The 56247-nt window shown below is 63.3% G+C and carries 48 protein-coding genes, 4 tRNA genes, 2 pseudogenes and 1 riboswitch (2 of these 55 running past the window's edge); of the genes and pseudogenes, 37 read left to right on the top strand and 17 right to left on the bottom strand.

What is annotated here, in order from left to right; translation table 11 throughout:
- The 6 genes from ACIQUF_RS17110 to ACIQUF_RS17085 form a co-directional block, all read left to right on the top strand.
- Positions 1-1384: the 3' portion of a histidine kinase sensor domain-containing protein gene (locus tag ACIQUF_RS17110; protein WP_403133456.1), read on the top strand. Its footprint begins 8 nt before the window's first position; 1384 of the gene's 1392 nt are visible here — the last part of the coding sequence; its start codon lies beyond the left edge, outside the window; it ends in the stop codon at positions 1382-1384.
- Between the two features lie 108 nt (positions 1385-1492).
- On the top strand, positions 1493-2392 hold the full coding sequence (gene cysM, locus ACIQUF_RS17105) for a cysteine synthase CysM (RefSeq protein WP_400804478.1): 900 nt from the start codon (positions 1493-1495) through the stop codon (positions 2390-2392).
- Positions 2393-3751 carry a 23S rRNA (uracil(1939)-C(5))-methyltransferase RlmD gene (gene rlmD / locus ACIQUF_RS17100; RefSeq protein WP_403133454.1) on the top strand — a complete coding sequence of 453 codons (1359 nt, stop codon included), beginning with the start codon at positions 2393-2395 and terminating at the stop codon, positions 3749-3751.
- A 96-nt stretch (positions 3752-3847) separates the two neighbouring features.
- Entirely contained in the window at positions 3848-6088 is a 2241-nt protein-coding gene (gene relA / locus ACIQUF_RS17095) for a GTP diphosphokinase (RefSeq protein WP_403133451.1), read from the top strand.
- Between the two features lie 106 nt (positions 6089-6194).
- Positions 6195-7028, top strand: a complete 834-nt coding sequence (gene mazG, locus ACIQUF_RS17090) for a nucleoside triphosphate pyrophosphohydrolase (protein WP_403133449.1) — start codon at positions 6195-6197, stop codon at positions 7026-7028.
- A 26-nt stretch (positions 7029-7054) separates the two neighbouring features.
- On the top strand, positions 7055-7594 hold the full coding sequence (locus tag ACIQUF_RS17085) for a DUF2058 domain-containing protein (protein WP_403133447.1): 540 nt from the start codon (positions 7055-7057) through the stop codon (positions 7592-7594).
- Between the two features lie 46 nt (positions 7595-7640).
- Here ACIQUF_RS17085 and ACIQUF_RS17080 read toward each other — a convergent pair whose 3' ends face one another.
- The 4 genes from ACIQUF_RS17080 to purM all read right to left on the bottom strand — a co-directional run bounded on the left by ACIQUF_RS17080 (position 7641) and on the right by purM (position 10422).
- Complete coding sequence (locus ACIQUF_RS17080; RefSeq protein WP_403133444.1) at positions 7641-7823, bottom strand: hypothetical protein; 183 nt, start codon at positions 7821-7823, stop codon at positions 7641-7643.
- A gap of 168 nt (positions 7824-7991) precedes the next feature.
- The gene (locus ACIQUF_RS17075) at positions 7992-8702 is read right to left on the bottom strand and encodes a DUF3108 domain-containing protein (RefSeq protein ID WP_403133441.1); all 711 of its coding nucleotides are present in this window, start codon (positions 8700-8702) and stop codon (positions 7992-7994) included.
- Positions 8703-8710: 8 nt separating this feature from the next.
- Positions 8711-9364: a phosphoribosylglycinamide formyltransferase gene (purN, locus tag ACIQUF_RS17070; protein ID WP_403133438.1), complete on the bottom strand. Its 654-nt coding sequence runs from the start codon at positions 9362-9364 to the stop codon at positions 8711-8713.
- The gene (gene purM, locus ACIQUF_RS17065; protein WP_403133435.1) at positions 9364-10422 is read right to left on the bottom strand and encodes a phosphoribosylformylglycinamidine cyclo-ligase; all 1059 of its coding nucleotides are present in this window, start codon (positions 10420-10422) and stop codon (positions 9364-9366) included. The genes purN and purM overlap by 1 nt, the downstream gene beginning before the upstream one ends.
- Positions 10423-10670: 248 nt before the next feature.
- On the opposite strand from purM, the gene ACIQUF_RS17060 reads away from it, so the two are divergent.
- From ACIQUF_RS17060 to ACIQUF_RS16965, 20 genes are all read left to right on the top strand, one after another.
- Entirely contained in the window at positions 10671-11735 is a 1065-nt protein-coding gene (locus ACIQUF_RS17060; RefSeq protein ID WP_403133433.1) for a DUF2066 domain-containing protein, read from the top strand.
- Between the two features lie 12 nt (positions 11736-11747).
- Positions 11748-12821, top strand: coding sequence for an AI-2E family transporter (locus ACIQUF_RS17055; RefSeq protein ID WP_403133430.1), 1074 nt, complete (start codon positions 11748-11750; stop codon positions 12819-12821).
- An 899-nt stretch (positions 12822-13720) separates the two neighbouring features.
- A complete protein-coding gene (gene hda, locus ACIQUF_RS17050) occupies positions 13721-14428 on the top strand; it encodes a DnaA regulatory inactivator Hda (RefSeq protein WP_060509165.1) in 708 nt (235 codons plus the stop codon).
- 126 nt (positions 14429-14554) lie between these two features.
- On the top strand, positions 14555-15199 hold the full coding sequence (locus ACIQUF_RS17045; protein WP_403133428.1) for a C40 family peptidase: 645 nt from the start codon (positions 14555-14557) through the stop codon (positions 15197-15199).
- A 138-nt stretch (positions 15200-15337) separates the two neighbouring features.
- On the top strand, positions 15338-15871 hold the full coding sequence (locus tag ACIQUF_RS17040) for a C40 family peptidase (RefSeq protein ID WP_403133425.1): 534 nt from the start codon (positions 15338-15340) through the stop codon (positions 15869-15871).
- A 165-nt stretch (positions 15872-16036) separates the two neighbouring features.
- Complete coding sequence (locus tag ACIQUF_RS17035; RefSeq protein WP_403133424.1) at positions 16037-18580, top strand: dermonecrotic toxin domain-containing protein; 2544 nt, start codon at positions 16037-16039, stop codon at positions 18578-18580.
- Positions 18581-18645: 65 nt separating this feature from the next.
- A riboswitch (cobalamin riboswitch) is annotated at positions 18646-18866 on the top strand.
- Between the two features lie 120 nt (positions 18867-18986).
- The gene (gene cobO / locus ACIQUF_RS17030; protein WP_403133421.1) at positions 18987-19598 is read left to right on the top strand and encodes a cob(I)yrinic acid a,c-diamide adenosyltransferase; all 612 of its coding nucleotides are present in this window, start codon (positions 18987-18989) and stop codon (positions 19596-19598) included.
- Positions 19595-20890: a cobyrinate a,c-diamide synthase gene (locus ACIQUF_RS17025; RefSeq protein ID WP_403133418.1), complete on the top strand. Its 1296-nt coding sequence runs from the start codon at positions 19595-19597 to the stop codon at positions 20888-20890. The genes cobO and ACIQUF_RS17025 overlap by 4 nt, the downstream gene beginning before the upstream one ends.
- Positions 20887-21537, top strand: coding sequence for a 5,6-dimethylbenzimidazole synthase (bluB, locus tag ACIQUF_RS17020; RefSeq protein WP_403133416.1), 651 nt, complete (start codon positions 20887-20889; stop codon positions 21535-21537). The genes ACIQUF_RS17025 and bluB overlap by 4 nt, the downstream gene beginning before the upstream one ends.
- On the top strand, positions 21534-22442 hold the full coding sequence (gene cbiB, locus ACIQUF_RS17015) for an adenosylcobinamide-phosphate synthase CbiB (protein WP_403133414.1): 909 nt from the start codon (positions 21534-21536) through the stop codon (positions 22440-22442). The genes bluB and cbiB overlap by 4 nt, the downstream gene beginning before the upstream one ends.
- Complete coding sequence (gene cobD, locus ACIQUF_RS17010; protein WP_403133411.1) at positions 22435-23427, top strand: threonine-phosphate decarboxylase CobD; 993 nt, start codon at positions 22435-22437, stop codon at positions 23425-23427. The genes cbiB and cobD overlap by 8 nt, the downstream gene beginning before the upstream one ends.
- A complete protein-coding gene (locus tag ACIQUF_RS17005; protein WP_403133410.1) occupies positions 23424-24878 on the top strand; it encodes a cobyric acid synthase in 1455 nt (484 codons plus the stop codon). Before cobD ends, ACIQUF_RS17005 begins: the two co-directional genes overlap by 4 nt.
- Position 24879: 1 nt before the next feature.
- The gene (cobU, locus tag ACIQUF_RS17000; protein ID WP_403133408.1) at positions 24880-25401 is read left to right on the top strand and encodes a bifunctional adenosylcobinamide kinase/adenosylcobinamide-phosphate guanylyltransferase; all 522 of its coding nucleotides are present in this window, start codon (positions 24880-24882) and stop codon (positions 25399-25401) included.
- Positions 25398-26453 carry a nicotinate-nucleotide--dimethylbenzimidazole phosphoribosyltransferase gene (cobT, locus tag ACIQUF_RS16995; protein ID WP_403133406.1) on the top strand — a complete coding sequence of 352 codons (1056 nt, stop codon included), beginning with the start codon at positions 25398-25400 and terminating at the stop codon, positions 26451-26453. Before cobU ends, cobT begins: the two co-directional genes overlap by 4 nt.
- Positions 26450-27019, top strand: coding sequence for an alpha-ribazole phosphatase family protein (cobC, locus tag ACIQUF_RS16990; protein WP_403133404.1), 570 nt, complete (start codon positions 26450-26452; stop codon positions 27017-27019). Before cobT ends, cobC begins: the two co-directional genes overlap by 4 nt.
- 1 nt (position 27020) lies before the next feature.
- On the top strand, positions 27021-27761 hold the full coding sequence (locus tag ACIQUF_RS16985) for an adenosylcobinamide-GDP ribazoletransferase (RefSeq protein ID WP_403133402.1): 741 nt from the start codon (positions 27021-27023) through the stop codon (positions 27759-27761).
- Between the two features lie 179 nt (positions 27762-27940).
- Positions 27941-29008 (top strand): glycoside hydrolase family 5 protein, encoded by a 1068-nt coding sequence (locus tag ACIQUF_RS16980; protein ID WP_403133568.1) that lies wholly within the window; start codon positions 27941-27943, stop codon positions 29006-29008.
- Positions 29009-29084: 76 nt separating this feature from the next.
- Complete coding sequence (locus ACIQUF_RS16975) at positions 29085-30287, top strand: MFS transporter (RefSeq protein ID WP_403133399.1); 1203 nt, start codon at positions 29085-29087, stop codon at positions 30285-30287.
- The gene (locus tag ACIQUF_RS16970; RefSeq protein WP_403133396.1) at positions 30284-30406 is read left to right on the top strand and encodes a hypothetical protein; all 123 of its coding nucleotides are present in this window, start codon (positions 30284-30286) and stop codon (positions 30404-30406) included. The genes ACIQUF_RS16975 and ACIQUF_RS16970 overlap by 4 nt, the downstream gene beginning before the upstream one ends.
- Before the next feature lie 46 nt (positions 30407-30452).
- Positions 30453-31004, top strand: coding sequence for a glutathione peroxidase (locus tag ACIQUF_RS16965; RefSeq protein WP_403133393.1), 552 nt, complete (start codon positions 30453-30455; stop codon positions 31002-31004).
- Positions 31005-31106: 102 nt separating this feature from the next.
- Here ACIQUF_RS16965 and ACIQUF_RS16960 read toward each other — a convergent pair whose 3' ends face one another.
- On the bottom strand, positions 31107-31367 hold the full coding sequence (locus tag ACIQUF_RS16960) for a DUF2798 domain-containing protein (protein ID WP_403133391.1): 261 nt from the start codon (positions 31365-31367) through the stop codon (positions 31107-31109).
- Between the two features lie 114 nt (positions 31368-31481).
- Between ACIQUF_RS16960 and ACIQUF_RS16955 the strand changes: the two genes are divergently transcribed.
- Positions 31482-32411 carry a LysR family transcriptional regulator gene (locus ACIQUF_RS16955; protein ID WP_403133390.1) on the top strand — a complete coding sequence of 310 codons (930 nt, stop codon included), beginning with the start codon at positions 31482-31484 and terminating at the stop codon, positions 32409-32411.
- 40 nt (positions 32412-32451) lie between these two features.
- On the opposite strand, the gene ACIQUF_RS16950 is transcribed toward ACIQUF_RS16955, so the two are convergent.
- The 3 genes from ACIQUF_RS16950 to ACIQUF_RS16940 form a co-directional block, all read right to left on the bottom strand.
- The gene (locus ACIQUF_RS16950; RefSeq protein WP_403133388.1) at positions 32452-33717 is read right to left on the bottom strand and encodes an OmpP1/FadL family transporter; all 1266 of its coding nucleotides are present in this window, start codon (positions 33715-33717) and stop codon (positions 32452-32454) included.
- A gap of 146 nt (positions 33718-33863) precedes the next feature.
- Entirely contained in the window at positions 33864-34346 is a 483-nt protein-coding gene (locus tag ACIQUF_RS16945; RefSeq protein WP_403133385.1) for a hypothetical protein, read from the bottom strand.
- Positions 34347-34595: 249 nt separating this feature from the next.
- Entirely contained in the window at positions 34596-34820 is a 225-nt protein-coding gene (locus ACIQUF_RS16940; RefSeq protein WP_012313162.1) for a hypothetical protein, read from the bottom strand.
- A 953-nt stretch (positions 34821-35773) separates the two neighbouring features.
- Between ACIQUF_RS16940 and ACIQUF_RS16935 the strand changes: the two are divergent.
- Together ACIQUF_RS16935 and rmuC are read left to right on the top strand one after the other, a co-directional pair.
- Positions 35774-36109 (top strand): annotated as a pseudogene (locus ACIQUF_RS16935) (sel1 repeat family protein); the annotation flags it as partial.
- A gap of 175 nt (positions 36110-36284) precedes the next feature.
- Positions 36285-37658, top strand: a complete 1374-nt coding sequence (gene rmuC, locus ACIQUF_RS16930) for a DNA recombination protein RmuC (RefSeq protein ID WP_403133566.1) — start codon at positions 36285-36287, stop codon at positions 37656-37658.
- Here the strand turns inward: rmuC and ACIQUF_RS16925 are convergent.
- From ACIQUF_RS16925 to ACIQUF_RS16915, 3 genes are all read right to left on the bottom strand, one after another.
- On the bottom strand, positions 37630-41106 hold the full coding sequence (locus ACIQUF_RS16925; RefSeq protein ID WP_403133383.1) for a NahK/ErcS family hybrid sensor histidine kinase/response regulator: 3477 nt from the start codon (positions 41104-41106) through the stop codon (positions 37630-37632). The two genes, rmuC and ACIQUF_RS16925, sit on opposite strands and share 29 nt — an antisense overlap.
- A gap of 127 nt (positions 41107-41233) precedes the next feature.
- Positions 41234-42412 carry an MFS transporter gene (locus tag ACIQUF_RS16920; RefSeq protein WP_403133381.1) on the bottom strand — a complete coding sequence of 393 codons (1179 nt, stop codon included), beginning with the start codon at positions 42410-42412 and terminating at the stop codon, positions 41234-41236.
- 23 nt (positions 42413-42435) lie between these two features.
- Complete coding sequence (locus ACIQUF_RS16915; protein ID WP_403133379.1) at positions 42436-43173, bottom strand: GntR family transcriptional regulator; 738 nt, start codon at positions 43171-43173, stop codon at positions 42436-42438.
- 171 nt (positions 43174-43344) lie between these two features.
- On the opposite strand from ACIQUF_RS16915, the gene ACIQUF_RS16910 reads away from it, so the two are divergent.
- Together ACIQUF_RS16910 and ACIQUF_RS16905 are read left to right on the top strand one after the other, a co-directional pair.
- A complete protein-coding gene (locus ACIQUF_RS16910; protein ID WP_403133377.1) occupies positions 43345-44178 on the top strand; it encodes an amidohydrolase family protein in 834 nt (277 codons plus the stop codon).
- A 32-nt stretch (positions 44179-44210) separates the two neighbouring features.
- Entirely contained in the window at positions 44211-45512 is a 1302-nt protein-coding gene (locus ACIQUF_RS16905; RefSeq protein WP_403133374.1) for an SLC13 family permease, read from the top strand.
- Positions 45513-45570: 58 nt separating this feature from the next.
- Here the strand turns inward: ACIQUF_RS16905 and ACIQUF_RS16900 are convergent, their stop codons facing one another.
- Entirely contained in the window at positions 45571-46434 is an 864-nt protein-coding gene (locus ACIQUF_RS16900; RefSeq protein WP_403133564.1) for a methyl-accepting chemotaxis protein, read from the bottom strand.
- Positions 46426-47490: pseudogene (locus tag ACIQUF_RS16895) on the bottom strand (methyl-accepting chemotaxis protein); the annotation flags it as partial. The pseudogene ACIQUF_RS16895 and the gene ACIQUF_RS16900, both read right to left, overlap by 9 nt.
- 194 nt (positions 47491-47684) lie before the next feature.
- Between ACIQUF_RS16895 and ACIQUF_RS16890 the strand changes: the two are divergent.
- A complete protein-coding gene (locus ACIQUF_RS16890) occupies positions 47685-49562 on the top strand; it encodes a 1-acyl-sn-glycerol-3-phosphate acyltransferase (protein ID WP_403133371.1) in 1878 nt (625 codons plus the stop codon).
- Positions 49563-49572: 10 nt separating this feature from the next.
- On the opposite strand, the gene sugE is transcribed toward ACIQUF_RS16890, so the two are convergent.
- From sugE to rdgC, 3 genes are all read right to left on the bottom strand, one after another.
- Complete coding sequence (gene sugE / locus ACIQUF_RS16885; protein ID WP_010952753.1) at positions 49573-49890, bottom strand: quaternary ammonium compound efflux SMR transporter SugE; 318 nt, start codon at positions 49888-49890, stop codon at positions 49573-49575.
- A 180-nt stretch (positions 49891-50070) separates the two neighbouring features.
- A complete protein-coding gene (locus ACIQUF_RS16880; RefSeq protein WP_403133367.1) occupies positions 50071-51036 on the bottom strand; it encodes a bile acid:sodium symporter family protein in 966 nt (321 codons plus the stop codon).
- Positions 51037-51236: 200 nt separating this feature from the next.
- A complete protein-coding gene (gene rdgC / locus ACIQUF_RS16875) occupies positions 51237-52157 on the bottom strand; it encodes a recombination-associated protein RdgC (RefSeq protein ID WP_008098477.1) in 921 nt (306 codons plus the stop codon).
- A gap of 205 nt (positions 52158-52362) precedes the next feature.
- Between rdgC and ACIQUF_RS16870 the strand changes: the two genes are divergently transcribed.
- The 4 genes from ACIQUF_RS16870 (at position 52363) to ACIQUF_RS16855 (ending at position 52864) form a co-directional block, all read left to right on the top strand.
- Positions 52363-52438, top strand: a tRNA-Val gene (locus tag ACIQUF_RS16870).
- Positions 52439-52451: 13 nt separating this feature from the next.
- Positions 52452-52528, top strand: a tRNA-Asp gene (locus tag ACIQUF_RS16865).
- A 169-nt stretch (positions 52529-52697) separates the two neighbouring features.
- Positions 52698-52773, top strand: a tRNA-Val gene (locus ACIQUF_RS16860).
- Positions 52774-52787: 14 nt separating this feature from the next.
- A tRNA-Asp gene (locus ACIQUF_RS16855) sits at positions 52788-52864 on the top strand.
- Positions 52865-52944: 80 nt separating this feature from the next.
- On the opposite strand, the gene map is transcribed toward ACIQUF_RS16855, so the two are convergent.
- On the bottom strand, positions 52945-53721 hold the full coding sequence (gene map / locus ACIQUF_RS16850; RefSeq protein WP_403133562.1) for a type I methionyl aminopeptidase: 777 nt from the start codon (positions 53719-53721) through the stop codon (positions 52945-52947).
- A 300-nt stretch (positions 53722-54021) separates the two neighbouring features.
- Between map and ACIQUF_RS16845 the strand changes: the two genes are divergently transcribed.
- A protein-coding gene (locus ACIQUF_RS16845; protein WP_403133364.1) for a molybdopterin-dependent oxidoreductase crosses the window boundary here: on the top strand, positions 54022-56247 show its 5' portion. Its footprint extends 1515 nt past the window's final position; 2226 of the gene's 3741 nt are visible here — the first part of the coding sequence; its start codon is at positions 54022-54024; its stop codon lies off the right edge, out of view.

The raw sequence follows: 56247 nt of genomic DNA, 5'->3' as shown, positions 1-56247 counted from the left end.
TCGTCATTCGCTGTTCTGGAAACTGTCGATTTTGCTGGTGGGCTTCTGCCTGCTGATGATCGGCCTCAGCTACACCTGGGGCCGCCACGTGGAAACCCAGAACGCCTTTCTCGACGAGCCAGCCCGTCAGGTGCTGCGCGGTTACGCCAGCGAGGCCGAACAGGCCTGGCGCAGCGGTGGGCGAGAAGGGCTGGACCGCTGGGTCGCGGCCATACACCAGCGTGAGCATGGCTGGGTGGGTGTGCTCGACAGCAGCCTGCGCCCGCTCGACAGTGCGACCCTCGGCCCGGAAATCATGCAGCGGCTCACCCGCCTGCGCGGTGTCGACTGGCCCATGAGCCGGCGCAGCATTGACCAGCCTTGGTTGCGCATACCGTTCCCCGGGGCGCCGGAGCAGGGCATGCTGGTGATCGAGTTGCCGCAGCGCTTCAACCCCGGCCATTACCGTTTGCTGTGGCGGGTGGTCACCAACGGCATCATCCCTGGCCTGTTCACCCTGCTGCTGTGCGTTGGCTTGTACCGCATGCTGATCGTGCCGCTCAACCAACTGCGCGAACAGGCCAATGCCTGGCGCGCCGACCAGCTTTCGGCGCGCCTGGATTCACGCACTATCGCCCGACATGACGAACTCGGCGAGCTGGCCCGGGCCTTCGACCAGATGGCCGAGAGGCTGCAGGGCACGGTGGCCCTGCAGCAACAGTTGCTGCGCGATCTGTCCCACGAAATGCGCACCCCGCTCAGTCGCCTGCGCGTGGCCTGTGACGGTGAAACTGACCTGCAACGCCTGCGCGAACGGTTGGGCCGCGAAGTGGACTGCATGCAACAGTTGGTCGAAGACACCTTGCAGCTTGCCTGGCAGGATGCCGAACGCGCACCGATGAACCTCGAACCGATTCAGGTGCAGGCGCTGTGGGACCTGCTGATCGAAAATGCCAGTTACGAAAGTGGCTGGGGAGTCGAGCGTTTGATGTGCGAGGTACCTGGCGATTGTTGGGTGCAGGGCAATCTCAATCACTTGGCCCAGGCACTGGAGAACATGCTGCGCAATGCCATTCGCCATTCTCCGGCTAATGGACTGGTACGGTTGGGAGGGCTGCGCGAGGGTGGTTACTGGCGTTTGTGGCTGGAGGATGAAGGCGGCGGTGTGGCCGAAGAAGAGCTGGAGCGGATCTTCGCACCGTTTTCCCGTCTCGATGGTTCTCGGCCCGGTGATGGTGGCTTTGGTTTGGGCTTGAGCATCGCTCGCAGTGCGATCCAGCGTCAGGGCGGAACGCTTTGGGCCGAGAACGGCAAACGCGGGTTGCGGTTGTGCATGCGTTTGCCGGTTCATGTCCCGGCCTCTTCGCGGGGCAAGCCCGCTCCCACAGAATTGCAGCTCACATAGCAACCAACTTATAGCCAGCAGTTATATCCACTGCAGATTGCGTGATATGGCCGCGAAGGGTTTGCCGGTATGATAGGCACCCCTGCCGTCCGGATTGTGAAATACGCCATGACCTTGCAGTACCCAACCATCGCCGATTGCGTCGGCAATACGCCCCTGGTTCGCCTGCAGCGCATCGCTGGCGAAACCAGCAATACCCTCCTGCTCAAGCTTGAAGGCAACAATCCTGCCGGCTCCGTCAAGGACCGCCCGGCGCTGTCGATGATCACCCGCGCCGAATTGCGCGGCCAGATCAAGCCTGGCGATACGCTGATCGAAGCCACCTCCGGCAATACCGGCATTGCCCTGGCCATGGCGGCGGCGATCAAGGGATACAAGATGATCCTGATCATGCCCGACAACTCCACCGCCGAACGCAAGGCGGCGATGACCGCCTACGGCGCCGAGTTGATCCTGGTGACCAAGGAAGAGGGCATGGAGGGTGCCCGCGACTTGGCCGAGAAGCTGCAGGCCGAAGGCCGTGGTCTGGTCCTCGATCAGTTCGCCAACGGCGACAATCCGATTGCCCATTACAACAGCACCGGTCCGGAGATCTGGCAGCAGACCCAGGGCACCATTACCCATTTCGTCAGCTCCATGGGCACCACCGGCACCATCATGGGGTGCTCGCAGTACCTCAAGGAGCAGAACCCCGAGGTGCAGATCATCGGCCTGCAGCCGATGGAAGGCTCGGCCATTCCAGGCATTCGCCGCTGGCCTGAGGAATATCTGCCGAAGATCTTCGACGCCACCCGCGTTGACCGCGTGGTGGACATGTCTCAGCAAGAGGCTGAGGACACCACCCGCCGTCTTGCCCGTGAAGAGGGCATTTTCTGCGGCGTGTCTTCCGGTGGTGCGGTGGCGGCCATGCTGCGCCTGTCCCAGGAAGTGGAAAACGCGGTAATGGTCGCGATCATTTGCGACCGTGGCGACCGTTACCTGTCCACCGGCCTGTTCGACCCGAGCTAAATGTCCAGAAAAAAAACCAACAGCGGCCTGCGCTTTCAGCCGGCCGGTGGCAACCGTACGTCCCAAGTCCCCGTGGGCAAAAAGCAGCGCCTGGATATCGAGCGCTTGGCCGGTGACGGCCGTGGCATCGCCTTCCTTGAAGGGCGCACCTGGTTCGTCAGCGGTGCCCTGGCTGGTGAAGCGGTCGAGGCGCGGGTACTCAATGCCCGCGGCAAAGTGGTCGAGGCGCGCCTGGAGCGTGTGCTGCAGGCCAGTCCCGAGCGCCGCGAGGCGCCGTGTCGACATTACCAGCGCTGTGGCGGCTGCAACTTGCAGCACCTGCCGCATGAAGGCCAGCTGGCGCTCAAGCAGCGCACCCTGGCCGAACAGCTGCAACGGGTTGCCGGCGTGCAACCTGAAGAGTGGGCCGCGCCACTGAGCGGGCCGGAGTTCGGCTACCGGCGCCGGGCGCGGGTGGCGGTGCGCTGGGATGTGAAAGCGCGTCAGTTGGACGTTGGTTTCCGTGCCGAGGCCAGTCAGGACATCGTCGCCATCGACGATTGCGCAGTACTGGTACAGCCTTTGCAAACTATTCTGCGGCACCTGCCAACAGTCCTGCGTTCGTTGAGCAAACCGCAGGTCATCGGCCATGTCGAGCTGTTCAGTGGTACCAACGAGGCTGTATTGGTGCGCCATGTGTCACCGTTGCCAGCTGAAGACCTGGCCCGTTTGCAGGCATTCTGCACGGAGGCCAACGCCCAGCTGTGGTTGCAGGGCGAGGGTGAGCCGGCGCCGGTGGATGTCGACGCCAAGCTGGGCTTCACGCTGGAGCCCTGGCAGCTGGAACTGGCCTGGCGCCCGGGCGACTTCGTCCAGGTCAACGCCCAGGTCAATACCGCGATGATCGAGCAGGCCTTGGCCTGGCTCGCACCGCAAGCCGACGAGCGCGTGCTGGACCTGTTCTGCGGCCTGGGCAACTTCGCCCTGCCGCTGGCCCGCCAGGCGCGTGAAGTGGTGGCGGTGGAAGGCGTACAGGCGATGGTCGACCGGGCTGAGGCCAACGCCCGCAACAACGAAGTGCATAACGCGCAGTTTTTTCAGGCCGATTTATCGCAGCCTTTGGCAGGCGCCGGATGGGCCGCCGAGGGCTTTTCTGCGGTACTCTTGGATCCACCGCGCGACGGTGCGTTCGAGGTGGTGCAAGGCATCGCCCGCCTCAAGGCCAAGCGGCTGGTTTATGTATCGTGCAACCCGGCCACACTGGCGCGAGACGCTCAGGTGCTGGTCGGCCAAGGGTACCGGTTAAAAAGGGCCGGGATTCTCGACATGTTTCCTCAGACGGCGCATGTCGAAGCCATGGCGTTATTCGAAGCGGGCTAGCGAGCTGGCCCCTTGGTGCGGTTTCCATGGACTGGGAACCACACGGTGATAGCCAGCGCATCCGCGTGGTGCGCTGTATGGAAAGGTAAAGCAAAGATGGTACAGGTGAGAGTGCACCAGCCGGTCAACACCGACGGCAGTATCAATCTCGAAGCATGGCTGGATCACGTGGTAAGCGTGGATTCGGCATTGGACCGCGTGGCCCTCAAAGAGGCCTGCGAGTTCGCCCAGGATATCGAGAAAAAGGGCAATCCGGCCAAGCATTCATGGGCCGACGGCACCTCCAGTTTTCAGGCAGGCCTGGAAATCGCCGAGATCCTCGCCGACCTCAAGCTCGACCAGGATTCCTTGGTGGCGGCGGTCATCTATCGCTCGGTGCGTGAGGGCAAGGTGACCCTGGCCGAGGTTGGCCAGCGTTTCGGCCCGGTGGTGTCCAAGCTGATCGACGGCGTGCTGCGCATGGCCGCCATCAGTGCCAGCCTCAGCCCGCGCCAGTCGCTGGTGCTGGGCTCGCAGGCGCAGGTCGAGAACCTGCGCAAGATGCTGGTGGCGATGGTCGACGATGTGCGCGTGGCGCTGATCAAGCTGGCCGAGCGTACGTGCGCGATCCGTGCGGTAAAGTCCGCCGATGACGAAAAGCGCCTGCGCGTGGCACGCGAGGTGTTCGACATCTATGCGCCGCTGGCCCATCGCCTGGGCATCGGCCACATCAAGTGGGAGCTGGAAGACCTGTCCTTCCGCTACCTCGAACCCGATCAGTACAAGCAGATCGCCAAGCTGTTGCACGAGCGCCGGCTGGACCGCGAGCGCTTCATCAATGACGTGATGAACCAGCTGCAGAACGAGCTGCTGGCCACCGGCGTGAATGCCGATATCAGCGGCCGGGCAAAACACATCTATTCGATCTGGCGCAAGATGCAGCGCAAAGGCCTGGAGTTCAGCCAGATCTACGACGTACGTGCGGTGCGCGTGCTGGTGCCGGAAGTGCGCGACTGCTACACCGCGCTGGGGATCGTGCACACCCTGTGGCGGCACATTCCCAAGGAGTTCGACGACTACATCGCCAACCCCAAGGAGAACGGCTACCGTTCGCTGCACACGGCGGTGATCGGCCCCGAGGGTAAGGTGCTCGAAGTACAGATCCGTACCCAGGGGATGCACGAAGAAGCCGAACTCGGCGTTTGTGCTCACTGGCGTTACAAGGGCACCGACGTCAAATCCAGTTCCAATCACTACGAAGAGAAGATTTCCTGGTTGCGCCAGGTACTCGAGTGGCATGAGGAACTGGGTGATATCGGTGGCCTGGCCGAGCAGCTGCGGGTCGACATCGAACCGGATCGGGTCTATGTATTCACCCCCGACGGTCATGCCATCGACTTGCCCAAGGGCTCGACGCCGCTGGACTTCGCCTACCGCGTGCACACCGAGATCGGCCACAACTGTCGTGGCGCCAAGATCAACGGGCGCATCGTGCCGCTCAACTACAGCCTGCAGACCGGCGAGCAGGTGGAGATCATCACCAGTAAGCACGGCAACCCTAGCCGGGACTGGCTGAACTCCAACCTGGGCTACGTCACTACCTCGCGGGCGCGGGCCAAGATCGTCCACTGGTTCAAGCTGCAGGCGCGCGACCAGAACGTCGCTGCCGGCAAGACCCTGCTCGAACGTGAGCTCAGCCGCCTGGGCCTGCCGCAGGTCGACTTCGAGCGCTTGGCCGAGAAAACCAACGTCAAGACTGCCGAGGACATGTTCGCCTCGCTCGGTGCCGGCGACCTGCGTCTGGCGCACCTGGTCAACGCCGCCCAGCAACTGCTCGAACCCGATCGTATCGAGCAGATCGAACTGGTGCCGCGCAAGCCTACCGGCACCCGTACCGGCAAACGCGGCGACATCCAGATCCAGGGCGTCGGCAACCTGCTCACGCAAATGGCCGGCTGCTGTCAGCCGCTGCCGGGCGATGCCATTGTTGGCTACATCACCCAGGGCCGTGGCGTCAGCATCCACCGCCAGGATTGCGCCTCGGCGCTGCAACTGGCCGGGCGAGAGCCGGAGCGGATGATCCAGGTCAGCTGGGGGCCGATACCGGTGCAGACCTACCCGGTCGACATCGTCATCCGTGCCTACGACCGCCCAGGCTTGCTGCGTGACGTGTCGCAGGTGCTGCTGAACGAAAAGATCAACGTGCTGGCGGTCAACACCCGCTCGAACAAGGAAGACAACACCGCGCTGATGTCGCTGACCATCGAGATTCCAGGCCTGGATGCCCTTGGGCGCTTGCTGGGGAGGATTTCGCAGTTGCCGAACATCATCGAAACGCGGCGTAATCGTACACCTTGAGACCGAGGTGCCCCCATCGCGGATGAATCCGCTCCTACAGGAACGATGCAATCCCCGTAGGAGCGGATTCATCCGCGATGGGCGCACCACCGAAGGACCTGCTTAAATGACCTACACCCTCGAAGACCTGCTGCACCTCATGGCCCGCCTGCGCGACCCGCAGTACGGCTGCCCATGGGACCTCAAGCAGAACTACGTAAGCATCGTCCCGCACACCATCGAAGAAGCCTACGAAGTCGCCGACACCATCGAGCGCGGTGATTTCGAGCACCTGCAAGGTGAACTCGGCGACCTGTTGTTCCAGGTGGTCTACTACAGCCAGCTGGCCCGCGAGGAGGGGCGTTTCGAGTTCGACGGCGTGGTCGACAGCATCACCCGCAAGCTGATCCGCCGTCACCCGCATGTATTCCCCACCGGCGAGCTGTATGCGCCGCTGGACACCCCCAGCCTGAGCGAGGCCCAGGTCAAGTCGCGCTGGGAAGAGATCAAGGCCGAAGAGCGCGCCGAGAAAAGTGAGCCCGAACAGCTGTCGCTGCTCGATGACGTGCCAGCGGCATTGCCCGCGCTGTCGCGAGCGGCCAAACTGCAGAAACGCGCGGCCACCGTCGGTTTCGACTGGCCCGATGCGCTTCCGGTGTTGGACAAGGTTCGGGAAGAGTTGGACGAAGTGCTGCAGGCCATGGCCGACGGCGATGCCGACGCCCTCGAAGATGAGATTGGCGACCTGCTGTTCGCCACCGTCAACCTGGCCCGCCACCTCAAGCACGACCCGGAAAACGCCCTGCGCCGCGCCAATCGCAAGTTCGAGCGGCGTTTCCGCTTTATCGAACAGGCATTGCGCGACAGTGGTCGGCCGATTGAAGATTGTAACCTTGACGAATTGGACGCCCTTTGGGGGGAAGCCAAACGTCAGGAAAAGAACCTGCCCAGCTGCGGCTGAGTGGCTGCATAAGTGAGTGAACATCCATGAGTCTTTCCCTTCGCGATCAATTGCTCAAAGCCGGTCTGGTCAACCAGAAACAGGTATCCCAGACCAACAAGGCCGAGAAGAAACAGAAACGCCTGGAGCACAAGGGCCAGGTCGAAGTCGACGACACCCAGCAGCGCCTGGCCAAGGAAGCCATGGCCGAGAAGGCCAAGCGTGACCAGGAACTGAACCGCCAGCAGCAGGAAAAGGCCGAGCAGAAAGCCCGTGCCGCGCAGATCAAGCAGTTGATCGAAGCGACCCGCCTGCCCAAGCTCAGCACCGAGGACTACTTCAACTTCGTCGACGACAAGAAGGTCAAGCGCATCGCCGTCAACACCCTGATGCGCAGCAAGCTGAGCAATGGCGCGCTGGCGATCGTGTCGCATGGCGGCGGTTACGAGGTAATCCCGCGCGAGGCGGCGGTGAAGATCCAGGAGCGCGACCCCAATCGCATCCTGCTGCTCAACACCCATGTCGAGGAAGCGGACGAGGATGACCCGTACGCAGCCTACAAGATCCCTGACGATTTGATGTGGTAAGCAGCAGAAACCCCGCCTAGGCGGGGTTTTCTTTTGAAAGACTGTGTCATTGCGTACTGCGCTGGCCTTCCAGGTCTTCCAGCTCCGCGCGGTACTGGTGGGCTTCGTGTTCATTGTGGAACATGCCGACCAATTGGCCTTGCTGGTGCACATCCCAGATCCGCACGCCAGCGGCCAGGCCTTCGTGGGACATTCTCGATTCGTCGCGTTCGGTTACTTGGACTGTCATCGGTAAACTCCACTGCTTGGGTGATTGCGACATTGTGTCGCACACCCTCTTTATAGAGTTTGATAGCAGGCTAAGTAAATAAAACGCTGATGAAACAATGTTCATGTTCAGCAGGCAAAAAGAAGCCCCGCACTGGGCGGGGCTGCGGATACTGCGGGCTGTGGTGAATCAGTTACCCTTCACCGGCTTGCCGTCGACCGTGCCATCCTGCAGCACGATCACATACTCCTTGCCATCAGTCTCGACCTGGCGCAGTTGCACCAGCAGGTAGTCCCACTGCTTGGCGAACCACAGCTCGGTGATGCGCTTGCTCTGGCTCGGGTCGCGCACGCGCTCGACCTTCACCGCATCGACCTGGCCGGTCTTGGTGGTGACTTTCTCGGAGCCGAGCACACGGAAGTCGTAGGTGTCGATCTCGTCACCGTCGACCACCTGGTAGGTCATGCTCTTCTTGCCGGCGGCAACATCATGCTGCAGTGCCAGCTGGTAGGACGATTTGTCCAGCACGCCGCGGTTGAGCGGCAGGCTGACGGCATCGCCACGGTCGCTGCCAGTGACTTTCTTGCCGGTCCAGTCGAAGGTCAGGTCGACTTTCTTGGCCTTGCCCAGGCCGCCGCGCTCGAAGTGGTACTTCTGCGGCAGCAGGGTGTCGTTTTCCATGCGCAGGGTGCTTTGCTCGGTCAGGCTGGCGATCATCATGGAAGCCTTGAAGTTAAGGTCCCAGGTACCGTTTGCGTTCTTGACCAGGCTGCGCTCGGCAGTGCCGCTCATGGGGAGTTGCTTCCAGTCGGCGGTGTAGCTGGCCGAGAAGGGCTTCAGATCGGCAGCCTGCAGGGGCAGGGCAAGCACGGCGAGAGCCAAGAGCAGGGCGCGACGCATAAATTCTCCTAGGGTCGGATCAAATGACCACTGGCCGGCAGTGGCTGGCCATCCAGTAATGCACCCTGTTCACCCAGGCGCAAGCGCCCCTCGGCAAACCAGTGCACTGCCAGCGGGTAGATCTGGTGTTCCTGATGGTGCACCCGTTGCGCCAGGCTTTCAGCGGTGTCATCTGACGCTACTGGTACCACAGCCTGTACGACCAGGGGGCCGCCATCGAGTTCCTCGGTGACGAAGTGTACGCTGCAGCCATGCTCGGCGTCGCCTGCCTCCAGTGCCCGTCGGTGGGTATGCAAACCCTTGTACTTGGGCAGCAGCGACGGGTGGATGTTGAGCAGGCGGCCTTGATAGTGGCGTACGAAATCGCCACTGAGGATGCGCATGAAGCCGGCCAGCACCACCAGGTCGGGCGCAAAGCCATCGATGCGCGCCATCAGCGCCGCATCGAAAGCTTCACGGCCGTCGAAGCCGGTGTGGTCGAGCACGGCGGTGGCGATACCCGCCGCCGCCGCGCGTTGCAGGCCGTAAGCGTCGGCGCGGTTGGACACCACCGCGGCGATACGGACCGGGCTGTCTTCACTGCGGCTGCTGTCGATCAAGGCTTGCAGGTTGCTGCCGGAACCCGACAGCAGTACCACCACATTGCAGGGCTTGCTCGGCATCAGTGTGCCTTGAGGTTCTGCAGTTCGACCTGGGCAGCGCCTTCAGCGGCTTGTTCGATGCGGCCGATGACCCACGGCTGCTCGCCTTCTGCACGCAGTACGTTCAGGGCCGCGTCGACCTGGTCCTGAGCCACACAGATGACCATGCCGACGCCGCAGTTCAGCACGCGGTGCATTTCGTGCTCGTCGACGTTGCCTTTTTCCTGCAGGAAGTCGAACACTGCCGGGCGCTGCCAGCTGGCCACGTCGACCACGGCCTGGGCGTTTTTCGGCAGTACGCGTGGGATGTTGTCCAGCAGGCCGCCACCGGTGATGTGGGCCATCGCCTTGACTGCGCCAGTCTGTTTGATCAGTTGCAGCAGCGGCTTGACGTAGATGCGGGTCGGCGCCATCAGCAGGTCGGTCAGCGGCTTGCCGTCGAGCTGGGTGTTCTCGATGTCGGTGCCGGACACTTCGAGGATCTTGCGGATCAGCGAGTAGCCATTGGAGTGTGGGCCGGAGGACGGCAGGGCGATCAGCGCGTCGCCGGTAGCGACCTTGGAACCGTCGATGATCTCGGCCTTTTCCACCACGCCGACACAGAAACCGGCCAGGTCGTAGTCTTCGCCTTCGTACATGCCTGGCATTTCGGCGGTTTCGCCGCCAACCAGCGAGCAGCCTGCCAGTTCACAGCCGGCGCCAATGCCGGTGACCACGGTGGCGGCCACGTCGACGTTGAGCTTGCCGGTGGCGTAGTAGTCGAGGAAGAACAGCGGCTCGGCGCCGCACACCACCAGGTCGTTGACGCACATGGCGACCAGGTCCTGGCCGATGCTGTCGTGCTTGTTCAGGTTCAGCGCCAGGCGCAGCTTGGTGCCGACGCCGTCGGTGCCGGAGACCAGCACCGGCTGCTTGTAGCCGGCCGGGATCTCGCAGAGGGCGCCGAAGCCGCCCAGGCCACCCATGACTTCAGGGCGTGCGGTGCGTTTTGCCACGCCCTTGATGCGTTCGACCAGTGCTTCGCCGGCGTCGATGTCTACACCGGCGTCCTTGTAGCTCAGGGAGGGTTGCTTGCTCATTGATCCAGGCCTTTAAGAGGGAGGGATTCGTAAAAACGACCGTGACGGCCAAGGCCGGCTGGGGAGCGGCGGTTGCCTGAAACGTCAGAGGTCTGTGAAGGCGCGCGATTTTATCAGGGTTGCCGTGCAGCGGCCATCCTCAGGCCGACGGGCAGGGCAGGAAATGGTGAAAAACTGCTGTGGGCCTGTCATGACGGTCCCCCCGTGTATAAGGTATAGGCATTGCGGTAAGTGGACAGGAATCCCCCATGCGTTTATTCAACATTCTGGCAGCCAGCTGTCTGACCCTGATCTCGGCCATCGCCCAGGCCGAAAACGTCTCCGGCCTCTATCAGGTCCGCGAGCCCATCGAAGGGCAGGGCGCCGAAGCGCGCACCGCTGCCACCGCCAAGGCGCTCGACACCTTGGTCCTGCGCCTGACCGGCGACCCCAAGGCGGCGCAAAACCCGGCGCTGGCCGAATTGCGCAAAGATCCGCAACAGATCATCAACCAGGTTGGCACCGAAGCCGGTCCGCCCGAATCAGTGCTCGTCGAGTTCGACCCCGGCAGCACCGAGCGGGCCTTGCGCAAGGCCGGGCTGGCCTTGTGGGGCAGCAACCGGCCATCGATCCTCGGCTGGTGGCTCAACGACAGTGTCGAGGGTAGTAACCTGATCGGCGACGGCCAGGCCAGTGCCCAGCCCCTGCGTCGCGCCGCGCAGCACCGGGGCCTGCCGTTGCGACTGCCGCTGGCCGACCTGCAGGAACAACTGGTAGCCAACCCCAAGCAGTTGGAAGGTAGCGACCCCGCGCCCCTGCGCGAAGCCTCCGAGCGCTATGGCGCCGATGCCCTGTTGGCGGTGCACGCCCGCGAAGCCGACGGCAAGTGGGAAGGTAAATGGCAGCTGTGGCTGGGTGACAAGCGCGAACAAGGCACCGCCGAGGGGGCTGACCAGGCCGCGCTGGCCGATGCCGTGATGTTGGCAGTCAGTAACCGCCTGGCCCCACGCTACGTGACCAAACCGGGTGCCAGCAGCCAGTTGCAGTTGCAGGTGCAAGGCATGAGCCTGCAGCGCTATGCCGAACTGAGCCGCGTGCTCGAACCTTACGGCCCGCGCCTGCAGATGGCCGACGGCAAGACCCTGACCTACGGCGTCACCGCCAACCGCGACCAGCTGCGCGCCCAGCTCGGCCTGGCCAAGTTGCAGGAGCTGCCTGCGGAGCAGGTGCCTGTCGCCCCGGCTGCGCCTGCAGCAGTTCCTGGCGCCACGCCGGAACAGCCAGTCGCCACTCCAGCCCCCAAGCCGTTCGACGGCCTGCGTTTTCGCTGGTAAGGAAGCGCGACCATGACTGATATGCGTCGTTGGATCTGGCTGGGCGCTGCCCTGCTGATTGCCGTGCTTCTTTATAGCTTGCACAACATCCTCTCGCCGTTCCTGGTGGGTATCCTGCTGGCCTATCTGGCCGACCCGCTGGTCGATCGCCTGGAGCGCGTGGGCCTGTCGCGCACCTGGGGTGTGGTGGTGGTGTTCAGTTTGTTCACCCTGATACTGCTCGCCATGCTGCTGGTGCTGATCCCGATGCTGGCCAAGCAGCTGGTGCGTTTGTACGAGCTGGCGCCGCAGATGCTCGACTGGCTGCAGCATGTAGCGCTGCCTTGGGTGCAGAGCCGCCTTGGCCTGGCCGATGGCTTCTGGAAATTCGACAAGATCAAGGCTGCCGTCAGTGAGCACATGGGGCAGACCACCGACATCGTCGGCATGCTGCTGTCCCAGGCCACCGCGTCGAGCCTGGCGCTGATGGCCTGGCTGGCCAACCTGGTGCTGATCCCGGTGGTGGGCTTCTATCTGCTGCGTGACTGGGACTTGATGATGGCCAAGCTGCGCAGCCTGCTGCCGCGCCACCGGGAGTCGCAGGTGGTTGGCTTGGCAGGGGAGTGCCACGAAGTACTGGGGGCGTTCGTGCGCGGCCAGCTGATGGTCATGCTCGCACTTGGCGTTATCTATTCCGCTGGGTTGATGCTGGTGGGGCTGGAGCTGGGGCTGTTGATCGGCATGCTGGCGGGGCTGGCGGCCATCGTGCCGTACATGGGCTTCATCATCGGCATTGGTGCGGCCCTGGTGGCCGGGTTGTTCCAGTTTGGTGGTGATCTGTATCCGATGCTGGGCATTGTCGCGGTGTTCATGATTGGCCAGGCCCTTGAAGGCATGGTGCTGACGCCGCTGCTGGTGGGGGATCGCATCGGCCTGCATCCCGTGGCGGTGATCTTCGCCATCCTCGCCGGTGGTGAGCTGTTCGGGTTTACTGGCGTGCTGCTGGCCCTGCCGGTGGCGGCGGTGATCATGGTGCTGCTGCGGCATGTGCACGACATGTACAAGGAATCGGACATGTATGCCGGGGAGATCGACCCGGACCTATAAGCCAGACATTGCTCTTGCTCTTGCTCTTGCTCTTGCTCTTGCTCTTGCTCTTGCTCGGCTTTTGCTCTTGCTCTGGTTTTGCTTCTAGTGCGCGATAGTTCAGACGACGCAGATTGCGACTTCAGGAGGCCGAACGGAGGTCTTGCGGAGGGAGGTGACGGGCAGGAGCCCGTCAAGCGCTTCGGCCCATGGATGTGCCGTGAGCGCGGTCCTCCCGGGAGCAAGGCCGGAGTGAGGGAACCCCGGAGCGCAGCGTAGGGGCCGGATGATGGGAGCGGGCGGTTTTGGTTACTTTGGCCAAGACCAAAGTAACCCGCCGTAAGGGCGGAAAGGTGAATCAGCGCCTCCATTGCCAATGGATATGCTCGCAAAGCCAAAAGCCAAAAGCCAAAAGCCAAAAGCTAAAAGCTAAAAGCTCATGCGGGGGTTCTGATGGAAAGGAGCATATCCGGTTGCCAAGGTGACGCTGAATCACCTTTCCGCCCTTACGGCGGGTCACTTTTTGGCAGACGCCCCAAAAAGTAACCAAAAAAGGCTGGCTCCTATCATCCGGCCCCTACGCTGCGCTCCGGGGTTCCCTCGCTCCGGCCTTGCTCCCGGGAGGACCGCGCCCACGGCCCATCCATGGGCCGAGGCGCTTGACGGGCATCCATGCCCGTCACCTCCCTCCGCAAGACCTGCGCTCGGCCTCCTGAAGTCGCATTCGCGGTGTCTGGTCTTTTAGCGCGCTTAGAAGCAAGATCAAAAGCCAAAGCCAAAGCCAGATGTGTTTTTGCTCTGCAACTTGTTGATTTTGCTTGGGCTATCCGCCTACGTGATTGTGCACCCTGCAATGCAGGTATAGACTTTGCACATTGTTCATCAAAGGCCCCCTGCGGTCCTTCCGACCGCCCGCGAGCATGAAACCACCGATCCAGTTGCCCCTGGGTGTGCGCCTGCGCGATGACGCCACCTTCATCAACTACTATCCGGGCGCCAATGCTGCGGCATTGGGTTACGTCGAGCGGCTGTGCGAAGCCGACGCCGGCTGGACCGAGAGCCTCATCTACCTGTGGGGCAAGCAGGGTGTCGGCCGCAGCCACCTGTTGCAGGCCGCGACCCATCGCTTCCAGCAGCGCGGCGAAGCCGCCGTGTACCTGCCTCTGGCGCAATTGCTCGACCGTGGCGTCGAATTGCTCGATTACCTGGCTCAGTACGAGCTGGTTTGCATCGACGACTTGCACGTGATTGCCGGTAAAGCGGATTGGGAAGAGGCGATGTTCCACCTGTTCAACCGCTTGCGTGACAGCGGCCGGCGCCTGCTGCTGGCTGCTTCCGCCTCGCCACGCGAACTGCCGATCAAGCTGCCCGATCTCAAGTCGCGCCTGACCCTGGCCCTGGTGTTCCAGATGCGCGGCCTGTCCGACGAAGACAAGCTGCGCGCCTTGCAACTGCGTGCCTCGCGACGTGGTCTGCACCTGACCGACGAAGTTGGCCATTTCATTCTCACCCGCGGCACCCGCAGCATGAGCGCACTGTTCGACCTGCTCGAACGCCTCGACCAGGCTTCGTTACAGGCGCAACGCAAGCTGACCATCCCATTTCTGAAGGAAACGCTCGGCTGGTAAGCCCGTAAACACGGGGCTTGGAGCGCGAAGTCAGAAAAGTCACATCTTTTTCGATAAAATTTGCAAATGGCCATGATAGAGGGCATAGTTTCCCCCTTCTAAAGGATTACAGACACGGTCGTGCCCATGCTAAAGCGCTTCGCACCCCTCGTGCCCCTCGCACTCGTGACCCTGTTGATTGGCTGCGCGGCACAAAGCCCGGTTTCCCAGCCTCAGGATCACACCCCGGTTGCCTCCCAGTCGGCGACCAACGCCAAAGCCTCGGTTTCCTCCGTCTTTGGCGAACAGGAAGAGCTGGCCACTGAAGATGACCTTCAGGCCTTTTCCAGCAATAGCAAGCCTTACCAACTGCCAGTGCTGGCGGACAGCATCCTCGAACGCGGCATGTCGTTGATCGGCACCCGCTACCGCTTTGGCGGTACCTCGGAAGCGTCCGGTTTCGACTGCAGCGGCTTTATCGGGTATCTGTTCCGCGAAGAAGCCGGCATGACCCTGCCGCGCTCGACCCGCGAAATGATCAACGTCGATGCGCCGAAAGTGGCTCGCAACAAGCTCAAACCAGGCGATCTGCTGTTCTTCAGCACCAACGGCCGTGGCCGTGTCAGCCACGCCGGTATCTACCTGGGTGACAATCAGTTCATCCACTCCAGCAGCCGCCGCAGCGGTGGCGTGCGCATCGACAACCTCGGTGACCGCTACTGGAGCAAGACCTTCATCGAAGCCAAGCGCGCCTTGGCCATGGCGCCGACCACCAATATCGCGCGCAACTGATATCAAAATGATGTACCCTGCCGCGGCGGCGATGCTTGAAAAAAGCTCGCCGCCGTGCGCATTTACAGAATGCGTCTAATCTAAATTCTCAACACTTTTCGGCTGCGGCCCTGCGGTCTCAGACAGGATGTTCTGGCCATGGCAATGATGGCGCGCTTCGCATTCCTTTCCCTGGTGGCATTGCTTGCCGCCTGCTCCAGCCGTGCCCCTGCGCCGGCACCGGTCGTTCAGCCGCAAATTACCTACAGCCAGCCCGATGGCTCGCCGGTTGCCGACGACGTGCTGATCCGAGCGATCGGTCTGGTCGGTACCCCATACCGCTGGGGCGGCAACACCCCGGATTCCGGTTTCGATTGCAGTGGTCTGATCGGCTACGTCTACCGCGACGCCGCGGGTATCAGTTTGCCGCGCTCGACCCGCGAGATGATCGTGATGCGCGCACCTACCGTGAACATCAACGCGCTGCAGTCAGGTGACCTGGTCTTCTTCGCCACCAGCGGTGGTTCACAAGTCAGCCATGCAGGCATTTACGTAGGTGAGGGGCGTTTCGTGCATGCGCCATCCACCGGCGGTACCGTACGGCTGGACTACCTCTCCAACAGCTACTGGGCCAAAGCCTACCTGCAGGCCAAGCGGGTGATCCCTCAAGGGCATCTGGCACAGAATCCTTGATCACGTCACTGCACAGGTTGTAACCCCTCTCGCGCGGGCTTCCCCCGCCAATTACCCAGAGCACTGCACAGCACGGCGCGCCGAGCCCGTGGTGCCGTTCGCCTACCACCCAGACAAAATACGGTCAGCCAGGATGTTGCCCCTATTCAAGCTCTGGAGAGAAGCATGGGTGACATCGAAAAGGCGACCCGCAACCTGGAGGCCCTGGACGCAGCGCGGCCATTGGTTCGGCTGGTAAATGATATCGTCCGGGACTATCCCGACCCCTATGTGCTGGCGAGCCAACATGCTGCTCGTATCTTGCGCAAGCATACGGGCAGGGAGATGGACCCTCGGTTCGTTTGGTGGCATCAGTTCAACAACGAACAGAGCAGCCCTCGCGCGTTCACCGGGTGGGAGCACAGCGGTCCGCCGCAAAAATCCTTGCTGATGCACGAATTGATGGTCGATCGATTCGACCTCTACTACCAGGAGAGCAGCGACGAACTCGATCAGCGTGGAGGCTTTTATCGTCAAGGGCCGCACGCGAAGGTCTTTGACGAGCGCAACGAAGTGCCGATGCTCGGCAGCAAGGTACAGGCGGATTTGTGGGCGCTGGACTTTGCGGTGCTGTACCGCGCCGAGGTGCAGCGATTTTGGTCTACCTATGGCGCCGACTTTCGGGTACTGGCCAAGATCAACCTGCTGGGGCGAGGGGCAAAAGCCCTGCAGAGCGGCGCCATCACTTCACTCGATTGGGCGCGCTTGCGTGCCCTGGCGGCGGACAACCTGCCCGTCCACCAGCTGCCAACGCTGGAGGCCCTACGGCGGAATGCCACGCACAACAGCTTGAGCGTCAACCGTTACGTATTCGGAGAGGGAGACAGGTGCTGCCTGTTCAGCCTGGTTGCGCCAGATGGTCGGATCCTGGCTTACATGCCGTGGGCTGAAGAAGCCGTCAAGGCCTTCGATTCCGAAGCGGCGTTGGCGAGCTGGCTGTGCTGGCGATTGCAGTCCAACGCAGGGCTTGAAGCGTTTGTCAGTGGCGCACACAGCAGCCCTCGTGACTCAGCTGCCAAGCGTCTGATCAAGGTGCATCTGCGAGGTATAGCCGCAAGCCGCTCGGATGAAGCTGCGCTGATTGCCCTGTCGCTTTTCAAGCGGCCGCTGAGTTTGGACCTGTTTACCTACCTGGTGCATCAGGCCGAGCTCGAGATGAAGGGTAACGCGCAGCTCATGCAGGACAACGCCGGCCTGCGCAAAGCGATGCTCAGTGGCTATCTGTCAGCGTTCTTGAGTGTCTTCGGCGGTCTCGCGCCCCTGGGGTGGCCAATATCTCTCATGCTGCTGGGGGCCAGCGTTGGCAAGGTGGCGCTGGATGTCGACGTTGCGACGCACGCCAGCGATGAGCAGAGCCGTAAGCAGGCGCTGCGAGCGGCGATGTTCGAGAGCGTGTTTGCCAGCATGAATCTGCTGGATATCAGCTTTCAATCGAGTTTCGCAGCGCTGTCCTATGAGGCTCCACCCCATGAAGCAGGGGTTTCACTCACGCATTGGCAGTTGTCGGACTCGAGGACTTTGTCCATGGAGGTGCACGAAGGTAATACCGTGCTTACCGGGGAGGCAGGCCAGGCGGGCCGCTTGCGTGGCGTCCATGTCAATGACGATGGCAGTTGCTGGATCAGACTGGACGGGCTGCCTTACCGCGTCCGGTATGATCACGAATTGGCGATTTGGTTGGTGGTGGCGGCGGACAATCCCTTTGCCTTTAGCCCACTCCACCCGGTGCGTCTGAACGAGGCGGGGGAGTGGGAGCTGTTGGCTCCGCCGCGCTTGCTCGCAGGTGCTCCGACGGCGGTGGCCGGCATGCCGAACGCGTCTTCGTCGTTCTGGGATATTTATACGGTGGTGAATGAGCCCCAGAGCAAGCAATTGTCCGCCTACGCGCTGGCGCGCCAGAAAGCGCTGTTGAAGAAGTGGCCGATCGCCGAGCTGGAGCGCGGGCGCTCGCCCGATCTCGACGCGCGTGGCATGGATTGTGTGATAGTCGGTGGTAGGACGTATTATTCCTATCGCTATGGGAACGAATACTTCAATACGCTAATCGAGTACTACACCAGCGATGAGTCGAAGGTGAATGATGTGTTCCGCTATGGCACTTATCACTTTGGCGACGAGGACAACTACCTCACCGACCTTGCCGATAGCATGGATCGGTTGCCAAAGAACAATCAGGTCAGTCTGTATCGGGGTGGTCATCAATCGCGTGGCACCAGCGGAGAGCGCTACAGGAAGGGCGAGCTACGCGTAGGTGATGTGTTGGTTAATACCGACCTGGCGTCGTTCAGCGAAAATCCTTACAAGGCGGTTGAGTTTGCTTGCCTGCCCAACTCGGATGTCCAGGGTGGTCTGCGAGGGACGTTCGATGACAGCTCGGTCGTGTTTGAACTCCCTCCAGGTGAATATCAGCAGGCGACGCCGATCAGCGCCTTCTCGCTTTACTGGGATGAAGCCGAGACGTTGCTGTTGCCGGGTAACTACTTTCGCATCGACGCCTTGGAGCAGGTGTATGGCGAGCATTACCGTTTCGTCAAAGTCACGCTGAAGAAGACCGCCAAGCCCACGTCTGGCCCCGTTTACGACTTGCGCACGGGGCTACCTTTCGACATGGAGGCGTATCGAGCGCGTATCAATAAACCCTCGCTGGTGAATCGGTTTTTCCCTGATTGACGCATGCCGACGATGGGGGCGTTTAATCGGGTCCGTTCGATTGACGCTCCCCCTTCAACCCTCTAACCTTCGCGCGTGTTTCAGGTGCTCTGCCAGCCTCGACTGGGCAGGGTGAAACTGGGAAGCCGGTGGGCGCCAGCATGGCGCGAGTCCGGCGCTGCCCCCGCAACGGTAGGTGAGTCAAACGCCGCGCACAGCCACTGGATGTCTACATCCGGGAAGGCGCGCAGCTTGGGCCAAGGCCCGCTCACGAGCCCGGAGACCGGCCTGATACTGCCAACGGCATCACGGAGGGTGATGCGCGGTGCACGGTGGTTTCTGGCCACGGCTCCTGCGCGCTCTCCGCCTGCCTGTCTATCGACCTGTCGCCGCTGCTTCGTGTGGCGTCAGCCTGCGGAGAACCCCCATGAGCGAACCCACCGAACGCGACGAACGCCACCTGGCGCGCATGCAGCGCAAGAAGGCGATCATCGACGAGCGCATCGCCAATTCCCCCAACGAATGCGGGCTGCTGCTGGTGCTCACCGGCAACGGCAAGGGCAAGAGCAGTTCAGCCTTCGGCATGCTCGCCCGCGCCCTGGGTCACGGCATGCAGTGCGGCGTGGTGCAGTTCATCAAGGGCCGCAACAGCACCGGTGAGGAATTGTTCTTCCGCCGCTTCCCCGAGCAGGTGCGCTACCACGTGATGGGCGAGGGCTTTACCTGGGAAACCCAGGACCGCCAGCGCGACATCGCCGCCGCCGAAGCAGCCTGGGCGGTTTCTCGCCAGCTGCTGCAGGACCCAAGCGTGCAGTTCGTGGTGCTCGACGAGCTGAACATCGCCCTCAAGCATGGCTATCTCGACCTCGATCAGGTGCTCTCAGACATCCAGGCGCGGCCACCGATGCAGCATGTGATCGTCACCGGCCGTGCGGCCAAGCCCGAGATGGTCGAGTTGGCCGATACTGTCACCGAAATGGGCATGCTCAAGCATGCCTTCCAGGCGGGCATTCGCGCGCAGAAGGGCGTGGAGCTGTGAGCCAATCGCGACATTGCCCGGCTGTATTGATCGCCGCGCCGGCCTCCGGGCAGGGCAAGACCACCGTGACCGCTGCCCTGGCCCGCCTGCATCGCAACCTGGGCCGTAAGGTCCGAGTATTCAAGTGCGGGCCTGATTTTCTCGACCCGATGATCCTTGAGCGGGCCAGTGGTGCGCCGGTGTACCAACTCGACCTGTGGATGATCGGTGCCGAAGAAAGCCGTCGCCTGCTATGGGAGGCGGCGGGCGAGGCCGACCTGATCCTGATCGAAGGGGTCATGGGGCTGTTCGACGGCACCCCGTCGAGCGCGGATCTGGCGCGCCATTTCGGTGTGCCGGTGCTGGCGGTGATCGACGGTACGGCCATGGCCCAGACGTTCGGCGCCCTGGCCTTGGGCCTGGCGCGCTACCAGGCCGACTTGCCGTTCGCCGGCGTGCTGGCCAACCGCGTCGGCAGCCTGCGCCACGCACAACTGCTCGAAGGCAGCCTGACCGAGGGCCTGCGCTGGTATGGCGGGCTGTCGCGCGAGCGCGGTATCGAGCTGCCCAGCCGCCATCTGGGGCTGGTCCAGGCCAGCGAGCTGAATGACCTGGATGCGCGCCTGGACGCGGCCGCCGAGGCGCTGGGTAGCAGTTGCGACGCCGCGTTGCCGCCGCCAGTGGCCTTCGCCGAACCCGAACCGCAGTCCTGCGACGCATCGCTGGCCGGTGTGCGCATCGGCGTGGCCAAGGACGAGGCGTTCGCCTTCACCTACGGCGCCAACCTCGACCTGCTGCGCAACCTGGGCGCAACGATCGCGTTCTTTTCGCCGCTGCACGATCAGGCATTGCCAGAGGTAGACAGCCTCTACCTGCCGGGCGGCTACCCTGAACTGCATCACCATGCGCTGGCCGCCAACACCCCCATGTGCGCAGCGATCCGTACCCATCATGCCGCCGGTAAACCCTTGCTGGCCGAGTGCGGCGGCATGCTCTATCTGCTCGATGCGTTGACCGACGTTGCCGGTGAACGCGCGGCGCTGCTCGGCCTGCTGTCGGGCGAGGCGACCATGCAGAAACGCCTGGCGGCCCTGGCCCTGCAGGCCGTGGAACTGCCGGAAGGCACCCTGCGCGGGCATACCTACCACCACTCGCTGACCAGCACCGAGCTTGAGCCGATTGCCCGGGGGCTGAGCCCCAATGGCGGGCGTGGTAACGAAGCGGTCTATCGAATTGGCCGGCTGACCGCGTCCTACGTGCACTACTATTTCCCATCCAACCCCGAAGCGACGGCGGCGCTGTTGCGACCATGAGCGAACACGCCTTTAGCGACGCCGAGCGCGCCGCCATCTACCGCGCCATCGGCGAACGCCGCGACATGCGCCACTTCGCCGGTGGCACGGTCGCCCCGGAACTGCTCGGCCGCCTGCTCGGCGCCGCGCACCAGGCACCCAGCGTGGGCCTGATGCAGCCGTGGCGTTTCATTCGTATCACCCAAGCGGCACTGCGTGGGCAGATCCAGGCGCTGGTGGAAGCAGAGCGGGTGCGCACCGCCAAGGCACTGGGCGAGCGCAGTGACGCGTTCATGAAGCTCAAGGTCGAAGGCATCAACGACTGCGCCGAACTCCTGGTGGCGGCGCTGATGGATAACCGCGAGCCGCACATTTTCGGCCGCCGGACCCTACCGGAAATGGACCTCGCCTCGTTGGCTTGCGCGATTCAGAACCTCTGGCTGGCCGCCCGTGCCGAAGGGCTGGGGATGGGCTGGGTATCGCTGTTCGACCCGCAGGCATTGGCCGAGCTGCTGGGCATGCCCGCCGGTGCCAAGCCGGTCGCAGTGCTGTGCCTGGGGCCCGTCATCGAATTCTATCCGGCACCGATGCTGGTCCAGGAAAACTGGGCCGAGGAGCGGCCCCTGAGCGACATGCTGTTCGAAAACCAATGGGGAGAGCGCCCATGAGCGTGGCCTTGCTGACCATGGCCGGGGTGGCCCTGGATGCGTTGCTGGGTGAGCCGCAGCGGCGTCACCCGTTGGTAGCCTTCGGCAACCTGGCGTCTAGCCTGGAGCGGCGCCTGAATGCCGGTGGCCGAGGCTGGCGTAGCCACGGCGTGAGCGCGTGGTTCCTGGCCGTGGTGCCTTTGACCCTGGTGGCACTGATCCTGTCCTGGCTGCCTTACATCGGCTGGCTGGTGGACGTGCTGGCGTTGTACTGCGCGCTGGGCCTGCGCAGCCTTGGCGAGCATGTGCTGCCGGTCGCCAGTGCCTTGCGCCAGGGCGACCTGGAAGAGGCGCGGCGGCGTGTCGGCTATCTGGTCAGCCGCGAAACCCGCGAGCTGGATGAACCCGCCGTGGCCCGAGCGGCGACCGAGTCGGTCCTGGAAAACGGCAGCGACGCGGTGTTCGCGGCGTTGTTCTGGTTCATCGTGGCCGGCGCGCCGGGCGTGGTGCTGTACCGCCTGAGCAATACCCTCGATGCCATGTGGGGTTATCGCAACGAACGCTTCGAACGCTTCGGCTGGTGCGCGGCGCGCATTGACGATGTGCTCAACTATATTCCCGCAAGGCTGGTGGCGCTGACCTACGCGCTGCTCGGCAAAACCCGCCTGGCGTTGACCTGCTGGCGCAAGCAGGCGCCGCTGTGGGACAGCCCGAATGCCGGCCCCGTGATGGCGTCCGGTGCGGGAGCGCTGGGCGTCGAGCTCGGCGGCCCGGCGGTGTACCACGGCGAACTGCACGAGCGCCCGCGCCTGGGCGAAGGCCCGATGGCCGATGCCGACGCCATCGAGCGCGGCTGGGGCCTGGTGCAGCGCGGCGTGTGGCTGTGGTTACTGGTGATTTGCGTAGGAGCGTATTGGAATGCTTGAGCATGGCGGTCGCCTGCTGCGCGCGGTGCGGCAGTACGGGATTGCCCGGGAAGACTGGCTCGACCTTTCCAGCGGCATCGCGCCGTGGCCATTCACTGTCCCGCCGATTCCAGTGGATGCCTGGGCGCGTCTGCCGGAGACAGAAGATGGACTTGAAGAGGCGGCTCGCAGCTACTACGGCGCTCGCCAGTTACTGGCGGTAGCCGGCTCCCAGGCGGCGATCCAGGCCTTGCCGCATCTGCGCCCGCGTGGCCGTGTCGGTGTGCTGTCGCCGTGCTATGCGGAGCATCCACAGGCCTGGCAACGGGCTGGGCATGAATTGGTTGAACTGGACGAAGTCCAAGTCGAGACGGTTATCGACAGCCTCGACGTGCTGGTGCTGGTTAACCCGAACAACCCGACCGGCCGCCTCGTGCCCCGCGAGCAGCTGCTGGCCTGGCATGCCCGCCTGGCCGCGCGGGGCGGCTGGCTGGTGATCGATGAAGCCTTCATGGACAACACCCCCGAACACAGCGTGGTCGACTGCGCCGAGGGCCCCGGGCTGATCGTGCTGCGCTCATTTGGCAAATTCTTCGGTCTGGCCGGTGTGCGGCTTGGCTGCGTAGTGGCTGAATTGTCGCTGCTGCAACGCTTGGGCGACCTGCTTGGCCCGTGGACGGTCAGTGGTCCGACCCGTGTCCTGGCCCAGACCTGTTTCGCCGACCTGGCCGCGCATCAGCTGCAGATCGAACGCTGCGCCCAGGCCAGCCAACGCCTGGCCGCGCTGCTGCGAAACACCGGCCTTGCACCTGCAGGCGGCTGCGACCTGTTCCAGTACGTGCGCAGCGAGCGTGCAGCCCACCTGCACGACTTCCTCGCCCGCCGCGGCATCCTTGTGCGCCTGTTCGCGCAGCCCTGCGCCGTGCGCTTCGGCCTGCCCGCCAGCGTGGCCGATGAACAGCGGCTGGCCAAGGCCCTGGTCGATTATCAGAAGGAAACGGCATGACCACCCTCATGGTGCAAGGCACCACCTCCGATGCCGGCAAGAGCACATTGGTCACCGCGCTGTGCCGCTGGCTGTTACGCCAAGGCGTCGCCGTGGTGCCGTTCAAGCCGCAGAACATGGCGCTCAACAGCGCAGTCACCGCCGACGGTGGCGAGATCGGCCGTGCCCAGGCGGTGCAGGCCCAGGCCTGCCGGCTGGCGCCGCACACCGACATGAACCCGGTGCTGCTCAAGCCCAACAGCGACACCGGTGCGCAAGTGATCATCCACGGCCGCGCGGTCACCAGCATGAACGCGGTGGCCTATCACGACTACAAGGCCATCGCCATGCAGGCGGTGCTGGCCTCCCACCAGCGGCTGAGCGCCGCGTATCCGGTGGTGATGGTCGAAGGGGCCGGTTCGCCGGCCGAGATCAACCTGCGCGCCGGTGACATCGCCAACATGGGCTTCGCCGAAGCGGTCGACTGCCCGGTGATACTGGTGGCCGATATCAACCGGGGCGGCGTCTTCGCCCACCTGGTCGGCACGCTTGAACTGCTGTCGCCGAGCGAGCAGGCCAGGGTCAAGGGCTTTGTCATCAACCGCTTCCGTGGCGATATCGCCTTGCTGCAGCCGGGCCTGGACTGGCTCGAACAGCGCACAGGCAAGCCGGTGCTGGGCGTGCTGCCGTACGTCACCGACCTGCACCTGGAGGCCGAGGATGGCATCGATGTGCGCCAGGCGGCCAAGGATGAGCGGGTGCTCAAAGTGATCGTCCCGGTGCTCCCGCGCATCAGCAACCATACCGACTTCGACCCGCTGCGCCTGCACCCGCAGGTGGATTTGCAGTTCATCGGTCCCGGCCAGCCGATCCCGCCGGCCGACCTGATCATCCTGCCCGGCTCCAAGAGCGTGCGCGGCGACCTGGCGCAATTGCGCGAGCGCGGATGGGACACGGCGATCGCCCGGCACCTGCGTTATGGCGGCAAGCTCATCGGCATCTGCGGGGGCCTGCAGATGCTCGGCCAGCACGTGCACGACCCGCTGGGCCTGGAGGGGCCTGCCGGCTCCAGCGTCGGGCTTGGCCTGTTCGATTACGCCACGGTCCTGGAAGCCGAGAAGCAGCTGCGCAACGTGGCCGGTGTATTGAACCTTGAGCAAGCGCCTGTCGCCGGCTACGAAATCCATGCCGGTGTCACCCATGGCCCTGCGCTGGAGCGCCCCGCCATGCAGCTGGCCGACGGCCGCAGTGACGGCGCCATCAGCGACGACGGGCAGATCCTCTCCACTTACCTGCATGGCCTGTTCGAAGGCAGCCAGTCGTGTGCAGCCCTGCTGCGCTGGGCGGGCCTGGAACAGGTGCAGCAGGTCGATTACGAAGCCCTGCGCGAGCGCGATATCGAGCGCCTGGCCGACCTTGTCGAAAACCACCTGGATACCGCGCTGCTGCGCACGCTGTGTGGAGTCGCCTGACATGCGCAACCTGATCCTCGGCGGCGCCCGTTCGGGCAAGAGCCGCCTGGCTGAACAGCTGGCTGCCGACAGCGGCCTGCCAGTAACCTACATCGCCACCAGTGAACCGCTCGATGGCGAAATGAACGAACGGGTGCGCCTGCACCGCCAACGCCGGCCAAGTGACTGGGGGCTGATCGAAGAGCCCTTGGCCCTGGCTGCCGTGCTACAGGCTGAAGCCGCCGAGGGCCGCTGCCTGTTGGTGGACTGCCTGACCCTGTGGCTGACCAACCTGCTGATGCTCGATGACGACCAGCGCCTGGCCGAGGAGCGCGATGCGCTGCTCGACTGCCTGGCGCAGCTGCCGGGCACGATCATCCTGGTCAGCAATGAAACCGGCCTGGGCGTGGTGCCCATGGGCGAGCTGACCCGGCGCTATGTCGACCTGGCCGGCTGGCTGCACCAGGCCGTCGCCGAACGCTGCCAGCGCGTGGTACTGACCGTGGCTGGCCTGCCCCTGATGCTCAAAGGACCTGTACTATGAACCCGACCTGGTGGCGAGACGCCTGCCAACCCCTCGACAACGCCGCCATGGACCAGGCCCGCGCCCGCCAGCAACAGCTGACCAAACCTGCCGGATCGCTTGGCCAGCTGGAAAGCCTGGCGGTGCAGTTGGCCGGCCTGCAGGGACGTGAGCGGCCGACCCTGGAGCAGGTCGCCATCACCCTTTTCGCCGGTGACCATGGCGTGGTGGAGGAGGGCATTTCGGCCTACCCACAAGCGGTGACCGGGCAGATGCTGCGCAACTTCGTCGGCGGCGGCGCCGCGATCAGCGTGCTGGCGCGCCAACTGCAGGCCAGCCTTGAAGTGATCGACCTCGGCACCATCGACCCGGCGCTGGAACTGCCGGGGGTGCGCCACCTGCGCCTGGGCGCGGGTACCGCCAATTTCGCCCGCCAGCCCGCCATGACCGACACACAGCTGAAGGCTGCCCTGCAGGCTGGCCGGGACAGCGTGCTGCGTGCTGCGGAGAACGGCGCCCAGTTGTTCATCGGCGGCGAGATGGGCATCGGCAATACCACCGCCGCCGCAGGCTTGGCCAGCACGCTGCTGGCGTGTCCGGCGCGTGACCTCAGCGGCCCGGGCACGGGCCTGGACAGCGCCGGTGTACGCCACAAGGCTGAAGTGATAGAGCGCGCCCTGGTGCTGCACGGCCTGCGCGCAGACGACCCGCTGCAGGCGCTGGCCTGTGTCGGTGGTTTCGAGATCGCGGCCCTGGCCGGCGCCTACCTGGCCTGCGCACAGCAAGGCATTGCAGTGCTGGTGGATGGCTTCATCTGCAGCGTCGCCGCGCTGGTGGCGGTGCGCCTCAACCCGCAGTGCCGTGCCTGGCTGCTGTTCGCCCACCAGGGCGCCGAGCCTGGCCACAAGGCGTTGCTCGAGGCTTTGCAGGCCGAGCCGCTGCTGGCCCTGGGCCTGCGCCTCGGCGAGGGTAGCGGTGCCGCCCTGGCCGTACCGCTGATGCGTCTGGCGTGCGTGCTGCACGGGCAGATGGCGACCTTCGCCGAAGCGGCTGTAGCGGATCGCCCGGCATGATCCTCGACCTGCTGCGTCACGGTGAAACCGAACAGGGCGGCGGCCTGCGCGGCAGCCTCGACGATGCCCTGACCGAGCAGGGCTGGACGCAGATGCGCAGTGCTGTGCATGAGCGGGGGCCGTGGCAGGTGCTGGTCAGCTCGCCCTTGCAGCGCTGCGCGCGATTCGCTGATGAACTGGCTGCGCGCCTGGGCTTGTCGGTACAACGCGAGGCCGACCTGCAAGAGCTGCATTTCGGCGAGTGGGAAGGGCGCAGTGCCTTGCAGATCATGCAGACCCAAGCCGACGAGCTTGGCCAGTTCTGGGCCGACCCTTATGGCTACACGCCCCCGGGCGGCGAGCCGGTGAGCGCGTTTTCCGAACGTGTGCTGGCCGCTGTTGCCCGCCTGCACCAGCAGCATGCCGGCAAGCGGGTGCTGCTGGTCACCCACGGCGGCGTCATGCGCCTGCTATTGGCGCGGGCGCGGGGATTACCCAGGGAGCAGTTGCTGCAGGTCGAAGTGGGCCACGGTGCGCTGCTGCGCGTGAGGCTACTTGAGAGCGGGCAACTGGAAGAGGTGCGCTGAGATGCTGCCGTTCTGGATTGCCCTGCAATTTCTCAGCAGCCTGCCGGTGCGCTTGCCGGGGATGCCCGAGCCGCGTGACATGGGGCGCTCGCTGCTGTGCTATCCGCTGGTTGGTTTGCTGTTCGGCCTGCTGCTTTGGCTGGCCAGCCACTTGTTGCAAGGCACGCCTGCGCCGTTGCAGGCAGCCTTGCTGCTGACGCTGTGGGTATTGCTCAGCGGTGCACTGCATCTGGATGGCCTGGCAGACAGCGCCGACGCCTGGTTGGGTGGGTTTGGCGACCGTGAGCGAACCCTGGAGATCATGAAGGACCCACGCAGTGGGCCGATTGCCGTGGTGACACTGGTATTGGTGCTGCTGCTCAAATTTTGTGCGTTGTGGGTGCTGGTTGAACGCGGTGCAGGCGCGCTACTGGTGCTGGCGCCGGTAGTAGGGCGGGCGGCGATGCTTGGGCTGTTCCTTGGCACGCCCTACGTGCGCAAGGGCGGCTTGGGCCAGGCGCTTGCCGAGCACCTGCCGCGCCGCGCGGCTGCCTGGGTCTTGCTGGGCAGCCTGCTGTTTTGCCTGATGCTGGGCGGTTGGCACGCGATCTGGCCGTTGGCGCTGGCGCTTGGGGTTTTCTCCTGGTTGCGTCGGCTGATGTGCCAGCGGCTGGGCGGAACTACCGGGGATACGGCCGGGGCAGTCCTGGAATTGCTTGAGCTCACCGTGGTGTTGGCGTTGGCAACTTCCAGCAATGCATGAACGACTGATTCCCACGTTGCGGGAGCGTATCCTCGGCTGCTCCAAATTTGCCCGGGGTAGCCCCCATGTATCGCTGGATCATTGCCTGCCTGCTCGGGCTGCATACGCTATCGGCCAGCGCCGCCGACCTCATCGACTTCTGAAGCACGCCGCGCCACGGCGGCAATAGCTTTAACCGGCTGCCACCCGATCAAGCCTACTTCGAGGCATTGCGCGGTTATGGCGCCACCTGGGTGCGACTTTCCTATGACAAATGGAAGCCATCGCAGCGCGACTTCTTGCTCGGCAACGCCAACCATTATCAGGGCTTACCCCAAGATGACCTTGAGCAATTGCGTGCTGCATTGGACCGTGCCCACCAGGCAGGCCTGAAGGTAGTCATTGCGCCTTTGTCCCTGCCAGGCATGCGCTGGTCGCAGAACAACGGCGGCCAGTTCGATGACCGCTTGTGGCAAGACAAAGCTTACTGGGCGCAAGCGGCGGACTTCTGGCGAGACCTGGCGCGTGAATTGAAGGATCACCCTGCCGTTGCCGCCTACAACCTGATCAACGAGCCAGCACCGGAGAAGCAGGGCAGCCTGGCTGAGCATGCGCCCGCGCAACACATGCAGCAGTGGTACGGCCGCGAGCAAGGCGGCGCACGCGATCTGCCAGGCTTGTACAGGCAATTGCTTTCGGCAATTCGCGAAGTGGATGCGGTCACGCCGGTCATGCTTGATGCCGGCTGGTATGCCGCTGCCGATGCCTTCAGCTACTGGCCTGAGCCACTGAGGGATGAACGGGTCCTCTACAGCGTCCACATGTATGAGCCGTATGCCGCCACCAGCGCGCCGAACATGGCGCGCAAGCGGCCGCTGGCCTATCCAGGGCCGGTACCCTTCGCGGGGGTGACCCAGCAATGGAACAGTCAGCGCGTGGCGCAGTACCTTGAGCAGCCGCTGGCGTGGCTGGACGCCGTGAAGGTACCCCGTAGCCGCCTGGTCGTCGGTGAGTTCGGCTGCATGCGGCGGCTACCAGGCTGCCAGCAGTACCTTGAGGACGTGCTCGATGTGCTTGATCGTCACCAGTTGCATTGGGCTTTCTACAGCTTCCGTGAAGACAGCTGGGACGGCATGGACTACGAGCTGGGTGCGGCCAAGGTCCCCTGGCGTTATTGGCAGGCGATCGACCAAGGGGCTCCTGACCCTCTAGCCCGCAAAGCCACGGCAGAATTCGAGCCGATCCGACGACGCTTGAATCCGGAATAGTCATTGAAACGTCTTGCAACATCCAAAGTGCGGGTATATACCCGCATATCCTTGCGATGTGCTGGAGATAACGACAATGACCTCGGTTTGGCGAACCAGAGGGTGGGTACTGGCAGGGGCGGCGCTGATTCTGGCGTTGTCACTGGGTGTACGGCATGGCTTCGGCCTTTTCCTGGCACCGATGAGCGCTGATTTTGGTTGGGGCCGCGAGGTGTTCGCCTTCGCCATCGCCCTGCAGAACCTTATCTGGGGGCTGGCCCAGCCCTTTGCTGGCGCGCTGGCAGATCGCCTCGGCGCCGCTCGGGTGGTGATCATCGGTGGCATCCTCTATGCCGCCGGGCTGTTGATGATGAGTACTGCCGACTCGGCCTGGTCGCTGTCCCTCAGCGCCGGTCTGCTGATCGGTATCGGTCTGTCTGGCACCTCGTTCTCGGTCATCCTGGGCGTGGTTGGCCGCGCGGTCCCGGCAGAGAAGCGCAGCATGGCCATGGGGATCGCCAGTGCGGCCGGGTCATTCGGCCAGTTCGCCATGTTGCCCGGTACCCTGGGCTTGATCGAGTGGCTCGGCTGGTCGGCTGCCTTGCTGGTGCTCGGCCTGCTGGTGGCGTTGATCGTGCCCTTTGTCGGCTTGCTGCGGGACCGGCCGCTGCCCAGCCACGGTGCCGAACAGACGCTGGGCCAAGCGCTGCACGAAGCGTGCTCGCACTCCGGGTTCTGGCTGTTGGCGTTGGGGTTCTTCGTCTGTGGGTTCCAGGTGGTATTCATCGGTGTGCACCTGCCGGCCTACCTGGTTGACCAGCATTTGGCAGCCACGACCGGCACCACCGTGCTGGCGCTGGTGGGGCTGTTCAATATTGTCGGGACCTACACCGCGGGCTGGCTGGGCGGACGCATGTCCAAGCCGCGCTTGCTGACGGCGCTGTACCTGCTGCGCGCGGTGGTGATCGTGCTGTTCCTGTGGGCGCCGGTGACCCAGCACAGCGCTTACCTGTTCGGTATCGCCATGGGGCTGCTGTGGCTTTCTACCGTGCCATTGACCAATGGCACGGTGGCAGCAGTGTTCGGTGTGCGCAACCTGTCGATGCTGGGCGGCATCGTGTTCCTGTTCCATCAGTTGGGTGCCTTCCTCGGCGGCTGGCTGGGCGGGGTGGTGTATGACCGTACGGGCAACTACGACCTGGTGTGGCAGATCTCGATCCTGCTCAGCCTGCTGGCTGCGGCGCTCAACTGGCCGGTGAGCGAACGCCCTGTCGCCCGCCTGCAGGCTCAGGCGGCATGAGCCGTTATCTGGTCCGTGGTCTGCTGGCCCTGGCCTGCGCGCTGCTGCTGATTCTAGCGTGGTGGGGTTGGCATCAGGGCGGCATGGCGTTGATGCAACTGGGCATGGGCGTTTGTTAGGCGCTACCCTGCAAGTTCGAGGAATGTTTTGCAGGAGAAGCGAACGATGCGTGCTCATGGGTTGATGTTGCCGTTGCTGGCTCTATTCGCCGCCAGTTCCGCGTGGGCTGCGGATTGCCCGGGATTATTGCAGGGCAGCTTGCCGGAGTTGCGTGGCAAGGAGCAGGTTGACCTGTGCCAGCGCTTTGGGGGCAAGCCGCTGGTGGTGGTGAATACCGCAAGCTATTGCGGCTTTGCACCACAGTTCGAGGGGCTTGAGAGCATCTACAAGGAATATCACCAACAGGGTTTGGAAATGCTCGGTGTGCCGTCCAACGATTTCAAGCAGGAAGACGCTGACAGCGAGAAGACGGCCAAGGTCTGCTACGCCAATTATGGTGTGACCTTCACCATGACCAAGACGCAGGCGGTGCGGGGCAAAGATGCGATACCGCTGTTCGTGGGGCTGGCGGAGCAGAGCAGTGCGCCGAAGTGGAATTTCTACAAGTACGTGGTGGACCGCAAGGGCAAGGTGATCGGCAATTTCTCCAGCTTGACCAAGCCAGATGACCCGGCCTTCAGAGCGGCGATCGAGAAGGCGATTGCTTCGCAGCAATAGTGTGGGAGCGGCTTTAGCCGCGAAGCAAGCGATGCGGTGGATGGCACCGGCTTTGCCGGTGTTCGCGGCTGAAGCCGCTCCCACTGGTCCCGTGCTCAATGTCTAGTGCGGGTGCACAGTCAGTGCCACCAGGCGCAGCACGACTGGCCTGACCATCAACACGCAAATGAACGCAACCGGCATCGCCAGCTGATAAGCCTTGAGCACGTTCCCTAGATACTGCGGATTCACGCCGGCATTGGCGGCGGTGATCACGAAGCACATCAGTAGCGCCATGATCGACGACATGTAGAACGCAAACACATACGGCGTGGCGCTGGGGCGTAGTTTGCGGCGGCTACGCGCCTGGGGCAGGTTGCTCATGCGAACTCCTGGAGAGTGGGTGGAGGCGCAGGTTAACAATGCTGGGAGCTTGGACTGTAGACCGCTAAGACTGAGTTCTTTATAAAGAGATTCTTACGAATCCAAGGGCTCGACATGGACCTGCTCAACGCCATCCGCAGCTTTATCAAGGTGGTTGAAGCCGGCAGCATCGCTGGCGGGGCGCGTAATCTGGGGATCAGCCCCGCTGCGGTCAGCCAGAATCTCTCGCGTCTGGAAAGCCACCTGCAAGTGCGCCTGCTCAGCCGCACTACCCGCAGCATGGTGTTGACCCCGGCCGGTAGCCTCTATTACGAACGGGTGAGGCATATTGAGCGCGACCTGGTCCAGGCCGAGCAGGCGGTTACCACGCCAGACAGCGAGCCTCAGGGCCGGCTATGCATCGCTTCCACCTCGGCATTCGGCCGCCATGTGCTGGCGCCGCTGATTCCCGCTTTCAGTGCCCGCTACCCGCAGCTTTCGATAGAGTTGATAACGACTGATCGGCGCGTCAATCACGCCCGCGAAGACGTCGATGTCAGCCTGCGCATCGCCCCGCAGCTGGAAGATCAGTTGCTGGCGCGGCATATTGCACGCATTCCGTTCATCTGCTGCGCATCTCCAGGCTATCTGGAGGGCGCAGGTTTGCCTGCCACCCCCGAGGCACTGCGCGAGCATCGCTGCCTGGTGTTCCGCTACCCGGTGGATGGCCGCTTCTTGCGCTGGGGCTTCATGCGTGATGGACTGCGCTTCGAGGCGGAATTCGGCACGGTGCTGATCAGTGACGATATCGATGCGCTAACCCAGATGGCGCTCAACGACGGCGGTATCACCCGGCTCGCCGAGTTCATGGTCAGACCGCATCTGGCGTCCGGCGCGTTGGTGCCTTTGTTCGAGTACCGCGACGACCGCCACGCCTACGCCCAGACCGAGCCGATGGACATTTACCTGTGCCTGGCCGACCGCTTCGCCATGACCACGAAGGTGCGTGCCTTCATGGATTACCTGCGCGGTGCGCTGGGCGATGACTGGCAAATCCAGGCGTAAAAAACCGCCACAAGGGCGGTTCTTCGTGCAGCGGTACGACTCAGAAGCGGTAGGTGAGGGATGCACCGACACCGTGCGCGCTGTTCTCGTACTTGGCCTGGTAGCTGCCTTTGGTGGCGCTGACCTGGTTGACCTTGGTGTCCTCTTCCCACAGGTAGGAGTAAGCCACGTCGATGGTCATGTCGTCATTCGGGCTCCAACCGGCACCCAAGCTGAACACTTTGCGATCGCCAGTCGGGATGCGTGGTGAACGGTCGTGGTTGTTGGTTGGCGACTGGTCGACGGTGAAGCCGGTGCGCAGTACCCATTCCTTGTTCACCTTGTAGGACGCGCCAATGGCGTGTGCCCAGGTGTCATGCCAGTTCTGCTCTTCGCTGATGGTCTGGAATGCCGAGCCGGCCAGCGGTGCAGGCACATCGTTCTGCACGGTGATGGCTTCCAGGCGGCTCCAGCGGGTCCAGGTGCTGCCCGCATACAGGGTCCACTGGTCGTCGAGCTCGTGGGTGACCGACAGGTCCACCGATTCCGGCGTCTTGATCTTCAGGCTGGCGTCGAACTTGTTGCCGTTGAAAGGGCCGATCAGCGGGGTGCTGACGCGGGTCTTGCCTTCGAGCTTGTAGTCGACCATGGAATGGTAGGTCAGGCCGACGCGGGTGCTGTCGGTGGCCTGTACCAGGATACCGATGTTGTAACCAACGGCAGTATCGTCACCCTTGATCTTCACTTCGCCGTCGTTGCGGCCCGGCGTGAAGGGGTTGATCAGGCTCGAACCCAGCTCACCCTTGATGCGGTTGATGGTTGGGCCGAAACCGATCGACACTTTGTCGTTGAAGGCGTAGCTGACGGTAGGCTGGAAGGTGACGACCTCGACGTGGCTCTTTTTGCCCCAGTAGCGGGCGGCATCGTCGCTGCCGTAGTCGGTAACCAGGCCAAATGGTACGTAGACGCCGAAACCGACGCTCCAGTGATCATCGATCGGTTTGACGTAGTAACCCATCGGTACGCCGACCACAGGCACCATGTCACCGTCGGTTTCCCCCCCGAGGTTGCTGCCCGGGCCCGAGATATCGGACTTGGCAATGACGGCCGCGCCGCCCACGGTAATCTGTTCGCGCTTGAGGCGGGACATGCCTGCCGGGTTGCCGAACACGGTGCTGGCATCTTCGGCAGAAGAAGAACGTCCCGCGAAACCTGTCCCCATGCTGCTGATGCTCTGTTCGTTGAGGGCAAAGCCGGCAGCGAACAGTTGGCTGGAAGCGATAGCAACGGCAACGCCGAGGGAGGTTTTGAGCATTACTTTTTTCATTATTAGAAACTCCTTGGGATCTCCGGGGCGAAAAGCTACCAACAAATCACGCGCTGCGCTATAGCCTGTATCACAGGAGATAGAGCGGTTTTGTAGGACAATCCGACCAAAATTCCATTTTTTCCGGTAATGCTGTAGGGCGTTTCCTAAGATGCCTGTGGCAATTTCTGATTCATACACAAATGCCAGGCTTCGGTGAAGTCGCGTAGGCGGCCTTGAGGGTGGAATATCTGCCGCCAGATCCGCGCCTGGCCGAGTAGATCGTCAGCGGCAGGCAGGGGTGTGGATTGCGCCTCGATGAGCATCCAGGCGATGGCGGTGGAGTAGCGCAGGTTTACCGTGAGTTCCAGGTGGGGGCCGCCCAGAAACGCGTGCTGGCTCGCCAGGCCGCGGACCAGGCTGGCCAGCTCGGGGTCGCGGGCGAGGAAATCGTCCCACACAGCTTGATGACGATGCTCGCCAATACGGTAGAGGCCGTGGCCACGTCGGTCATGCAGCGCAGAGCCAAGCGCCGACTGGCAGGCCGCGATGCCCAGCAAAAGAGCTTCGGCACTGGCGCAATGACGATTGAGGTAGACCAAGGTCGGTCGGATCACATACTGACACAATTCATTCGCCGCGATACCCATGATGCCCTCGAGCAGTAAAGGGCCGGACGGGCGCTGGAGCTTGGCAGCTGGTGATTGATCAGGCCCGCCGGAAGCGGTAGGGACCGCTCGAGTTGAAGTGTAGTGTGATAACCGTGGTGTAAAGAGCTGTTTTTAAATCAATTGCTGCCTGACGTCCGGCGCCATATGCCTTGCGGCAATTACGCCAAGAACGATCAGGTAGCGTGCGACAGGATGCATTCATCAGCTGAATGCCCCGGTATTCGCCGCTCACGCCGTGAGCGACTGACGGGTCCGGGCGATAACGGCTTGCAGCGGTTCCGAGCGGCTGTACTGCTCTGGGTACAGGCGTTCGGTGTGGCAGGCGACGCCGTGCTCGTCCACCAGGGTGAAGCTGAAGTTGCCCTTGCGAGGGGCGGTGATCAGGCACTTCAACGGCGAGAAGGCCTGGGAGAGGGTGCCAATGGCAGCCTGAATTTGATGATGAGTCTGCATATTGTTGGAGGTTCCTGCTTTAAACACGGGGGATATGATCCGTGCATGATAGAAACGTTCCAGTGACGCCTTTATTAAGGGACGAACGAACCTGACTGGAACAGGGCAGCCAGGGAGAGCGCATTCATAAGGTGGGCGCCTGGGCTGACTGGTAGGTACTTCAGAGGGCAGGCAGCATGCCGGGGCCAAGGTTCTAGGCCATCGGTATGGGATCCTGATCAATCTGTCACGTGATTCGTGCTTGAACAGCGCGGGGCTGGCGAGTGAATCATCGAAAGGGCCGGTCCTGGTTTCAGCAGTGCTGCTCTTGGGAGGAGCAAACCTGCAAGGACGCTTCTGGCCAGAATTGACTTTCAGCTTGGTACTAACGAGGCGCACCTTAAAGGAACTCGGTGAGCTTTGCAAGCATTACCGTACTTTTCCAGGTGAGCCGAGCAGTATGGCGTTTCTTTGGCACTGTGGGAAGAGGGCCAGATGGCCCGCTAGCGCGCGGATGTGCCAATACCGTGCATCCAAATGCGGGCTTTCGGTGCACTTGTTCACATTCGAGGCGAGAGTTGTAACAGCCCGGCAACAGTCCAGTCGGTGCTCGCCAATGCCTTGACTGGTACCTTAAGTCAATGAAAAAAAACACTAATTTCAGCTGGTGAAAAAATCGTCAGTTTGACTGTAGGCCCCATTTCATAGGGGTTTGCGGGGTTCATAAGGGGGTTGTCCACTGAGTTATCCACAGGAACTGTGGATTGTCCCGAGCGCTTGCTCTAGGACGGGTGTGCCAGCAAATCAGAGAACTGTCCGACAATCGTGAGACGGCTACAGACTGGCTGGTCACACAGGTGGAAACGTCAAGAAAAGATCAGCGAATTTTTTTTCAACACTCCCTTAATCGACAGGTCACGCGCGAAAAAAAAGAGTAGAGTGGCGCGCCTTTCGGGTTGCCTTCCCTGTTGCTCATGAAATTTCGCGGTAAACACCTCGCCAGCCCTGCTGTGGCGTCACCAGCACCGTCATCCAGACGTTTCTCATTGAAAGTAGCCCTGTGGCTGCTGGATAACCCACGCCTGGGCGACAAACCCCAGGTCAAGCACTTGGCCGGGCGCCTGCTCAAGCAGTCAGCGCGCCAGGGTGTGGTGGTGGCTCAGAGCCGGCTGGGGCAGATGCTTTGCCGCGATTGCGGCAATGCCCGTGACCGGCGTATCGGCCACGAGTTGCTGCGCCAGGCCGCCCGCGCTGGCGATCAATGCGCGCAGCTGGAGTACGCACGGCTGTGCCAGGCCAACACGCCGGAGGCGCCAGAGCAAGCGGACTGATAAGCTGCAGCTCATTTGCAACAGAGCGTTCGGGGTAAGCATGGCAGTGGATCTGACCAGCATTCTGCTGGGCTTGGTGGCAGGTGCTGTACCTTGCCTGGTTTGGCTCATGCAGGTGCAGCGCCGGCACGGTGCGCGGCAGGCCGAGCACGCCTTGCTCGAAGAACGCCTCAATGGCGCCCAGTTGGCCCAAGCCGGCCTGCAGGCACAGTTGGATGCCAGCCGCGACGAGGTCAGCGACCTCAGCGAAGCCAACACCCTCAAACAGGCGCAACTGGCCGCCCAGGGCCGTGAACTCGAACTGCTACAAATCGACCGCGACAATGCCCGCGACGCCGCCCACGCCTGGCATCTCGAACGGGCCAACCGGGAAGCCGAACTGCGACGCCTGGAAGCCCAGGGCGCACGCCTGGAGGCCGAATTGCGCGAGCAGCAGGACAGCCACCAACAGCGTCTGGAAGACCTGCAGGAAGCCCGCGATACCCTGCGTGCCCAGTTTGCCGACCTGGCCACGAAAATCTTCGACGAACGCGAACAGCGCTTTGCCCAGACCAGCCAGCAGCACCTGGGCCAGTTGCTCGACCCGCTCAAGGAGCGCATCCAGGCCTTCGAAAAGCGCGTCGAGGAAAGCTACCAGCAAGAAGCCCGCGAGCGCTTCTCGCTGGGCAAGGAGCTGGAACGCCTGCAGCAACTCAACCTGCGCCTGTCCGACGAAGCCACCAACCTTACCCAGGCGCTCAAGGGCCAGAAAACCCAGGGCAACTGGGGCGAGCTGATCCTCGAACGGGTGCTGGAGCATGCGGGCCTGGAGAAGGGCCGCGAGTACCAGACCCAGGTCAGCCTGAAGAGCGCCGACGGCGAGCGCTTCCAGCCCGACGTGCTGATCATGCTGCCGGGCGACAAGCAGGTGGTGGTCGATGCCAAGGTCAGCCTGACCGCGTACCAGCAGTATGTCAGCGGCAACGATGAAAATGCCCTGAAGCAGCACGTGCAGTCGCTGCGCAGCCACGTCAAAGGCCTGTCGAGCAAGGACTACAACCGCCTCGAAGGCCTGCACAGCCTGGATTTCGTGTTGCTGTTCGTGCCCATCGAGGCGGCCTTTTCGGCAGCCCTGCAAGCGGAGCCGAACCTGTTCCAGGAAGCGTTCGATCGGCAGATCGTGATTGTCAGCCCAACCACCTTGCTGGCCACCCTGCGGGTCATCGACAGCCTGTGGAAGCAGGAGCGCCAGGGCCAGAACGCCCGCGAGATCGCCGAGCGCGCCGGCTGGCTGTATGACAAGTTCGTGCTGTTCATTCAGGACCTGGACGAACTGGGCAACCGCCTGCAGCAGGTCGACAAAGCCTACGCAGCAGCGCGCAACAAGCTCTGTGAGGGGCGCGGCAACCTGGTCAGCCGCAGCGAGCAGCTCAAGCTGCTGGGTGCCCGTGCCAGCAAGAGCCTGCCGGCCGACCTGCTGGAACGGGCGCTGTCGGATGAAGGGCTGGCGGATACGGCGGTTACTGCACCAGGCTCAGATGGCGATTGAGCAGCGCGCGCAAGGCCGCTGGCTTGACCGGCTTGGCCAGGTAATCCAGGCCTGCGGCATGTACCGTGGCCAAGGTTTCCTTGCTGCCGTCGGCGCTGATCACCACACCCGGCACCGGTTCGCCCAGACACGCGCGTAGCCAGCCCATCAGCGCGGTGCCGGTGTCGCCGTCATCCAGGTGATAGTCCACCAATGCCAGGTGCGGGCGCATGCCCTGGGCCAGCAGCGTTTCGCACTCTGTGCGGTTGCGCGCCGTCCACACCTTGCAGCCCCAGCGGCTGAGCAGGCTGTTCATGCCGATCAGGATGCTGTCTTCGTTGTCGATGCACAGCACCTGCAGCCCGGCCAGCGGCTGGCTGGCCTGTTCGACCGGCGTGCTCGGCGCGGCCACAGCCTGACGGGCGATCGGCACGCTCACCCGAAACACGGTGCCTTGGCCTGGCCATGAACGCACTTCCAGCGTGTGGCCGAGCACCCGGCACAGGCCATCGGCGATCGCCAGGCCCAGCCCCAGGCCTTTTTCGGCGCGGGTTCGGTGGCTGTCCAGGCGTTTGAACTCCTGGAAGATCACCTGCAGCTTGTCGTCGTCGATGCCCGGGCCGCGATCCCACACTTCCAGCCACAGGTGCTCGCCCTGGCGGCGCACCCCCAGCAAGATCGGGCTTTTGCCGTAGCGCAAAGCATTGGTGAGGAAGTTCTGCAGCACCCGCCGCAACAATTTCATGTCACTGTCGACCCGCAGGCGGCTGCCACGCAGGCGGAACTCCAGGCCCTTCTCGGCAGCCAGTACCTTGAACTCTGCGCCGAGGGTGTCGAACAGCTCGCTGAGGGCGAATGGCTTGGCGTCCGGGGTGATCTTGCCGTTTTCCAGGCGCGAGATGTCCAGCAGGTCGCTGATCAGCTCTTCGGCCGAGCGCAGCGAGCTGTCCATGTGCTGCACCAGTTGTTGCGCTTCGTCGTTCAGGCCCTCGGCCTGCTGCGACAGGGCGGCGGAGAATAGCCGCGCAGCATTCAGCGGTTGCATCAGGTCGTGGCTGACCGCTGCCAGGAAACGGGTCTTGGACTTGCTCACCGCTTCTGCCTGGCTCTTGGCTTCCGACAGTGCCTGGTTAAGTTGCGATAGCTCATGGGTGCGTTCTGCCACGCGCTGCTCAAGCCCTTCGTTGGCATCGCGCAACGCTTGTTCGGCTTCACGGAACGGGGTGATGTCGGTGAAGCTCATGACGAAGCCGCCACCGGGCATCGGGTTGCCGATCAGCTCGATCACCCGGCCATTGGGGAACAGCCGCTCGGAGGAGTGCGCACGGCCCTGGCGCATCCAGTGCAGGCGCCGGGCCACATGCACCTGCGCCTCGCCCGGGCCGCACAGGCCGCGTTCGGCGTTGTAGCGGATGATGTCGGCGATTGGCCGACCAACGCTGATCAGCCCGTCGGGGTAGTTGAACAGCTCCAGGTAGCGGCGGTTCCAGGCCACCAGGTGGAGGTTCTGGTCGACCACGCTGATGCCCTGGTTGATGTTCTCGATGGCGCCTTGCAGCAGCGCGCGGTTGAACTGCAGCACCTCGCTGGCTTCGTCGGCGATGCGCACCACGTCTTCGAGCTGCATGTCGCGGCCTTCGATCGCGGCCTTGACCACCGCGCGGGTCGAGGAGCTGCCGAGCACGCCGGCGAGCAGGCGCTCGGTATGTTCGATCCAGTCGCCGTCGGCGTTCTGGTTGGGGTTGAAGCCTTTACCCTGGCGGTAGGCGAAGCGGATGAAGCTTTGCCGCGCGCGGTCCTCGCCGACGAAGCGCGAGGCCAGGGTCAGCAGGTCGTCGATTTGCACCGCCAGCAGCGGCTTGCCATTGGGCCGCGCGCTGGTCTGCTGGCCGATGAAGCGTCCGGCCTGCCAGTGCTCCGACACGCGGGTGCGCGACAACATCGAGACCCAGGCAAACAGGGTAAAGTTGCCGGCCAGCGACAGCACCACGCCTTGGGTGAGGGGCGTGATCGGCAGGTTCAGCGGGTTGCCGTGCAGCCACGCCAGCCCCGGGAACAGCTCAAGTGACCAGCCCAGGCTGTGGGCGGTGATCGGCAGCACCAGGGTGTAGAACCACAGGAAGATACCTGCGGCGAGGCCGGCGAACACGCCGCGGCGGTTGGCCTGCTTCCAGTACAGCGCGCCGAGCATGGCCGGGGTCAGTTGGGTCACGGCGGCGAAGGCGATCTGGCCGATGGTCGCAAGGCTTGCAGTGGAGCCGAGCAGCCGGTAACTGACATAGGCCAGCAGCAGGATGACCACGATGGTCACCCGTCGCACCGACAGCATCCAGTGGCGGAACACCTCGAACGGCCGCTCGGCGTTGTTGCGGCGCAGCAGCCACGGCAGCAGCATGTCGTTGGAAACCATGGTCGACAGCGCCACGGCCTCGACGATGACCATGCCGGTGGCGGCCGAGGCGCCGCCGATGAACGCCAGCAGCGCCAGGCTCGGGTGTGCTTCGGCCAGCGGCAGGCTGATCACGAACGAGTCGGAGATCACCGTGCCGGGCAGCAGCATCTGCCCGGCCAGGGCAATCGGCACCACGAACAACGCGGCCAGGGCCAGGTACATCGGGAACACCCAGCGCGCCAGGCGCATGTCCTGGGGCTCGATGTTCTCCACCACGGTGACGTGGAATTGCCGCGGCAGGCAGATGATCGCCATCATCGCCACGGCGGTCTGCACCACCATCGACGGCCAGTTGATGGTTTCCTGCCAGTAGCTTTCAAGGTGCACCGACTGGCGAGCCTGGGTCAGCAGGTCGTCGAAGCCGTCGTACAGGTTGAACACCACGAACACGCCGACGGCGAGAAAGGCCAGCAGCTTGATCAGCGACTCGAAGGCAATCGCCAGGACCATGCCACGGTGGTGTTCGGTGACATCCAGGCTGCGTGTGCCGAAGACGATGGCGAACAGCGCCAGCACCAGCGACACCACCAGCGCGGTGTCTTGCACACGGGTGCCGGTGGCATCGGCATTGGCGCCGATCAGCAGATTGACGCCCAGCACGATGCCTTTGAGCTGCAGGGCGATGTAGGGCAGCACGCCGACCAGGCAGATCAGCGCCACCACCACCGCCAGGGTCTGCGACTTGCCGTAACGCGCGGCGATGAAGTCGGCAATCGAGGTGATGTTCTGCTGCTTGCTGATCAGCACCATCTTCTGCAGCACCCAGGGTGCGAAAATCAGCAGCAGGATCGGCCCCAGGTAGATCGGTAAAAAGGCCCACAGCTGTTCGGCGGCCTGACCGACCGCGCCGAAGAAGGTCCAGCTGGTGCAGTACACGGCCAGCGACAGGCTGTACACCCAGGCACGCAACCGGGGCGGCAACGGCGTGCTGCGGCGGTCGCCGTAGAAGGCGATGGCGAACATGACGGCCATGTAGGCCAGGGCGACCACGGCGATCAGCCCGCTGGACAACGACATGAATACTCCGGAGCAAGAAAGGTAACGCGGTCCCGATCAATCAGTCTGGCACGCAGCCGGCGGTTCGTCAGCGCCGACGATGGTTGTAGGAGCGGATTCATCCGCGATGGCGCCATCACAGCCAACGTCAATTCCGGCGAGTGCCCAACCCGTAAAACACTCCCGCCAGTATCACCGACAAAATCAGCAGGTAGAAGATTGCCCCCGGCCACCAATGCCCCAGACTAAACCCCACCAGCACCGGCCCCAGCGCCGCGCCGAGGTTGGACAGGTTCTGCGCGCCGTAATACACCCCCCGCAGATGCTCCGGCGCGATCAGGTCGATGAACATGTACTCGGCCGGGATCACGATGATTTCGCCCAGGGTGAACACCAGCATGGCCAGACACCAGGCCAGCACCGTCCCGGCGACCGAGAAGCCCAATAGCCCGGCGATGAACAGCGCCATGCCGGCCAGCAACCAGGGCATCAACTGCTGGCGGCTGATGCGTTTGCCGATCAGGTATTGCAGGGCGATCACCGTCACGGCATTGGTGGTCACCAGGTAGCCCACCAGGCGCGCGGCCTCGCTGGCGCTGGTCGTCACCACCAGGTACTGCGACAGGTAGGCGGTGAACTGGCCGAACACTACCGCGCTGAGTACGCCGCCGAGGGTGAAGCATACCAGCCGGCGATCACGTGCCAACCCCAGCGCCACCTGGGCGAAGCCGGCTCCCGGCTGTGCCTCGGCGCTGGTCTGCAGCCCGCGATCGCCCAGGCGCCAGTAGGCCAGGCACATGCCCAGGCCAATCAGCGCGGAGGCGATGAAGGGCAGGTGATCGTTCAGTTCCAGCAGGGCCACGCCGAGCAGCGGGCCGGCGGCGTAACCCACGTTGCTCAGGGTGTACTTGATGGCGAAGACTTCAGCCCTTTGCTCCACCGGCAGCAGCGCGCAGAAGCCGGCCTTGGCGGCGATGTCGACCACGGCCAGGGCCAGGTTGATCAGCACCAGGCACAGGAAGAACAGCAGTGCCGAACGGCTGGCGATGGCGGCGACGAAGGTGAGGGCGAAGACCAGCGTGCTGGCGGTGACCAGGGTGTGGTTGCGCAGGGTATCGACCAGGTGGCCGCCGTACAGGCTCAGCAGCGAGGCGACGATCAGTGCGCCGCCTATCAGCAAGCCGATATGGCTGATCGACAGCTGGAAGTTGTCGGCCAGGTAAACGACCAGGTAGGGCAGGGTCAGGGCGCGGGCCACGGTCAGGGTGAAGGTGGTGGCCAGCAGCAGGCGGACCGCTGCGGGGTAGTGCTTAAGTGTGTGGAGCATGGGCACATCCTTGTTGCCGAGCTTCAGGAAATATCGATCTGGTAGCGGAAACCTTCTGCCGCAGCCTGAGACACACGGTACTCCAGTGGCTTGCGGTCGTAACCCTGCGCCGTACGCTGAATCACCACCACCGGCGCACCTGGCCCGATTGCCAGGTGTTGCGCGCAGGCGCTGTCGGCCACACCAACCGTCAGGGTTTCCCTGGCCGATGCCACGCACTGTCCGCACTGTGACTCATAAAACGGGTAGAGCAGGTCGCCGAACGCGTCCGCGTCGATATCCAGCAAGGCCATGAAACGTGAGGCCGGAAGCCAGATTTCTTCGTGGAACAGCGGTCGGCCCTCGATCAGGCGCAATCGCTCGAGCCTGATTGCCTGTTCTTCGCGGTTGAGCGAAAGCGCCTCGGCGATCTCTGCCTTCGGTGCGAGCAATTGCTTGCCAATGATGCGGCTGGTCGGCACCAGGCGTTGGCCCTTGGCATCCACCTGTCGGAAAAAGCGAAACAGCGAGGCATCGAAGTTAGGGCGGCGCACGAATGTTCCGCGGCCTTGGCTGCGTAGCAGCAAACCTTCATTGACCAATGTGTCGACTGCCTTGCGCACGGTGCCAATGGCAACGCCATACAAACGCGTGAGCTCAGTCTCGGTAGGGATCGGTGCGCCTGGCAGCCAATGCCCCTCAGCAATCTTGGCGAGCATCTCTTCGCGCAGTTGCTGGTAAAGCGGCAGGCGCGGGTCGTGGCCGAGTATCCCGGTGCTCATCGTTCAAAAGGTCCGTGGCTGAAGAATTGGCAGCACTCTACCACTTGGCACTCGATTGACAGAATCCGCCCACTAAAGATATGGTCATGCAGTCATATATATGAATTTGTGTTTGTCTAAAAGCCGCAGCAACCGCCAGCGGCGATAACAATCGAACAGGGTTATCGCGTTATGACCAACCCCTCTCTGCCCGCCATCACCGGCATAGATACCCATGCCCATATCTTCCGTCAGGATCTGCCGATGGTTGCCAACCGTCGCTACAGCCCGGACTACGATGCGCTGATCGAGCAGTACCTCGCTCATCTTGACCATCACGGGCTGTCTCACGGCGTACTGATCCAACCCAGCTTCCTGGGCACCGACAACAGCTACATGCTCCAGGCACTGCGCCGTTACCCTCAGCGTTTGCGCGCTGTTGCGGTGGTCGATGCGACAGTCAGCGAGCAGCAGCTGGACGCGCTCGCCGAAGCAGGGGTCGTGGGCATCCGCCTGAACCTGATTGGCAAGCGCCTGGCCGACTACGCCGGGCCAGAATGGACAGCGTTGTTCAAGCGCCTGGCCGTGCGCGGCTGGCAGGTGGAAATACAGCGCGGCTTCGACGATCTGGCCCTGATCGTGCCGGCAATCCTGGCCTGCGGCGTAGACGTAGTGGTCGACCATTTCGGCCTGCCTGCCGATGGCATCGACCCGCGCAAGGACACCCACCGCACCTTCCTGCACCTGCTTGGCGAACCCAGGCTGTGGCTCAAGCTATCCGCTGGCTATCGCAGCCAGACCGACCTGGCCAAAGCGCAAGTGTTGCTGGCGCAGCTGCGTGAAGCGGCGGGCGGTATCGAGCGCATGCTCTGGGGCAGCGATTGGCCGAATACCCAGTTCGAAAGCCAGACCTGTTATGCCGACCAGGCCGAGTTCTTCCAGGCGCTGCTCCCCGATGCCAACGAGCGCGCCCAGATTCTGAGCGCCAACCCGGCGAAGCTGTTCGGCTTCGCCCATTCGCGCTGATACTTCAACAATAACAACAGGACACTTTCAACATGATGAGCATCCTCGTCGTCGCGGCCATCGTCGCCGCCGTGGCACTGGGCTACAGGACCAAGATCAATATCGGCCTGTTCGCCATTGCCTTTGCCTACCTGATCGGCTGCTTCGGCATGGGCCTGAGCCCCTCAGAGATCATCGGCATGTGGCCACTGAAGATCTTCTTCGTGATCTTCTCGGTCTGCCTGTTCTACAGCTTTGCAACGGTCAACGGTACCCTGGAAAAGCTGGCTGAACACTTGATCTACCGCTGTCGCGCCGTGCCGCAGTTGCTGCCGTTCGCGGTGTTTTTCGCCGCCACCGTGATCGCTGCAATGGGGGCCGGTTACTACACCGTGCTGGCGTTCATGGCGCCGATCACCCTGCTGTTGTGCGAGCGCACCCGCATGAGCCTGATCGTCGGCGGCATGGCCGTTAACTATGGCGCGCTCAGCGGGGCCAACTTCATGTCCAGCCAGAGCGGCATCATCTTCCGGGGCTTGATGACCAATGCCGGGGTGAGTGACAACCAGGCGTTCATCAATGCCACCGGCATTTTCGTCAGCACCCTGGTGATCCCCTTGCTGGTGATCGGCGTATTCGTCTTTTTGACCGGCCATGGTCGGGCGTTGAAGGCGTCGGCAGTGGCGGTCGAAGCGCCGCAACCGCTGAACAGCCAGCAGCGCACCACGCTGTGGCTGACCCTGGCGATGATGGTGATCGTGCTGGCCGCGCCCGTGGCGAGCATCCTTTTGCCAGGCAATGCCACGGCAGTCTTCATCAATTCGAAGATGGACATCGGCCTGATCGCCAGCATTTTCTCGGTCATCGCCCTGCTGCTGAAACTGGGTGACGAACGCAAGGCCATGGCCACCGTGCCGTGGGGCACGCTGATCATGATCTGCGGCGTGGGCATGTTGATTTCCGTGGCGATCAAGGCCGGTACCATCGACATCCTCGCTTCCTGGATTGGCAGCAGCATTCCACCGATCATGGTCCCGGTGGTGTTCGGAGCGGTGGCGGCCTTCATGTCGATTTTCTCCAGCACCCTCGGTGTGGTGACACCGGCGCTGTTCCCCATGGTGCTGCCGATTGCGCACAACATGGGCATCGAGCCGATGATTCTGTTCATTGCCATCGTCGCGGGTGCTCAGGCTACGTCCATTTCGCCGTTCTCCTCTGGCGGTAGCCTGATCCTGGGGTCGTGCAACAATGAACAGAGCCGCACCTCACTGTTCCCCCAGCTGCTGTTCAAGGCGGCGCCCATCGGCTTCGTGGCTGCGCTGGCATTCAACGTGGTGCTGACGTTCGTGCTCTGACGGCCGATGGCATAAAAAAACCGCAGCCTGGCTGCGGTTTTTTTGTGCCGGGGAGGGCCTAGACGCGGAACTTGCCGATCATCTGCTGCAACTGCCCACCCAACCGCGCCAGCTCAACGCTGGAAGCCGACGTCTGCTGGCTGGCCTCAGCCGTCTGTTCGGAAATATCCCGCACCGTTACCACGCTTCGGCTGATTTCTTCGGCCACTGCGCTCTGCTGCTCGGAAGCGGCGGCGATCTGCTGGTTCATCAGCTGGATACCCGATACCCGCTGGGTAATCCCCTCCAGCGCCACACCCGCCTCACGAACCAGCGCCACGCTGCTCTCGGTCAGGCTCTGGCTTTCTTCCATCAGCTCGCTCACCGAGCGGGTGCCTTGATCCAGGCTGCCGATAGCCGACTCGATCTCCAGGGTCGACGCCTGCGTGCGCTGGGCCAGGCTGCGCACTTCATCGGCCACAACGGCAAACCCACGCCCGGCCTCGCCTGCGCGGGCTGCCTCGATCGCGGCGTTGAGCGCGAGCAGGTTGGTCTGCTCGGCGACCGCCTTGATCACGTCCATGACCTTGCCGATGCGCTGGCTCTCATTGCGCAGTGCACCCATGGCCTCGCCGGTGGCGTCTACCTGGCTGGCCAGGCGGCCGATCTGCGCGACGGCGCGGTTGACTACGCTGTCGCCTTCGCGTGCTTCTTCGTCGGTGGCACTGGCGGCCAGCGAAGCTTCGCCGGCATTGCGCGCCACCTCGTGCACGGTGGCGGCCATTTCCTGCATGGCGGTGGCGACCTGGTCGGTTTCGACTTTCTGATTGTTGGCACCGGCGCTGGTCTGCTCGGTGATCGCCGACAGCTCCTCGGTGGCGCTGGCGATCTGCGAAATACCGTCGCGCACCTGGGCGATCAATTCGCGCAGGTTGCGGGTCATGCCCTGCAGGGCATTCTGCAATTGGCCGACTTCATCACGGCGACGGCTGGCCGGTTGCTCGCTGAGGTCGCCGGCGGCCACCTGCTGCATGGCGCGCAGGGCCTGCTGCAAGGGGGCGCTGATCTGGCGGGCGATGACCACGGCGGCGAGGACGCCGATCAGCAGCGCCAACAGCGTGGTGACCACCTGCAGGTTCTTGGCGAACTGGCTGTCGCTGACCACCGATACAGCCTGGGCGTCGAGCAATTGGCCGATCAGGCCATTGAGGGCGTCGATGTCGGCGGCCATGGCATTGCGATACTGAACCAGTTTGCTGACTTCACCCCGAAACGCCTCGACCGCCTCGGCGTAGGCGCGAACCTGTTGGTTCAATGTGCTGAACTGCTCGGCAAAGCCGCCATTGAAGCGCGCCACCAGTCCTGGCAGGTCATCAACCGTGGTAGCGATCTGCGCGTTCATCAGCTGTTCGGTATCGGCGTTGGTGTTACCGGTGTAGCCGCGCACGTGGTAGCGCAGCAGGATGAGGTTCTCGCGGATCTGGTTGATCGCTTCGCTGCGCACGAAGCGCTGCTCGGCGTCGGGCAGGGCGCGGACCTGCTTGCGAATCGCTTCGATGCTGGCGAATGCGTTCGTGGCAAGGGCGCCCATTTCCTTCTGAGCCGCGCGCATTTTCTGATACGACTGGAAGCTCTGTGCCTGGTTGGCGGCATAACTGTTCAGCGTCTGCTCAGCCTTGTCGACCAAGGCCAGGCTCTGTGGCTTGACCAGAGTGCCGCGCAGTTTCGCCAGCGGTGCCTGAAATGCCTGCAGCGCCTCCTGCAATGCCTTGCCTTCATTGTCGGCGCCGTTGGCCATGGCATGGCGCAGGCGCGCTTCACGCAGATCGCCGAGGGCATCGTTGAGGCGCGAGACGTCGCTGACCACCTCGCTGCGCCGTACCAGGCTGCCCAGGCCGTCCCAGCCGATCAGCGACTGGATCAGGGTCAGGCACAGTACCAGGCCGAAACCGACGAAAAGCTTGTGGGCGATTTTCAGATCGCCGAACCAGGTAAACATAAACTGCTGCGCTCCTTTTCTTATGCGTTGGAGGAGACCGGAGGTCCGTTCCTTATGTCAGATATAGTCATCTATATGAATTGTCGGCAGCTGTAACAAAATCTGAACGACGATTTCCGTTAAATTGGGCAGACTTGTGGCTTCGCGCACTCGGTGCGCCTCCAATGACTAAAGCCCCTAAGGGAACAAGGACGATGAGTCATTCCTCGCAATTCACCTTGCTCGGCAAGCGGCGGTTCCTGCCGTTTTTCATCACCCAGTCGCTGGGTGCGTTCAATGACAACCTGTTCAAGCAGTCGCTGATCCTGGCGATCCTGTTCAAGCTCAGCCTTGGCGATGGCGACCGTTCGATCTGGGTCAACCTCTGTGCGCTGCTGTTCATCCTGCCGTTTTTCCTGTTTTCGGCGCTGGGTGGGCAGTTTGGCGAGAAGTTCGCCAAGGACGCGTTGATCCGCGCGATCAAGCTGGCAGAAATCGCCATCATGGCCATCGGTGGGCTCGGTTTCGTCACCGATCACCTGACGCTGATGCTGGTGGCACTGTTCGGCATGGGCACCCATTCGGCGCTGTTCGGCCCGGTGAAATACTCGATCCTGCCCCAGGCCCTGCGCGAAGAAGAGCTGGTCGGCGGCAACGGCCTGGTGGAAATGGGCACCTTCCTGGCCATCCTCGCCGGCACCATCGGCGCCGGGGTGATGATGGCCAGCGACAGCTACGCCACGGTGGTCGCCGGTGGGGTGGTGGGCACCGCAGTGCTGGGTTACCTGGCCAGCCGCTGGATCCCCCGCGCGGCGGCCGTCTCGCCGCAGATGAAGCTGGACTGGAACATCTTCAAGCAGTCGTGGGTGATCCTGCGCATGGGCCTGGGGCAGCCGCCAGCGGTGTCGCGCTCGATCGTCGGCAACTCGTGGTTCTGGTTCGTCGGCGCCATCTACCTGACGCAGATCCCGGCCTACGCCAAGGACTGGCTGCACGGTGACGGCACGGTAGTGACCTTGGTGCTGACCCTGTTCTCGGTGGGCATCGCCCTGGGCTCGCTGTTGTGCGAGCGCCTCAGCGGGCGCAAGGTCGAGATCGGCCTGGTGCCGTTCGGCTCGTTCGGCCTGACCCTGTTCGGCCTGCTCTGGTGGTGGCATTCCGGTGATGTGCCGGCTGCCGCGACGCCGCACGATTGGCTGACCCTGCTGGGCATGAGCCAGGCCTGGTGGATATTGCTGTCGATCGTAGGCTTGGGCATATTCGGCGGCTTCTACATCGTGCCGCTGTATGCGCTGATCCAGGCGCGCACCGCCGAGGACCAGCGCGCCCGGGTGATCGCGGCCAACAACATTCTCAATGCCCTGTTCATGGTGGTGTCGGCGATCCTCACCATCGTCTTGCTGGGCGTGGCCGAGCTGAGCATCCCGCAGTTGTTCCTGGTGGTGTCGCTGCTCAATGTGCTGGTCAATGCCTACATCTTCAGGATCGTGCCCGAGTTCACCATGCGCTTCCTGATCTGGCTGCTCAGCCATTCGATGTACCGCGTGGAGCATCGCGACCTCGAACGCATCCCGGACGAAGGCGCGGCGCTGCTGGTGTGCAACCATGTGTCGTTCGTCGACGCGTTGCTGCTCGGCGGGGCGATTCGCCGGCCGATCCGTTTCGTCATGTACTACAAGATCTACAACCTGCCGGTGCTCAATTTCGTCTTTCGCACTGCGGGCGCCATCCCGATTGCCGGGCGCAACGAAGACGCGGCCATCTACGAGCGTGCTTTCGAACGCATCGCCCGGTACTTGGCGGACGGGGAGGTGGTGTGCATCTTCCCGGAGGGCAAGCTGACCGGTGATGGCGAGATCGATGTGTTCAGGGGCGGTGTAAGCCGCATCTTGGAAGAGACCCCGGTGCCGGTGATTCCGCTGGCATTGCAGGGGCTGTGGGGCAGCTTCTTCAGCCGTGATCCGGGCAAGGGGTTCTTCAAACGCTTGTGGTCGCGGGTGACTATTGTGGCCGGCGCCGCGGTCCCGTTGGACGCAGCGCAGCCCGAGCTTTTGCGCGAGCAGGTCAGCCGCCTGCGCGGCGACCTGCGTTAAGCGGGATGGGTCAGCTGGCGCTGACCTTCAGGCCGACCAGGCCGCAGACGATCAGCGCCACACTGACCAGCCGCACCAGGGCCATGGATTCGCCGAACAGGATGATCCCGGCGATCACCGTGCCCACTGCACCCACACCGGTCCAGATGGCATAGGCGGTACCCAGCGGCAGCTCTTTCATGGCCAAGCCGAGCAGGCCGAGGCTGATGACCATGGCACCGACCGTGAGCACGGTGGGGAGGGGGCGGGTGAAGCCGTCGGTGTACTTGAGGCCGACAGCCCAGCCGACCTCGAACAGGCCGGCGAAGAACAGGATGATCCAGGACATGAGTGTGTCTCCATCGTTTGAATGATGGGGCCGTCCCCGGGGTGGTCACGCGGTGCGTCGTGAGGCCGTCCTCACAGTGGGCGCTATGGTGCACATCTTCTGATTTTCGGGCAAGTCAGTACTGGCCTCTTCGCGGCTGTAGGAGCGGCTTCAGCCGCGAAGAGGCCAGTACAGCAACCCTCAATTGCGCGCCGGTTCCCCGTCTTCAGCCTCAGCTGAAGGTTCTTCCATCCGCCGGAACCAGGTGGAAAGCAGCGCCCCGGAAATATTGTGCCAAACGCTGAACAGCGCGCTCGGCACCGCCGCCAGCGGCGAGAAATGCGCGGCCGCCAACGCCGCCCCCAGCCCCGAGTTCTGCATGCCTACCTCCAGCGCCAACGACTTGCGCTGGGCCAGCGGCAGCTTGCAGAACTTGCCGGTGAGGTAGCCCAGCAGGTAACCGAAGCTGTTGTGCAGCATCACCACCGCCATGATCAGCAGGCCCGATTCGGCGATTTTCGCCTGGCTGGCCGCCACTACCGCACAGACGATCATGACGATGCTCACCACCGATACCAGGGGCAGTACCTGCACCGCCAGTTGCACCCGCGCGCCGAGCAGGCGTTGGGCCAACACGCCGAGCACGATCGGCAGCATCACCAACTGCAGGATCGACCAGAACATGTCCATGAAGGACACCGGCAACCAGGCCGAGGCGAGGAACCAGATCAGCGTCGGGGTCAGCAGCGGCGCCAGCAGGGTGGTCACCCCGGCGATCGCCACCGCCAGCGCCAGATCGCCCTTGGACAGCCAGACCATCACGTTCGAGGCCGTGCCGCTCGGGCAGCAGCCGACCAGGATCACACCGACAGCGATTTCCGCCGGCAGCTGGAACAGCTGGCACAGCAGCCAGGCCATGCCCGGCATGATCACGAAATGCGCGACCACGCCGAGTGCCACGCGCCAGGGCTGGCGGGCGAGGGCGGCGAAGTCGTCGAGCTTGAGGGTCAGGCCCATGCCGAACATCACCAGCCCCAGCAGCGGCACGATGGCGACCTTGAGCGCGATGAACCATTGCGGTTGCAGGAAGGCCAGGCAGGCGAACAGCAGCACCCAGACGGCGAAGGTGTTGCCGACGAAGCGGCTGAAGGCGGCGAGGGCACGCATGGGCAAGTCCTTTTCTACTTATAGCTTTGTTGGATTCACTGGCCTCTTCGCGGGACGAGCCCGCTCCCACAGGTACCCCACAGTATTCAACATCTGTGAGGTACCTGTGGGAGCGGGCTCGCCGAGACGTCGGACCGCCCGCGAAGAGGCCGTGACAGGCGAAGAATACCTAGCAGCCTGTCACCGGCCTATCATGCAAATCAGACCCCTTGCGGAATCTCTTCCCCACCCAGGGCCTCGAACAGCACCGGCAGGAATTCACTGAAGGTCATCATCATCAGCAGGAAGCTGGCATCGAACTGCTGCGCGGCTTCATCACCGCCATCCTGTTCGGCCTGCTCCTGCAGCAGCTCCTCGAACTTCAGACGCTTGATGACCATCTTGTCGTCCAGCACGAACGACAGTTTGTCCTGCCAGGCCAGGGCCAGCTGGGTAACCACCTTGCCGGTGCTCAGGTGCAGCTGGATTTCTTCGCCGGTCAGGTCCTGGCGCTTGCAGCGCACGATGCCGCCGTCTTCGGCGGTGTCACGCAGTTCGCATTCGTCCAGCACATAGAAGCCTTCGGCGGCCTGTTGCGACTTGACCCAGTCGGTCATGGTCGCGGTCGGGGCGATCTTCACAGTGGCCGGGCGCACCGGCAGCGATCCCATCACCTCGCGCAGGGTAGACAGCAGGTCTTCGGCGCGCTTGGCGCTGGCCGAGTTGACCAGGATCATCCCTAAGCGCGGGGCGATGGCGGCGAAGATCATCGAGCGGCGGATGAACGCGCGCGGCAGGAAGGCCTGGATGATCTCGTCCTTGATCTGGTCGCGTTCCTTTTTATAGACCTTGCGCATCTGCTCGGTCTCGATCTCTTCGACCTTCTCTTTGACGGCATCGTTGACGACGCTGCTCGGCAGAATGCGTTCTTCCTTGCGCGCGGCAATCAGCAGGAACTCGCCGCTGACGTGCACCAGGGGAGCGTCTTCGCCTTTGCCGAACGGCGCGACGAAACCATAGGTGGTCAGCTCCTGGCTGGCGCAGGGGCGGGCCGGCTTGCTGGCCAGGGCGGCTTCCAGTGCTTCAGCCTCGAATGGGACATCCTGGGTCAGGCGGTAGGTCAGCAGGTTCTTGAACCACATGTGGGGGAATCTCTCCTTAATGCATAAGGGAGGCATTATTCTCCGCGCAGCCGTTCCAGGCCAGCCCTGTCATAGGGCCAGCAGCGATATAACGGCAGATTGCGCTAGGTCGTTGAAAGGGCTGAGAATTTTTTTTAGAAAAGTTGAAAATTGTGCTTGCCAGGGTGGCGGCCCGTCCGTAGAATGCGCGCCACACCGAGACGAAGGGTGATTAGCTCAGCCGGGAGAGCATCTGCCTTACAAGCAGAGGGTCGGCGGTTCGATCCCGTCATCACCCACCACTCGATGTATAGCGCAGCGGTAGTTCAGTCGGTTAGAATACCGGCCTGTCACGCCGGGGGTCGCGGGTTCGAGTCCCGTCCGCTGCGCCATATTCAACTTCCAGGGCCCACTGAACACCCGGAAGTTACAGAGAAAGCGACCTAAGGGTCGCTTTTTTTGTGCCTGCGATTTGCTGAAAGTGGATTTTGCGAAAAAGTTGCATCCATGGCTTGCCATGCTGCCGCATCCTACGTAGAATGCGCGCCTCACCGAGACGAAGGGTGATTAGCTCAGCCGGGAGAGCATCTGCCTTACAAGCAGAGGGTCGGCGGTTCGATCCCGTCATCACCCACCACTCGATGAAATAGCGCAGCGGTAGTTCAGTCGGTTAGAATACCGGCCTGTCACGCCGGGGGTCGCGGGTTCGAGTCCCGTCCGCTGCGCCATATTCAACTTCCAGGGCCCACTGAACACCCGGAAGTTACAAAAAAAGCGACCTTAGGGTCGCTTTTTTCATTTCAGGACCTTATTGGCCGCGCTCTTCTTCGCGCAAGGTCAGCACCTCGACCCCATCCTCGGTTACCGCCACGGTATGTTCCCACTGCGCAGACAGCGTGTGGTCGCGGGTAATCACTGTCCAGCCGTCTTTCAACGTCCGCGTCCCGCGCCCACCCTGGTTGATCATCGGCTCGATGGTGAACACCATGCCCGGCTTGAGCTTCATGCCCATGCCGCGTTGGCCGAAATGCAGCACTTCCGGCCCCTCATGCATCTGCTGGCCGATGCCGTGGCCGCAGTACTCGCGCACCACGCTGTAGCCGGCGGCTTCGGCATGGGCCTGGATGGCATGGCCGATATCGCCCAGCGTTGCGCCGGGGCGCACCTGGGCGATGCCTTTCCACAGTGCTTCGTAAGTGGTGTCGACCAACCGCTGGGCTTCCTCGTTGATCGAGCCAAGGCTGTACATCTTCGATGAATCGGCAATGTAGCCGCCCTGTTCCAGGGTGATGTCGACGTTGATGATCGAACCTTCCTTGAGCACCTCATCTGCCTTTGGCATGCCATGGCAGACCACATGGTCCACCGAAGTGTTGAGCGCGTAGGGAAAGCCGTACTGGCCCTTGCTCGCCGGACGTGCCTTGAGGGTGTCGACGATGAAGGCTTCGGCGCGGTCGTTGATCTGCATCGTGGTCACGCCGGGGCGGATAAAGCTATCGAGGTCGGCGAACACCTGGGCCAGCAGCTGGCCGGCGTTGCGCATCAGGTCGAGTTGGGCGGGGGTCTTGAGGATCACCTGGGACATGGGGGGAGGGCAGTAACTCATGCTGGAATTTGCTCCAGCATAGCGCCAGGGACCTTTGTGATGCCACCGCATGGTGCGTTGCCGGTACCGGTCGAGTCCGACGGCGGTGCAGTATCTGTAGGAGCGGCTTCAGCCGCGAAGAGGCCGGTACAGCTGGCCCAGTATTTGCTCCTTGGATTCCATCCGGGACTGTCAACGACGACAGCCCCATCAGACTCACGACAAAGGCGCCGTGTTGCCCCCCTTGCCAAGCAAGCCGGGGCAACCGGCGCCTTTTGCGTTCCAGCAGGAGACCCGCCCATGGCCAGCACCCAAGTCCGCAGCGTCTGCCCCTATTGCGGCGTCGGTTGCGGCATCGTCATGAGCGTCGCCGACGGCAAGGTAATCAAGGTCAGCGGCGACAAACAGCACCCCAGCAACTTCGGTCGCCTGTGCACCAAAGGCCTTACCGCGCACATCCCACTGACCGCCCCCGGGCGCATGGAGAGCGCTTTTGTGCGCCAGCAGCGCGACCACGAGCCGGCCCGCAGCAGCGTCGACCAGGCCATCACCCAGGCCGCCGAGCGCCTGCGCAGCATCATCGACCAGCACGGCCCAGACGCCGTGGCGCTGTATGTCTCCGGGCAGATGTCGCTGGAAGCCCAGTACCTGGCCAACAAACTGGCCAAAGGCTTCATCCGCACCCGCCATATCGAGTCCAACTCGCGCCTGTGCATGGCCAGTGCCAGCAGCGGCTACAAACTGTCGCTCGGTGCCGATGGCCCGCCTGGCAGTTACCAGGATTTCGAGCGTGCCGAGGTTTTCCTGGTGATCGGCGCGAACATGGCCGACTGCCACCCGATACTCTTCCTACGCCTGCTCGACCGGGTAAAAGCCGGGGCCAAGCTGATCGTTGTCGACCCGCGACGCACCGCCACCGCCGACAAGGCTGACCTGTTCCTGCAGGTGCGTCCTGGTTCGGACATGGCGCTGCTGAACGGCCTGCTGCACCTGCTGCATCGTGATGGCCACACCGACCCCGACTTCATCGCCCGCCACACCGAAGGCTGGGACGAGCTACCTGCCTTCCTCGACGACTACACGCCCGAACGCGTGGCCGCCATCACCGGCCTGGCGCAGGATGACATCCGCCAGGCCGCAGCCTTGATCGGCACGGCCAAGGACTGGATGAGCTGCTGGACCATGGGCCTCAACCAGAGCATCCACGGCACCTGGCACAGCAACGCGATCTGCAACCTGCACCTGGCCACCGGCGCCATCTGCCGCCCTGGCAGCGGGCCGTTCTCGCTGACCGGCCAGCCCAATGCCATGGGCGGCCGCGAGATGGGCTACATGGGGCCGGGCCTGCCAGGCCAGCGCTCGGCGCTGGTCGAAGGCGACCGCAGCTTCGTCGAGGCGCAATGGGGCCTGACCTCCGGCAGCCTGCGCGCGGAGGCTGGCGAAGGCACGGTGGCACTGTTCGAGCAGATGAAAGCCGGGGACGTGAAGGCCTGCTGGATCATCTGCAGCAACCCCGTGGCCAGTGTCGCCAACCGCCAGCAGGTGATCGACGGCCTGCGCCAGGCAGAGCTGGTGATCACCCAGGATGCCTTCCTCGACACCGAAACCAACCGCTACGCCGATATCCTCCTGCCGGCCGCGCTGTGGGCCGAGGGCGAGGGCGTGATGATCAACAGCGAGCGCAACCTCACCCTGATGCCGCGCGCGGTCGAGGCGCCGGGCGAGAGCCTGGCGGACTGGCAGATCATCGCCAGGGTCGCGTGTGCCATGGGCTATGCCGAAGCCTTCGACTACGCCAACGCTGAGGCGGTGTACGACGAGATCCGCCGCTTCAACAACCCGGTCACCGGCTACGATCTGCGCGGCATCGACTACCAGGCGCTGCGCGACAAACCCCGCCAATGGCCCAGCGCCCCAGGCCACACGGACGACCGCAGCCCACTGCGCTATGTCGAGAACGGCGATCCCGCCACCCTGGTTTTCCCAACAGCGAGCGGCAAGGCCCGCTTTTTCGCCCGGCCCTGGTTACCCGCACCAGAGCTGCCAGACGCCGATTATCCGCTGGTGCTCAATACGGGCCGGGTGCAGCACCAATGGCACACCCTGACCAAGACCGGCAAGGTGCCGGCACTGAACAAGCTGGAACCCGGCCCCTTCGTTGAAATTCACCCCGAGGATGCGGCGCGGCTGGGCATCTGCGACAAGGATCAGGTGGCGATCCGCTCGCGCCGTGGCCTGGCCGTGCTGCCGGCGCGGGTCAGTGACCGGGTGATGCCCGGCAGCTGTTTTGCACCCTTCCATTGGAACGATGTGATCGGCGAGCAACTGGCAATCAATGCGGTCACCTGCGATGCGGTCGACCCGCTGTCGCTGCAACCGGCCTTCAAACACTGCGCCGTGGCCTTGCAGCGGGTTGCCGGTGCGCGCATCGAAGCCCTGGAGCTGAGTGCCGAGCCGACCGCGAGCGCATCCGTTGCGCCCCATCATCAGGTGCTATGGGCCTCGCAAACAGGTAACGGCGAAGTG

Source organism: Pseudomonas sp. NPDC090233 (assembly GCF_044772285.1).
Classification (GTDB): Bacteria; Pseudomonadota; Gammaproteobacteria; order Pseudomonadales; family Pseudomonadaceae; genus Aquipseudomonas.
This window is presented reverse-complemented; position numbering and strand designations above follow the sequence as displayed.

What these genes read in the sequence shown, in the direction of transcription:
- cysM (WP_400804478.1), top strand. Translation starts at nt 1,493, where the DNA reads ATGACCTTGCAGTACCCAACCATCGCCGATTGCGTCGGCAATACGCCC.
- rlmD (WP_403133454.1), top strand. Translation starts at nt 2,393, where the DNA reads ATGTCCAGAAAAAAAACCAACAGCGGCCTGCGCTTTCAGCCGGCCGGT.
- relA (WP_403133451.1), top strand. Translation starts at nt 3,848, where the DNA reads ATGGTACAGGTGAGAGTGCACCAGCCGGTCAACACCGACGGCAGTATC.
- mazG (WP_403133449.1), top strand. Translation starts at nt 6,195, where the DNA reads ATGACCTACACCCTCGAAGACCTGCTGCACCTCATGGCCCGCCTGCGC.
- ACIQUF_RS17085 (WP_403133447.1), top strand. Translation starts at nt 7,055, where the DNA reads ATGAGTCTTTCCCTTCGCGATCAATTGCTCAAAGCCGGTCTGGTCAAC.
- ACIQUF_RS17080 (WP_403133444.1), bottom strand. Translation starts at nt 7,823, where the DNA reads ATGACAGTCCAAGTAACCGAACGCGACGAATCGAGAATGTCCCACGAA.
- ACIQUF_RS17075 (WP_403133441.1), bottom strand. Translation starts at nt 8,702, where the DNA reads ATGCGTCGCGCCCTGCTCTTGGCTCTCGCCGTGCTTGCCCTGCCCCTG.
- purN (WP_403133438.1), bottom strand. Translation starts at nt 9,364, where the DNA reads ATGCCGAGCAAGCCCTGCAATGTGGTGGTACTGCTGTCGGGTTCCGGC.
- purM (WP_403133435.1), bottom strand. Translation starts at nt 10,422, where the DNA reads ATGAGCAAGCAACCCTCCCTGAGCTACAAGGACGCCGGTGTAGACATC.
- ACIQUF_RS17060 (WP_403133433.1), top strand. Translation starts at nt 10,671, where the DNA reads ATGCGTTTATTCAACATTCTGGCAGCCAGCTGTCTGACCCTGATCTCG.
- ACIQUF_RS17055 (WP_403133430.1), top strand. Translation starts at nt 11,748, where the DNA reads ATGACTGATATGCGTCGTTGGATCTGGCTGGGCGCTGCCCTGCTGATT.
- hda (WP_060509165.1), top strand. Translation starts at nt 13,721, where the DNA reads ATGAAACCACCGATCCAGTTGCCCCTGGGTGTGCGCCTGCGCGATGAC.
- ACIQUF_RS17045 (WP_403133428.1), top strand. Translation starts at nt 14,555, where the DNA reads ATGCTAAAGCGCTTCGCACCCCTCGTGCCCCTCGCACTCGTGACCCTG.
- ACIQUF_RS17040 (WP_403133425.1), top strand. Translation starts at nt 15,338, where the DNA reads ATGGCAATGATGGCGCGCTTCGCATTCCTTTCCCTGGTGGCATTGCTT.
- ACIQUF_RS17035 (WP_403133424.1), top strand. Translation starts at nt 16,037, where the DNA reads ATGGGTGACATCGAAAAGGCGACCCGCAACCTGGAGGCCCTGGACGCA.
- cobO (WP_403133421.1), top strand. Translation starts at nt 18,987, where the DNA reads ATGAGCGAACCCACCGAACGCGACGAACGCCACCTGGCGCGCATGCAG.
- bluB (WP_403133416.1), top strand. Translation starts at nt 20,887, where the DNA reads ATGAGCGAACACGCCTTTAGCGACGCCGAGCGCGCCGCCATCTACCGC.
- cbiB (WP_403133414.1), top strand. Translation starts at nt 21,534, where the DNA reads ATGAGCGTGGCCTTGCTGACCATGGCCGGGGTGGCCCTGGATGCGTTG.
- cobD (WP_403133411.1), top strand. Translation starts at nt 22,435, where the DNA reads ATGCTTGAGCATGGCGGTCGCCTGCTGCGCGCGGTGCGGCAGTACGGG.
- ACIQUF_RS17005 (WP_403133410.1), top strand. Translation starts at nt 23,424, where the DNA reads ATGACCACCCTCATGGTGCAAGGCACCACCTCCGATGCCGGCAAGAGC.
- cobU (WP_403133408.1), top strand. Translation starts at nt 24,880, where the DNA reads ATGCGCAACCTGATCCTCGGCGGCGCCCGTTCGGGCAAGAGCCGCCTG.
- cobT (WP_403133406.1), top strand. Translation starts at nt 25,398, where the DNA reads ATGAACCCGACCTGGTGGCGAGACGCCTGCCAACCCCTCGACAACGCC.
- cobC (WP_403133404.1), top strand. Translation starts at nt 26,450, where the DNA reads ATGATCCTCGACCTGCTGCGTCACGGTGAAACCGAACAGGGCGGCGGC.
- ACIQUF_RS16985 (WP_403133402.1), top strand. Translation starts at nt 27,021, where the DNA reads ATGCTGCCGTTCTGGATTGCCCTGCAATTTCTCAGCAGCCTGCCGGTG.
- ACIQUF_RS16975 (WP_403133399.1), top strand. Translation starts at nt 29,085, where the DNA reads ATGACCTCGGTTTGGCGAACCAGAGGGTGGGTACTGGCAGGGGCGGCG.
- ACIQUF_RS16970 (WP_403133396.1), top strand. Translation starts at nt 30,284, where the DNA reads ATGAGCCGTTATCTGGTCCGTGGTCTGCTGGCCCTGGCCTGCGCGCTG.
- ACIQUF_RS16965 (WP_403133393.1), top strand. Translation starts at nt 30,453, where the DNA reads ATGCGTGCTCATGGGTTGATGTTGCCGTTGCTGGCTCTATTCGCCGCC.
- ACIQUF_RS16960 (WP_403133391.1), bottom strand. Translation starts at nt 31,367, where the DNA reads ATGAGCAACCTGCCCCAGGCGCGTAGCCGCCGCAAACTACGCCCCAGC.
- ACIQUF_RS16955 (WP_403133390.1), top strand. Translation starts at nt 31,482, where the DNA reads ATGGACCTGCTCAACGCCATCCGCAGCTTTATCAAGGTGGTTGAAGCC.
- ACIQUF_RS16950 (WP_403133388.1), bottom strand. Translation starts at nt 33,717, where the DNA reads ATGAAAAAAGTAATGCTCAAAACCTCCCTCGGCGTTGCCGTTGCTATC.
- ACIQUF_RS16945 (WP_403133385.1), bottom strand. Translation starts at nt 34,346, where the DNA reads ATGGGTATCGCGGCGAATGAATTGTGTCAGTATGTGATCCGACCGACC.
- ACIQUF_RS16940 (WP_012313162.1), bottom strand. Translation starts at nt 34,820, where the DNA reads ATGCAGACTCATCATCAAATTCAGGCTGCCATTGGCACCCTCTCCCAG.
- ACIQUF_RS16925 (WP_403133383.1), bottom strand. Translation starts at nt 41,106, where the DNA reads ATGTCGTTGTCCAGCGGGCTGATCGCCGTGGTCGCCCTGGCCTACATG.
- ACIQUF_RS16920 (WP_403133381.1), bottom strand. Translation starts at nt 42,412, where the DNA reads ATGCTCCACACACTTAAGCACTACCCCGCAGCGGTCCGCCTGCTGCTG.
- ACIQUF_RS16915 (WP_403133379.1), bottom strand. Translation starts at nt 43,173, where the DNA reads ATGAGCACCGGGATACTCGGCCACGACCCGCGCCTGCCGCTTTACCAG.
- ACIQUF_RS16910 (WP_403133377.1), top strand. Translation starts at nt 43,345, where the DNA reads ATGACCAACCCCTCTCTGCCCGCCATCACCGGCATAGATACCCATGCC.
- ACIQUF_RS16905 (WP_403133374.1), top strand. Translation starts at nt 44,211, where the DNA reads ATGATGAGCATCCTCGTCGTCGCGGCCATCGTCGCCGCCGTGGCACTG.
- ACIQUF_RS16900 (WP_403133564.1), bottom strand. Translation starts at nt 46,434, where the DNA reads ATGACCCGCAACCTGCGCGAATTGATCGCCCAGGTGCGCGACGGTATT.
- ACIQUF_RS16890 (WP_403133371.1), top strand. Translation starts at nt 47,685, where the DNA reads ATGAGTCATTCCTCGCAATTCACCTTGCTCGGCAAGCGGCGGTTCCTG.
- sugE (WP_010952753.1), bottom strand. Translation starts at nt 49,890, where the DNA reads ATGTCCTGGATCATCCTGTTCTTCGCCGGCCTGTTCGAGGTCGGCTGG.
- ACIQUF_RS16880 (WP_403133367.1), bottom strand. Translation starts at nt 51,036, where the DNA reads ATGCGTGCCCTCGCCGCCTTCAGCCGCTTCGTCGGCAACACCTTCGCC.
- rdgC (WP_008098477.1), bottom strand. Translation starts at nt 52,157, where the DNA reads ATGTGGTTCAAGAACCTGCTGACCTACCGCCTGACCCAGGATGTCCCA.
- map (WP_403133562.1), bottom strand. Translation starts at nt 53,721, where the DNA reads ATGTCCCAGGTGATCCTCAAGACCCCCGCCCAACTCGACCTGATGCGC.